Genomic DNA, 55631 nt, shown 5'->3' with positions numbered 1-55631 from the left:
TCTTGGCGTCCACGCGCGGGTCGAGATCACCCAGGGTGATCTGCTTGGGCTTGTCCTGCGTGGCGACCGTGGCGATGGCGTGGGCAGTGGGCACGGTGGTGAGACAGGCCGTTGCGGCGGCAAGTGTCAGCACGCCGCGCGTCAAGCTCCTGATAGTCGTCATGATCTTGTCCCCCGACAAAGATGCGTTGAGGCTCATGGGAAAAGTGTTTTCAGCAGCTCCGCGACCAGCGGGTCGCGGATGCTGTCCAGGCGGGCCCGGTCCACCGGGGCGTCGACCTTGGTGCCGCGCGGCGGTCGCAGGTTCTGCCGGACCCGCAGAGCACCGGGTTTCTCCTTGTCGCCCAGCACCGCGATGGAGAGCTCTTCCTTGTCGCGGCCTTGGCCGTTGGCGTCCTCGGGATCGCCGACGCGCATCACCGGCTTGCCCGCGATGGACAGTTCGGTGACCTTCGCGGCGGTGTCCGGCCTGGACTGCAGGATGGACAGATCCCGCGCCAGGGATTCCTTGGTCGACAAGAAGATCTCGACCTCGATGACGGACTCGTACTTGCCGTCAGCGCCCTTCTTGTTGTCGTCCGAGCTGATCGTGCACGTCGGGCTTCGTGGGCTGTCTGCGATGACCCGGTAGTGGCCAGCACCCAGAAACCGGTCCAGGACATCGCCGGGCAGCGCCGAACACAGCATCTGCGCCGCGACGACCGGCTCCTCCTCAGCGGTGCGCAGCAGGTCCTGGCCGGTTTTCGGTTTGGTGTCCGACCACTCCTGGCACACCTCCGGTTCGTTGCTGCGCACGCACGCTCCGGCTGCCGCGGCCTTGCCGCTGCTGGGTGTGGACTCCGGCTTCGCGGTGCCGGGCACGATGCTGCCGCAGCCGCTCAACGTCGTGGCCGTCAGCGTGGTCGCCGCGAGCACCAGGGTGACCAGGCGGCCGTTCATCGCTTGCCCACCTTGGACAAGACCTTCTCCGCCGCCTGCTGCGCGATGTCGCAGGTCGCCGTGGACATGCGGATCTGCTGGTACAGCACGCCGCCCTCGGTGGCCCGGTTGTCCTGCACGATGCTGGTGTCCGGGTCGTAGACGATGTAGCTGGTGCAGCCTGAGCGGCCTTGAAAGATCACCGTCTTGTAGCCGGCGACCGTGACCTCACGAGCGCTCTGATCTCCTGGCTTGACCAGTGCTGACGGGTCGTCGTCGACCATGAGCGTGATGCCGACCTCGTTGCGGCCCACGCCTTTGTCCCGTGACGGCGGTCCGGGGTTGAGCGGCTTCGCGGTGCACACGAAGGGCCCTGAGGGCTGCAACACTGCGTCCGCGCCGAACATGTCCAGCGCACCCGACGCCACGGTGCACGGGTCGAGCTTTGCTAGCGTCAATTCCGGTTTCGTGCGTTCAGAACCGCGTTTGGGCAGGTCCTTCCACAGAGGCGCGACCTTGGCGGCGTATTCCTTGGCCAGCTGGCAGCTGGACTTGGCCGGCTTGTCCTCCCCGGTGCCGGACGGGCTGGTGCGCAGCACGATCGCCCGGTCGTCGTCGAGTGGCTTGGCCAGTGTGCACGTCCGCTCGTCCTCGGAGACGAAGACCTCCAGGCCGCCGATGCTCTCCGGGGCGGCGTCCTTGCGCTGCGACGCGTCAAAGGTCTCGCCCACCTCCAGATAGATCGTCCAGCTGGCCCGGAACTCGCCCTTGTGGGTTCGCAGCACGCATTCCTGCATGCCGTCCTGCGACGGGATGATCTCGTCGAGCTCGTCGCCGGTGATCTCCTTCGCGGCGTCCGGGTCGTGCAGCCCGCACGCGTCGATCGCCCGGTAGCCTGCTGCGGCCTCGGCCAGCGCCCGGTACTCCTGTGGGATTGCGGCCTCGATCTTCGTCGGCTGTGTTTCCCCGCCGCCCTCAGGTGGGCTGGGGGCGTCCTTGGTGCACGCGGAGGCCAGCAGCGCCGTGCCGAGCAGCAGCGCGAGCGTGAAACGTTGTCGTAGAGCCATGTTCGTGATCCCCCTGATCCGAACGGGATGTGCCCGGTGGCACGAAAGACTGGGGTGGGAGTGAGCGAAGGCTGGGCGGGTCAGCCGCGCAGCAGCCGGACGGCCTGCGAGACCTGCACGCCGGTGCTGCGCAGATCGGCGATCCATCCGGGGATGGCCCGGCTGGGCGGCTGATCGGTGCCGGCTCGGGTCCGGACAGCCACGTCAACGGCGCCGAATTCGGTGACGGCGTGCGCGTCGACGTCGGCCGCAGCCAGCGTCGGTGATCCCGCCCCGCCGATGTGGGGGGAGACCAGCGCGGAGGCAGTGCCGGACAGCACGGTCAGCGTCATCGCCGAGACGACGGTCGCGGTGGCCAGCAAGCGGGTGACGATCCTGCGAGTGATCAATGGTCCTGCTCCAGATTCGAGAAGTACCGGTATGTGAGCCGGGTGAGGTGGCCGCGCCGCCCGCACTGCGAGTCCGCCCTGGGGGGTGCGGAGGCGGGCGACGCGGCCCTGGGGGATCAGTCCCTGATGGACTGACGCTGGTGGGTCATTTGCCGAAGGCAGTGAGGAATCCCGCTGACGGGGTGCCGACACCGGTGACGTTGTCCCAGCCGCTGCCGCTCTGCAGAGACTGCGGCTTGGTGTCGAACTCGGCCAGGTAAGAGCCCTGGGTGCCGGGGACGTCGACGTGGCCGTAGGTGACCATGTACGGCGTCCAGACACCGGCCGCGACCGGCTTGACGTCGGTCATGCCGGTCTTGCCCGCCATCTCGTACAGCGCGCCGTTGAGGAACCCGAACCGCTCGACGCCCTGGGCCTGCTGGGAGTCCGCGACGAGCGCGGCGATGATCGGCGCGGCGGCCGACGTGCCGCCGGAGGGGTACTCGACGTAGCCGTCCGGGGTCGTGAAGCCGACGCTGATTCCGGTGTAGGCGTCCGCGAGCGCGGAAACGTCCGGCAGCATGCGACGTCCGGTGCCCGGCGCGACGCCCTTCTGGTAGTCGGGCTGTTCGTACAGCGAGCTCACGCCGCCGCCCGCGCCGCCGGCGAACTTGCCGTCGACGCCCTGCTGCGGCGCCCAGCTCTGGCCGGACTGGGTGTAGCCGGAGATCTCCCAGCCGGTCTGGAACTTCACCTTGTTGTTGCCGTCCACGGCGACCGACGTGCCACCGACCGCGGTCACCCACGGGTGCGAGGCCGGGAAGTCGGTAGCGGCCCGGCGCACGTCCGGGTTACCGGCGTTGTCACCCGCGTCCCCGGAGGACACGGTGATCGCCTGGCCCTGGATCGCGGCCTGAAGAGCGATGCTGTCCATCTGCTGACGCACCGCGGCGGGCTGGTTCTCACCCGAGGCGCCCCAGCTGTTCGACAACACCGACGCCTTGTTGTCCTGCACAGCCTTGTTCAGCGCGTCGTAGAGCGTCCGGCAGCTCGACGCCCCGTAGTAGACGATCTTCGCTGCCGGGGCGATGGTGTGGATCGCCTGCACGTCCAGCGCCTGCTCGCCCGCCCACGACTCGGGGATGCACTGCTCGATGTCGTCCCAGCGGCTAGCGAGCACCGCCGAGTACTGGCCCGGTGCTAACTGCGGCGAACCGAACGTCGCGGCCGCGCGGTTGGTGTCGGACACGATGGGCTCGTGGTTGTAGGCGCCGATGATCGCGACCGTCTGCCCGGCACCGGTGTTGCCACCGCCCAGACCGTAGATGCCCCGCATCTGCGCTGTGTTGTAACCACACAGCGCGTTGGACTGCATGTCACCGGCGAACTTGCGCGGCACCGCGGTGTTGACCGACTCGCCCCAATACAAGGCACAGCTGTTCGGGTCGCCCGCCGCCTTGACGTCGCCGCGCGGCCGCGCCGGTGCGCCGTTGGGCGTGCGCATCGCCACCTGCTTCGGAGTGATCGTGCGCTCGCTGTCGTCCAGGCCCAGCACCGCCTCCACCGCACCACGCAGCTCGCGCGGAACGGACACTGCGGACTCCGGCGCGGCCAGCTCCAGCGCACCGGCCTTCGTGGAGAGCTTGAACTTGCCGAGCTTCACCCGGAACGCCGACTCCAATGCCGAGACATTGCCCTCGACTGTCACGAAGTGCCGGTTTCCCGACACCTCCGACACCGTTAGGTTCTGGCCCCGCAGCCAGCCGGTCACCCGATCCACAGTGGACTGGGCAGGTGCGTATCGGTCCACGAACTGCTGGGAGGACAGAAACTTGCGGTGCGACGGACTGCCCGGCGTGGACACCACCTTGGCCAGAGCCTCGGCGCCGCGCCGATCCTTGAGCGTCAACGCGATCCGTACCCGGCGGACCTCGTCACCGCTCACGTCGCCGACCTTCGCCGATGGAGTGGCCCAGCTCGGTGTGTTGCCCTCGATCGATGCGCGGTCGCTGGCCAGGGTCGGATCCGCCTGAGCGGCGGAGGTCCCGAGGATCCCGACCAGCGCCGCGCAGCCGGCGAGTGCCGCCGCGCGGGATGGACGTACTGCCATGTGTAAAGCCCCCGAATTCATAGATTCACCCGGTCTCGGCCGGGTGTGACGGCAATATCAACGCCATTGATGAAAGGCGTGTGAGGAAACGCGGCGGGCAGTTTTGTGCCCTGGGAACGCGAGCCCCTCGCGGCGACGGAGTCACCCCCGCACGGGCCAGCGTCTTCGTGTGAGCCCGTGACCTGCACTGACGTGCTGGTAGTTTCTAGACTGCAATGCGGTGATCGCAGATGTCAACGTGTTCAAGCGTATTTTCGAAATTACTTTTGTGGCCGTCATTTAGGCATTGCAAAGTTCCCGAAACCTGACGGCAAACGGGTCTAAATGATTGCGGCAGCGGTATTTTCTAGCTGCTCACCGCGGTCACCTTTTCCGCGACGAATGTAAGGCCGAGATGACAGGCCGAGGCTCCGCGTTCCGGCACGTACCCGGTCACACGCACCCGTTGTGCCCGCGGCTGCTCACCCGCGCGGGCCCGGTGCTCGTTGTCCAGCACGATGCTGCCGGACAGCTGAAAACGCTGACCGGCTTCGGTGACCAGCGAGATGCATCCCGGCCGGCCTGTCAGCCAGGTGGCCTCACCTTCGACGGTGACCTGAGGACTCCGCGACTCCGGTGGAGGGATCTGCACGGACGCAACGACTTCGGTCGTCGGGGTGGACGGCTGCACTGGTCTGGACGGGACTGAGCAACCAATGGACGCGGCTATGGCGACACCGATGGCGACGGCCAGCTGCCGGCTGGTCATTCCAGATCTCCCGCCTCGGCCACGTGTGCCTGAGGCTCCTGGGTGCCACGGAGTCGCAGCGCGGTGCGTTGCGGTGTGCTGCGTAGGCTCCGTGCGGCGTGCACGACTCCCGCTGCCAGGATCAACGAGTTCGGTTCACGCATTCGCGGCAGCAGACCATCCAAGGTCGTGTGCGCGCGCTGCGCTTCGAAGTCCCTGCCCAGCAGCCATACCTCTTCGGGCAGATAGCCGCAGTGCCGTGACGCGTAGACCTCACCTGTGTGAGGGATGAACCCGATCCTCCACGGCCCAGCGCGGTCCAGGGGCTGGCTGTAGGGGCCGTCGTCGTCGCCGTCGCGACGCCACTGCTCGCCGTAGATCTCCCCGGCGACGCGTGCGCTGGCCCAGCCGCTGTCCATTCGGCGTGAGTCCGCGGCGACGAAACTGTCTTCCGGGCCGAACACGACGACGCTCGCAGGTATGTCTGCTGAGCGCTGCCAACCTGCGGACGACTCTCCTAGTAGGCCGAACGGCGCGCCCAGGCCGATCACGAACTCTCGCAACGTGTCCCGTGCGATGACGGCTTGGTCGAGCGAGTCGCGCAGGCCTGATTGCCTCGCGATCGCACTGGACAGTTCTGCCTTCGCGCTACGTCGACGGAGCCAGCCGGCGGGGCTCCAACTGTGCCCCGCCTCAGCAATCTTCCGGCGAGCGTCGGCAATGGAGTGCTCGGCTTGGTTGGTGCGGGACGTCAGCGTGGCCACCGTGGCGCGGAGCTTGCCTTCGAGTTCGACCAGATCCTCAGCTGGATCAGCGGTGGTCGCATTCTGCAGGTGCCCCGCAAGCGCAGGTGGTATCGGATCTGTTCGCAAGCCCAGCGCGACTGCCAGGCCTGCGCTGCTGTGTGCCCAACGCGGTTGATGCTTCGGCAATGCAATCCTCCCCCAAAGCTTCGAGACGTCGGCCGCCGCGCTGCCCCACGTCGACCAGCGAGCAGGTGACCGCGATGCGACAGCCGACGCCTCATCTGATGCCGACAACGGTGTGTCGGCCGGTGGCCAAGCAGCAGATCCCTCCCCGGTCCGCCGCTTGGCCACCGCCTCGTCGTCGTTCGTAAAGCGACGGCGAGGTCTTGGTGCACCAGGTGTTGCTGGTGACGTCGCGGGTGTGACGTGCCGCGACTGCTGGGCGCGCAATGCGTATGCCTATCCGTATCGCCAACGCACTCATCCCACTGCCCCCTGGTGCTCGTCCGGACGAGAGCGATGTTGCATCCGAGTGAGGTGCCCCGCTATCCGCGGCCAGCGAGATTAAAAGAGACGTCGCTGGTGGCTCAGGTGTCTCGCTCGGTTTCCGCATCCCGTCGTGACAAACACTATGGCAATCATTTCTGTTGTCAACGCGTAGTTAGAGGATTGGATTGCATGAATTATCCCGTAGGTGTTCGAATAGCTACGTGTTTTCCCGTAGTGCGACGCGCTGTGGGCCCTTGCGGCACTGGCGGGAACCTGTTGAACTGCGGAAACGAGCGAAGCGACGGTTGGTGCCGATGACGAAGGATGTACTTGCGAAGAGAGAATCTGGCTTGTCGTGAAACTTCGTTCGATTTCATGTGTGCATCCAGACGTTGCCTCGCGGAGGCCGCCACGGGCTTGCTGAACTGAGGCATGGCGCTACGGGGTTACCTGATGGCCGCTACGGGTTCTGCTGTGCAACTACGGGGCGACAATGTTCCCCAGGGTCCGCAGGAATCTGCGCAGTTGGGAGTGTCGGAATCGACGCATGGCGGCCCCGGTTCGTGCGCCTCACGAGATGCGCGGCCTGTCGGGGCCTGCGAGCCGGACTGTAGAACTCACGCGGCGATGCACGGATCTGACGACCGATTCGCTGACTCAGATCGACTTGTTGGACTCTGGATCGAGGTACCACGCGACCAAGTCCGACCTGGTGTGGAGGTCGAGCTTGCGCTTGGCGTTGCGGACGTGGGTCTCGACCGTGCGGTCGGCGATGTCGAGATCCCGGCCGATCTCGGCGTACCGCTTGCCCTGCGCGAGAATCCGGACGACCTCGATCTCCTTGGACGTCAGCAGGTTCTCGCCGGCGCGGACAGAATGCATCTCTTCGATCGGCGTCAGCGCCAGCGCGGTTCCGTCCTCAATGGACAGTTTTTCGCCGGTGGTGATCGCTTCACTGAAGCGGTCCTCGCCGATCGTGTGTCGGCAGTAGTTCCTGATCTCGTCGTTGACACGCAGAAAAGGCTGCATGTTCACCACGCAAGTCTGCGACTCCCGCTGGAGGGAGCTGACCGCCCCGAAGAGCTTGCCCGCGAGTTCGTGATCCCCGACCTTGGCCGTGGCGACCGCGAGCAGCCAGGCGCTCCACGTCGGTCCCCACGTGTCGCCTATTTCGCGTTGCAGCCGAAGCGCGTCCTGGGCGAGAGAGATGGAGCGCCTCGGGCTGCCGTGCATGAACTCGACCAAAGCGCTGGTCCAGGTCGCCCACGAGATCGACCACACTGCCTGAGCCTCGTTCGCCAGGGCCAACAGTCGATCGCGCTGCAGCATGGCCTGGTCTCGCTCGCCCAGGAACGCCACGGCCATCGCTCTGAACAGGATCACCATGAAGGTGTCGCCGGCATTGCCGTCGAGCTGGAACGCAGTCTCGGCGCGTTCCATGGCCGGGAGTGCTGCCTGGGCCTTCTTCAGGTCAGGCTCGCCGAGAAAGACCGCCGTCGCCGAGGCGTACAACAGCGGCGCTAGCGTCTCGCTCAGCCCTAGTGCTGCGGCGTCACGTTTGGCTTTCTGCAGCAGAGGGGCCGCGAGATCGAGGCGTCCTTGCAGCATCGCGATCCACGCGAGCATCGACGTAGCGACGACGTCGGACGGCTCAGGGACTTCTGCGGCGTGCTGTAGTCCGAGCATCAGCATTCGCCGGGAATCGTTGAGCTTTCCGGCGAAGATCTGGCATCGCGTCTGCGTGACATTGGTCGCCAGTTCGACCCCGCGGCGCCGCTGCCCAGGCTGTGCGAGGAAGTGCTTCTGAGCTGCGCGCAGGTTCGGGAGTTCCAGCCGCAACAAGTGCATCCACTCAACCTCGCCGGGGCCGAGCCAGAGCTTCGCTCCCCGTCGGGCCAGATCGCTGAAGTGCTCGGCAGCCGCGTGAACGACCGCACTGGCCGGCCTCGGCGCAGTGCCGCCGTCGGCGTCCTGCTGAGCCTGGGTCAGCAGCTGCTGGCCGAACTGCCTGATCACGCGAAGCATGCGATAGCGCGTGCAACCGGCCTGGTGATCGACCAGCAACAGTGACTTGCGCACCAGCTGCGATAGCAGCGGTTGGACGTCGGCTGAGGCGATGTCATCGCCCACGCAGACCGCACGCGCCGCGTCCAGGTCGAACCCGGTCTCGGATTCGAACACCGTCATCAACGCCCACATCCGCTGTTCATCGCTCGTGAGCAGCTTCTGCGACAACTCGAGCATCACCCGGAGCCCGCGGTGGTGCGCCTCTGTTGAGGTGCCATCGACGAGGAGCCCGAGAAGGTCGGAGTGTTCGACGACCGACTGCAGGCTCAGCACGTCGAGCTGGCTGGCGGCCAACTCGATGGCCAGTGGTAGTCCGTCCAGCAGTTGGCACAGCCGGTTTGCGACCGGGTAGTCGGATTCGGCGATCTCGACGCCGACGGCGCGAGCGCGCACGATGAGCAACTGGAGTGCCTCATGCACCGTGGTGAGCGAGGTGGGATCCGACGACTCCTCGGCTCCGATGCACAGGGGCGGCACTGGCAGAAGGTGCTCGCCGCTGAGGCCGAGCCTGATCTGGCTGGTGGCGATCACCCGCAGTCCCGGGGCCGCTTGCAGGAGAGTGCGCAGCAGTTGTGGCACCGACCCGCTGCCGGGCTTCTCGCCGACAAGGTGCTCGCAGTTGTCCAGTAGCAGCACCGCTTGTCGGGGAGCCAGGTGTTCGACGAGAAGGTCCTCGGCGGGCTCGGGAGAGTTCTCGCGAAGGCCGAATGCCTGCGCGATCGCGGGTGCCAGCCGATCCTCGCCCTCGCGCAGGTCGGCCAGGTGAACCCGACCGCACTCGAAGTCGCTGCTGCGGCTCATCTCGTGGACGAGGCGTTCCGCGACTCGGGTCTTGCCGACGCCACCAGGTCCGATGAAGGTCAGCACGCGAGCCGATCCGACGGTGTCGGCGCCTTGCCGCAGGAGCTGGCTTCTTCCGATCAAGCTGCTGAGTTCGCCGGGCAGCAGGCTTTCGTGCACTGAGACACGCACCCGTGGAGCGGGGACGTCGTGGCCGCCGGCGACGGCTTCCTCGTTCGTCGGTCGCTTAGTGATCATCATGTGCTTCCCCCAGAACACGTGCTGAAGTCGCCAGGCGCCCCTCGGGGTGCGACGAGTCTTCCGTAGGTCCGCGGACCCGGCTCCATGCATCTGCATTGGCGTGCAGTACGGGTCGCTTCGATGTCGAGCATGCGTCCGCACAACGGTGGCGGACCGCAGATTCAGTTAACTATCCTTTGGGGACGAAGCATCTTCGCTGGTCAACCTCAGTTTCGTTCGCCTCCCCGCGAAATGAACTGAAGTTGCATCACCCTTGGTCGCACCTTAGAGGACCTCCAAGTGGCTTGGCCAGTAACTGGTCGCACTCACCCATTCGGGTTAATGGCCGGTTCGATGTAAGCCCGTCGACCAGCTTCAACCTTGAAAGGTTGGCCGCACTGATGCAGTCTGAGTTAACCTCGACGTGTCTGGGGGAGCGACGGAGTACGTCGCTGCGGTTCAACTGGGTGTCCGTGGGGGATGCATGAGCGAGGTTCAGCGCGCGGCCGATGTGGTCCCTCGAACGCTGCACGGTCAGATCACGTGGCTGTTCGAGACGATCAGGCCTGCGGTCGAGGGGCAGCGGTACTGCGACACCAAGCCACATACGAACAAGGACCTTGCGCTGCATCTTGGCGTGTCAGCGAGCTACGTGAGCCAGCTGAAAAAGGGTACGAAGCCGAATCCGACGAAGGATGTTCTGGAGGGGATCGCCTCCTTCTTCGAGGTCCCAACGGCCTACTTCTTCAGTGACGCGGAAGCGGCGCGGGTCGAGGCGGCGATCCAGTACGACGTCGATCTTCGCCGGTTCAAGGACGGCGAGCTCAAGGAACTTCCGGTGAACCCGTCGAGCCCGCACTGGTTAGTCACCGGTGAGATGCCCGACAGCTCCCGACCGGTGTGCGAGCGTTTGAACTGGCTGTTCGATCATGTGCACTCGGTGCACGAACAGCGCCCGTACACCGAGGAGGAGGTGGCGGACGCGATCGGGGAGAAGCCCTGGCGCGTGCGGGGGCTCCGTAGCGGCGAGATCACCGACAACGATGTGTCCGTTCCTGTGCTGCGCAACCTGGCGGCGTTCTTCGGGCAGCGGCTCAGCTACCTCTACGCCGACGATCAGGACGTCTCCGGCGCCAAGTCGGAAGACGAGAAACTGCTCGAGCTCCTGCGGCAGGCAAAAAGTGATGAGCGCGGACTGCTCGGTGTCGCGTTGCGGACCTTGGAGGCCGACCCCCAGAACGCCGGCCGCAACAGCGGCCTGAGCAATGAAGCCAGCGCTCGAATTCTGGCAGGGCTGATCAACAGCCACCTGGAGATGGACAACCAGGTGCGCCTGAACTCGGCCTCTGGATCAGGACCCGACAAGGCGGATCGGTGAAGCACATGAACCACGACAACACCGACGCCCCGCTTGATCGCCGAACTCTGAGGAGGCGCGCTGCAGAGTTCTCCAAGCGGGTTCCGATCCCGATGCCGTGGAACGCGGACGAGTACGCGGGCCTGCTCACGGTGGAGTTCGGCAAGCCTGTGCGATTTCGGCCGCTGAGCGAAGAGGTCGCACCTCACGACCTGCCTGAGACCAATTTCAGCGGTGCGCTCATCGAGTCCGAGCACTCCATCACGATCTTCTTCGACAACAGGAGCGGACTGACCCACCAGCAGGACATCATCCTGCACGAGGTAGGGCATCGCGTCTTGGGGCACGTCGTCCACGACCAGGTTCTGTGCCGCAGCACCTTCGCCTCGCCGCGCGAGAACGAGGCAGAGTTGTTCGCCCGCGAACTACTCCATCGGGCACGGGGTCGTGACACCTTGCAACTCGCCCCACACGTCGATGATCCAGACGGTGTCAGGTCGCTCGGGGGAGCGCTGGCCGACATCGAGTAACACCGCACATTTACGCCTGGGGGGACGCGCGATGTGGTTTGTACTGGTAACGGGCTTCGGCATGCTGTGGTCGGCGCTGGCCGTGCTCGCTCACCTGCGCAGGGTCAAGCGGCGACCCGATGATCCGTCTGTGCCGGCCAAACGAGCGCTTCTGGCCGCAGCCGTGCTGGCCACGGTTTCCTATGCCCTGGCGATACCGCCGTTCACATCGTTGCTGCACGTTGACGGCATGTGGCTCAACTGGCCTATGATCATGACATTGGGCAATTCCACTGTGATCTGCGTGCACATGTTCTACCTGTTCTCCGTAGAAGAACGCGCGACCGCGGTCCGGATCGCACGTCGGGAATGGTTGATCTACGCGGTGCTGACCACCGCCGTCGTCGTCTTGTTCGCGATGAACCCCACTGCGAGCGACTACGACATCACGTCCGCGGGCAGGTACCAGACCGGGGGACCGGGCGATCCTTTCGCCGCCGTCGCCTACGTCCTGTCGATGGGCTTCGCAGGCGTGATGAACGTGGTGGTGTGTCGCCTCGGGTGGCGGTGGGTGAAGAAGGCCAGGGGAACGCGCTGGCTCGCGATGGGGCTCAACACCAACGCGCTGGGCCAGATCGGCGGCCTGTGCATGGTTCTGCACTCAGTCAGCTACAACCTCGCCCTGCTGTTCGGCACCGTACCGTCCTGGACGCAGAACGTCGTGGAGACCCCGATCAAGGGCATCGCGGGCCTGCTGACCATGCTCGGCCTCAGCGCCACCGCACTGAGCCTGTGGATCAAGAACAGCCGGCTTGTCGTCTGGGCGCACGCCAATCAGGCCCGCCGCCGGCTCTACCCGTTGCACCAGCGGATGTACGCGGCCTTTCCGTCCATCGTCGTCGACCCGCCGCCCTCGTCGGCCGTGAAGGACTTCCTGCACGTGCGCGACGCCAGCCGCCAGCTGGGCGATCGCCTGGTCGAGCTGTGGGAAGGCCGTCTGCGCATGCGGATTCCGTACGGCACCCGCGCCATAGCTGACAAACTCGCCCGCGAGGAAGGGCTGAGGGGACCCGCGCTCGAGGCCGTCGTGGAACGTGCGTGCCTCGAAGTCGGATTTGAGGTAGCCCGCACAGGCACAGAGGTCCGCGTCGAACTCTCGACCGCAGACGAGGCGTCACGTCTTACGAGACAAGGCGAGAAGGCTGCAGAGGTGCGCTGGTGGCAAGAGGTGCATGACGCACGCAAGTCGCCGGTCGTGGCGCAGATCCGAACTCGCGCGCCAGAACTCATCCGAGCCTCGGCAACCAGCGGCGCAGCGACGAGCTGACGACGTGCGAATCCACGGAGGAACAGCGTGAAAACGATCGTCGTCGGAGGAACCGGATATCTCGGATTCCACGTTGTCGGCGCGTTACTACGCCATGGCCACGACGTCAGCGTTGTCGGACGTAGCCACAACTCCAACCTGCCGAGCGATGTTGAGTTCTACGAGGGCGACGCCAGCTCACTGCCGCAAAGCGACTGGAAGCCGATCCTCAAGGGACACGAGGCACTCGTGTTCGCGGCAGGAGTCGATAGCCGCGCTCAAGCGTCTCGGCCAAGTGGCGCCTACTTTCAGCACCACAACGTCGACGCGGTCGGCCGGATGATGGAAGCCGCGAGGCAGACTGGAATCACGAGTGCCGTCATCCACGGGTCCTACAACATCACGTTGAATCGGCAACGCCCAGAGCTCGGGCTACCTGATCGTCACCCGTACATCGCCAGCCGCGCAGACCAAGCGATCCAGGCGCGGAAGGCCGCAGGAGGTTCGTGCTCCGTGGCAGTCCTGGAAATCCCGTACGTCTTCGGCGCGACACCTGGTCGGCCGAGTCAGTTCGAGTACATGTTGCCGTGGTTTCGCGGTGAGACGAGCTTGCCGCTCATGACGCCTCCTGGCGGCACCGCACTCGTCAGTGCGGCTGCGATCGGGGCAGCGAGTTGCACAGCCCTGACCTCACGGCTCGAGGGCGACTTCCCTGTCGCGCAAGCGAATCTTGAGTGGACTGAGCTTGTGTCACGGCTCGCGCGTCTCGCAGGACACCCGAACCCGGACGACGTTCGGCAAGTGCCCGCACGAACTTTCCAGAGGTTCATGCGTTTCAACGGCTTCAGGGATTTGGAGCGCGGAGTGGACACCGGCCTCGACTACGCACACTACGGCGAGCTCTACACCAGCAAGATGTTCGTTCCCACGTGCCTGCCAGAGCTGGGCATCACCGACGACGATCTGGACTCAGCACTGCGCGAAACTGTCGGGGCTCCGCCACCCACCTACGCGCAGTGACACGAAGCCCGACACCGATCCGAGGTTCAGCCGGTCACTTCGTCTAACGTCCAGAGAGCGTGGTGAACGTGTCGGTAGGCACTAAACGGAAACGCTTGTTGCTTAAGGTCTCGTGCGGGCGTTCAACGGGAGAACGGTAGCCACGGTCCCGACCCGGAGCACGAAGTCGCGGTCAACGCCCCTGGTGTTCGAAGCATCTCGCCACGCGGCGATGCTCAGTCGCTGAACGTTCTTTCCTGCACGGCCTGGTTGGCTGGATCATCGGACTGATCGTCGCAGCACCGTAGAGCTTCGGTGAACCAGCGCGCGTGTCTCTCCAGCTTGCGTGCGACAGCAGCTACGAGGACGACCAGGACTTCGAACGTGCCTTCACCACAGAGGAGCGGGATGCTTTCCTCGATCGCGACGGGGTCGGCCGTCGCGTATGCGGAGACGAAGGTCGACGCTGCCCGCACGTTCTGTTGCCACGCGTCACGATCCTCGGGATCGATGTCGCCGGGCAGGGAGAACGAGATCGGGAACCTGATCGGCGATCGCAACTGGTCGCGTGGCACGCCGTCGAGAAGGATCTTGGCCATGATGCCGGCGGCCGCGACCACCACCATCCGCTTGTCTGCCTGGGAGATGATGAGTTGAAGCGCATCCTCGACTCCATCGGGCTCGGCCTTCAGCTGGTGCCCAATCGCACGCAAGCACAGGTGCGCGCCGCGTTCGCTGATGTTGCCTTTCTGAAGCCGAGCCTCGTCTTCAGCGATTTGGTCGATGCCCGAAGGCGGACATGCCGGTTCGTCGGGAGTAGCGGTCATAGCTGCAACACCAGCTCCGTGGCAGCCGACGAAATGGTCCTGCCAGTCGAGTTGACCTTTGTCGAACTTCCTTGCCGTGGCCAAGGCAGAATGCCTTCGGCATCTCGCCACGCGCGGTCGCAGATCTGGCATGTGGGCCACCACCGTGCGTGCGGCGGCCAGACATCGGAGCCTGCAGTCAACTCGATGTCGCACAGGCTGCGACCTACAGCGTTCGGAACGAGAGTCCGGGGTATCGCGTGGCGTTCACCGTCGTGCGGCTGCCACTTGAAGTCTCTAGGCATGTCCGGTCACTTCCCGAGCGTGTGCGGGCTTGGCAGACATCCACACAAGACGACGCTGCGAGAGAGGACCAGATCATCAATCTGCCATCGCCTATCAGGAATCTGTCATTCGATGGCTCTGACCTGCGCGAACGATCGGATGCACCGATTGGGTGAAACGAAGGTCCTTCGGCTGGAATGCCAGCCTGGGACGTGTTCCAAGCTAGGCTGGCCAGCGACAATACGCCCGATTCAGGCTCAGGGAGTGACCGATGCCGACTCCGAGATCCGGCCTGGCTGAGCTTCGTCGGGCTCTGGGGCTTACCCAGGAGAAGCTGGCCGAGGCGGTTGGGGTCAGTGTTGGCACCATTGGGCGTTGGGAACGGGGCGAGACCAAGTCGCTATCGCCAGTTTTGCAACCGCTTCTAGCGAAAGCGCTTGGCCTCACCGGGACGCGGGAGCTGATCATCATCCTGCGGCCGCGCGCACAGGAGCAATCGGCTGGTGCGCCCAACTCTGGCCAGTGGGGCATCAGCGAGCCAGCCGATCTGGCGCAACTCGACCCTGTGCAAAGAATTCAACTCGCGGCGCAGGCGTTTCAAAAAACAGACCGCCGCGTGGGTGGTGGTGTCCTCTATCTGGGTGTCGTGCAGTACCTGAACCAAGAGGTTGCACCTCAGCTTCTCAACGTGGGTAATGCGTCGGCTGACGCCGTCCGGTTGTTCTCTGCGGCCGCCTCGATGACCGAGCTTGCCGGGTGGATGGCCCACGACGGCAGCGGCGACGATGCAAGGGCGCGCAGCTACTTCGACCGAGCCTTCAGGCTCGCGTCCGCTGGAGAGAACGACTTGCTCTCAGCAAACGTATGTGCCTCCATGTCGCACCTAGCCATCGAGCTTGGGCAGCCGGACGACGCGATTCGCATAGCTACCAAGGGATTGGCGCGGGCTGGTGACCATGAGGGTGCTTTGAGGCTGGTGGCCCGCCTGCATGCGATGCGTGCCAGGGCTTTTGGTCTTGCGGGCGAGCGTCGGCCTTGCACGGAGGAGCTCAATGCAGCCGAAGCGATGCTGGACATTTCGGCGGGAGAGCAGAGCGCCGACTGGATCACCGGTTTTGACGAGGCGTCCTTGGCCGGCGAAGCCGCCCTCTGCTTCCTCGACCTGGCCGAGTACGAAGAGGCCGAACACCAGGCTAGGGAGGTGATCCGGCTGCGGTCCGGGGATCGTGTGCGTAGCCGAGTGTTCGGTCAGCTCACCTTGGCCAAGGTCCTTGTGGGTGCTGGGCGTGTGGACGAAGCCGCAGTGGTCGGGACCGAGGTCTGTGGCACAGCCTCATCACTCAGTTCAGGCCGAGTCGTCCGTCGGCTCGATCTGTTGGCACGTAACCTTGAAGGTGCGCGCCGCGTGCCCGAGGTCGAGGTGTTCCTGGCTGCCCAGGGGGCCGGAACGCGCGGAACAGGAGCACAGGAAGGTCGAACTGCGACGTGGCCGATCTGACCGGGAAAGATCAGTTCGCATACTTCGCGGAGGGAAACGCCAGACAGGCTCGCAAACGAGTCGCGGCTGACGTCCTTCTTCGTGATGAACAAGGACGGGTCGTACTGGTCAACCCGACATACAAGGCCTTCTGGGATCTGCCGGGTGGTATGGCGGAGAGCAACGAGCCGCCGGCCGTCGCAGCTGCGCGCGAAGTGCTGGAGGAGCTTGGCGTCCAACTCAGTATCGGGCGGGTCCTGCTGCTCGATTGGGAAGCACCGCACGGTCCATGGGACGACCAGCTTGTTTTTGTCTTTGATGGTGGCGTTCTGGGGCCGGACTTGCTGAAGGCGCTGCGTGTGAGCGATCCGGAGATCAGCGAGTTCGAGATCGTCGAAGTAAGCGAAGCGCTGCGGCGGTTGAGACCTGACATGGCCAACAAGCTTGAACGTGCGCTGGCTGCCGCGGAGTCGGGAACGTTCGACTACGCCGAGGAACAGAAGTTCCTCGGCGGAGATGCGGGCCTGGGACAGGTTCCAAGCTAGGCTCGCCATCAACAATGCGGCCAGATCTTGCACTTGGGGAGACCGATGGCGACGCCTAGAACGGAGCTGGCCGCGCTGCGTGGCGCCCTGGGTCTCAGCCAGGAAGACCTGGCCAGGTTGGTGGGCGTGAGCGTTGGCACCATTGGGCGTTGGGAGCGTGGCCAGACCGCGAAGCTGACTCCCACTCTCCAGCCGCTCCTGGCGAAGGCGCTGAGGCTCAAGACCGTTGGGGAATTGCTGCGGGTGCTCCACCCTCACGGGCCATCCTCCGTGCCGAACACGTCCGGTGCCAAGGAAGCTGCCGGGATGGCGTCGAGCTCGCAGGGAATGTCCGTCCGCGGCAGTGATGATCTGGACCGCGTGCACGCGGTGGTTCCCCGGCTTCGGCGAGTTCTGGACGCGTTCGATCTCCCAGAGGACGGACCGGCGCGACCTTTGGAAGAGATCGCCGCAGACGTAACACGCATCAACGAACACCGTCTGGAAGCACGCTACGGCGTTCTGGCAGACCAGCTTCCCGGGCTGCTCGCTGAGCTGGCACGGGCAAGCCAGGTGGTGAAGAGCGACGAGCAACTACATCAAGCAGCCGCGCTTCGCACCCTTGTGTTCCGTGCTGCGGACGGAATCGCTTTCAAGTTCGGGTATCTGGACCTTTCGGCTCGCCTCATCGACCTCATGCGACAGTCAGCTGCGGCCGCGAACGACAGGTTGCTGGTGGCAGCGTCGGAGTATGTCCGCACCGAGACGTTCTTCGCCAACGGCGACCTTGCTACAGGCGCTCGAGCCCTCGTCGCAGCGGCTGACGCGGTGGCTCTGTCCAATCGAGACCGGCCAGACGTGGCCGCGGCGTACGGATCTCTCCACATGAGGGCTGCAGTGGTTGCAGGAAGACGTGGTGATGGCCGGGCGGCAACGGACCATTTGCGGGAGGCTCGGCACGCCGCCGACAAAGTGCGCGAAGGCATCTACCGCGGCACGGCGTTCGGTCCGCATTCGATCCGCATCCACGAACTCGCTGTGGCTGCTGAGCTGCGCGACCCCGTCGGAGTCGGACGAGCTTCGGCGTGGCATCCGCCTTCGGAGTTGCCGGCAGAGCGGCGCTCCCATTACTACATCGATCTGGGGCGCGCTCAGCTCAACCTCGGGCGACACGACGACGCGTATGCGTGCATCGAGAGGGCGCGGGAAGCTGCTCCTCAACACACACGGGAACATCCGCAGGTCAAGTGCACCCTCGGTACGCTTCTCCAGCGTCGCCCAGGAAACAGCAGAGTGGTCGAGCTCGCCGCGTGGGCAGGCGCACGAGCGATCTGACTCGTTCGAAGCTCAGCTGGTCAACAGCGCGGGAAGCTGGTCCAGCGAGTCGATCACCCAGTCGGCATCCCGTTGAACGAGCGGATCGCCGGCCCACAGATGGCCCCAGGGGCCGCGACGGATCAGCACCGTTCGGAGACCGGCGGCTTTCGCCGCGACGACGTCGTTGTCCCGGTGATCGCCGACGTACACGACTTCAGAAGCAGGCTTCTGAGCCGCGGCGACGACCCGATCGAAGAACTCCTTCTTGGGCTTCGCGACACCCCATTCCCCGGAGGTGGCCACGTAGTCCGCGGGCAATGTGAGGGCACGGAGGAGTTCGCCGGCCCGAGCTGTCTGATTGCCGGCGATTCCAACCCACAAGCCGAGGTCGCGCAGGTCTGCGAGGCCTGAGCGCACGTCCGGATACAGATCGTCTTCTTCGATTCGCTCCCCGAGCCCCGCGTCCTCTCGCAGCTGTCGCTCGCGCGCCACGTCGAAGCCGGGGCGGAAGTACTGGAAGGTTTCGGCGTTGTCCCGTCCGGCCGCGGTCACGGCACCTAGAACGGTCGAGAACGTGTGGCGCGAAACGCCTATCCAGTCCGCCCACGCACCCCACTCGCGCGAGTCGTCCAAGAGCGTCTCGCCGACATCGAACACAACAGCACTGACCATGTCTCACTCATACGGCATCGAGCCCGTCCGAGCGAACCCGTGACAGGGCTATGCGACAGCGCCAGTACGACGAGCGAAAGCTTGCAGGCCTGGCATGGAGCGCGCGGTCGGGTGCTGCAGCAGGCTGGTGGTGATGCGCTGGATCGGTTTGCGGTAACGGACCTCGTCCTGGGACGCCCGTTCTGCGGAGAGCAGTGCCCGATAGCTGAGTTCGGGTTTGTTCCACTCGTGGAAGGCGTGGGCGACGTCGGACCAGTAGCGGGCGCGGCGCTCCGCGAGAGGGATGGAGGTGGGGTCGATCTGCTTCGCAACCTCGATGGCGGTGCCGTAGTCACCCAGGGCTCTGGCCACGCTGATGCGGTACAGCTCGACGCCGGTCGGGCCGAACGCGGTGAACCGGTGGTTGGCGTCGGAGCCGAGGCGCGCGGCGGCCTCGACCGCTTCGGCGGTCAAGGAACGTGCAGTATCGCGATCTCCATCGACGGCCGCGGTGTACGCGGAGGTGGACAGCAGAGTGCCGTACACCGACAGGTGTTCCGGACCTCGATGCAGTTCGGGTTGCAGGGTCCCGATGGTGCTGAAGATCAGGCGCTGCGCGGTGTCGGCATGTCCGGTGCGTCGCAGAACGATGGCCCAGGCGCGGTGCGCGGAGGCTTGGGCGAGGAGGTCGTCCGAGTCGTGGGCCGCCTGCATCGCCCGGTCCGCGGTGGTCCACGCCAGCTGCCCGCGGTCGAGCTTGACCATCAGCTCCGATGCCAGTGTGTACGCGTCGGCCAGCAGGGCGTTGGCGGAGGAGATGTCCTCGTCCCCGGCCCGCGTGGCCATCGCCGTTGAGACGAGGCCGGGCAGCCGTGTCGCGGCGTCGGTGTAGCGGCCGAGCTGGTAGACCGATCGCGCCTCGGCGACGTCGGCCCGAAGCTGGGCGATGGCGACCGGCGTGGCACTCGTTGCGGGTGGATCGAGCAAGGCGCGCTCGAGCGTGCTCACCGGATCGGCTTCGGCCGAGGACATTGACCCGGTCCCCAGCACGGAGGCGCCAGCCAGCCCCGTCAGTCCCGCCAACAGCGTGCGACGACGCATGGGATCTGTCTCCTCGTCCGGCACCAAGTTGACGTTGACCCTAGCGACGGGACGCGGTGCGTGCACGGACCGTGATGTGGTGTCGGACAGGCCGAGCAGGTGCGGCGGGATCTGCAGGGCGGTGGCCAGGGAACGGAGCACCTGGACGTCCCGCAAAGGCTGTTTGCCGCGCTCCAGCCGGGACAAGGTGGAAATGGAGTAGCCGCAACGCTTGGCCAGCTCCTCAAGGGTGAGCGGAACAGCCCGGCGGACGGCACGGACGATCGCGCCGAGGTCACCGGAATCGACAGCGGCGCGGACCTCGTCGGTCTCCCAGATCGCACAAGTCCGATCCATGTCCGGCCCTCCTCACCCAGAGCAGGACTTATGAGCGTACCCAAACGATCACAGACTGTGCCAGCCGGTTTGCGCACCTTGCAAATGAGTGGTCGACCTCAGCAACTCCGCTGGTCAGCGAGATAGCAGAGGCCGTGTCCTGGGCGTCGACGCGGTAGGTCTCCACTCCTGCCGCGGGGGAGGGGACAATGATGAGCAACACCACAACCGTGCAAGAAATGACCGCGTCAGAACTTGAGCGCGCTGGCCTGCTGCACGTCGAAGGCCACGCGGTGATCAGTCGGTTTGCGTTGTTCGTACCGGTCGACGAACTGGGTACAACGCGGCCGGTCACGGTCCACGCTGGTGCCGTGATCGGGCCGTTCGCCGTCGTGCACGGCGGCACCACGATCGGTGCTCAGGCACGTGTCGAGGAGCACGCGGTCGTTGGCAAGCCTGAGCTCGGCTACGCGGTCAGGAAGATCCGACCTGGTGTCGGCGGCGGCACGGTCATCGGTGCGGGGGTGACGGTTCGCTCCGGCGCGGTTGTGTACGCAGAGGTCGGCATTGGTGTGAACTCCATGGTTGGGCACCACACGCTGCTGCGCACCGCCGTGCAGGTCGGCGCAGACACGCAACTCGGCCACCTCCTGACCGTTGAGCGCGGCACCCGCATCGGTCGTGACGTGCGCTGTTCGCCCGGCTCTCACATCACCAGCGCGACCGTGATCGCCGACCGAGTGTTCCTTGGTGCCGGCGTGCGCACGATCAACGACAAGACGCTGACGTGGCGTGACCCGCACCGCGAGCCCTCTCTCGCGCCGCCGCGATTCGAGGCCGGAGCGAAGGTCGGGAGCGGCTGCGTCGTGCTGGCCGGTGTGACGGTCGGCGAGCGCGCTCTCGTCGGAGCGGGATCGGTGATCACTCGCGACATCCCGCCAGGTGCATTGGCTTTCGGGCATCCCGCTGTTGTGCGTGGGGAGGCATCGTGAGCCCGATCCTGGCGAGGGAGGTGGCCACGGCGCACGAAGCGATCACGGCCTGGCTGAGGCCGTTGCGGCGCGTGCTGGACCCTGGCGGCCTGGTCGACTGGGCGCGATTGGAGGCGTTCGCAGATGCACTGGATCGGGCCGTAGGGGCCTACCCCGTGGAGGCGGAACCGCCGGCAGGGGGCGAACGCAGCAGGCGCCTCCGGACGATTCGGCGAGACCTGGCCGCCTCCGGCCTCGCAGGACCGGAGGGCGATCCCGCGTTGTTCCACGTGCTGGTGCAGTTCGTGTGCGGCTATCGCGACATCGATCTGCGCGATTCTTTCGGGCTTGGTCACGGGTCGCTCATCGCCGACCACGGCAGTCCGGGGGTACGGCAGAAGTGGATTCCGCGACTGCGGGCGGGGGAGTTGGCGGGGATCGCCATCACGGAGTGCCATGGCGGATCTCGTCCAGCGGAAACCCGCACCCAAGCAGTTGCAGGACCAGGTGGAACGTGGCTGGTGACGGGTCGTAAGACGTGGATCAGCCGGCTGAACGAAGCGGCCGTGTTCGTGCTGTTCTTCCGAACACCTGATGGTCGCCTAGCGGCTGCTGCGGTCGACGCCACTGAGGAAGGCCTTCGTCGGCAGCCGATTCCACCGACTGGGCTTGCCGGCTGGGCGTGGGGAGTTCTCGAACTCGACGCCGTGCCGATCAGGCGGGACGACGTGCTGGACGGGAGCGGGATGAGGCTGCTGCGTCAGCACTTCGCCGGCTATCGACCACTCGTCACGGCCACCGCGCTAGGTGGCGCTGCCGCTGTCTTCGACACCGTGACCGCCAGGCTCTCCGCCCGGCAGTTCAGCGGAGAGTTGCCTCGGCTGCGGGATTCCGCACTGATAACCCTGGGGCGCGCACACGTTCAACTGGCGACTGCCCTGCTCGGCACCGTCATGGCGTCCAACGTCGCCGAGGCAGGAGGCGCGGAAGCGGAGCTGTGGGGCGCCGCGACGAAAGCGCACGGCATCGACGTGGCCAACACGACCGTCGCCGAGCTTGCGCTGCTGCTCGGTGCGTCTGGCTTCCGTGCCGATTGCCAAACGGCCAAAATCCGTCGCGACCTGAACGGACTGCTCTACGCGGACGGAATCCATGACAGCCTCTACCGGGCTGCGGGGAAACACCACGTCGACGGAGCGAAAACGACGGTGCCCCCGCCTCGCAGTCGGCTCGAGTCCGCAGCGCGGACTGCGTAAGGAGAAGCTGGTAGGCGGCGGTGGGTCGCGATCAAGCGACTCGCTGTCCCTGCTCGCACAACGCGGTCGTGCCTTGCTTCGCAGCCTCCAATGCGACGACCAGGCGGTCGGAGAGGAGCGGCTTCACCTTGCCGCGGGCTTCGTCCATCGTGTGGAGTCCAGCCGACAGGATCTCGCTGTCCGGAAACGCCAGGCCTACCAGGTCAGTCTCGTCCAGCACGCCGCCGTCGAACACGAAAATCACGCCTTCAGGACGTGAGTCCTGAGGGCGCACGTAATCCACCACCAGCAACCGCCCCAAGGGCCTCTCCCAGCCCAGCTCTTCAGTGAGTTCGCGGGTCGCGGCCGCCCAAGGGGACTCGTCAGCGTCCACCGCGCCGCCAGGAATCTCCCAGTTGTCCTTGTAGGACGGCTGGACCAACAGCACCCGGCCCGCGTTGTCGTGGAAAAGCACGCCAGCCGCCATACGCTTTCGGGCCAGCGTCTTCACGTATTGCTCCACTGGGAGGACCTCAGTGGCAGGAGTAGACGAGTGCGATGCGGTCACGCCGGCACCCTAGCCAATCCTGTGGAACCACTTCCCGTTGGGGAACTCGCGACTCCGCTTGCCCAACTTCGGGGACGGCGAGGTAATCACCCAATCGTGTCGCCCGTGCCGTTTCGTCCGGTCCTTGCAGCTCAGAGGCAGCGAATGTGAGTTTGCTGCCGGATCCGTGCGAGATCGGCGGTCTGGTGCACGACTGGATCAGGCCGGTTAGCTGAAGGCGCAACAGATCGGGTGTTTTGCCAGTCGCCGCAAGGAAAAGGGATGCCGAAGCGATTCTCCACGGCCAAGGGGCGCGAGTTTGGCGCCAGTCTCCGTCAGACCATCGAGAGCACGGGCTACAGCTCACGTGAACTCGCCGGTGTCGTTGGCTGGGACGAAGCCAAGCTGTCGAACGTGGTGAACGGCAGGGGTGGAGCTGACGACGTCGACCTTGCGCTTTTGCTCGGCGTCTGCCGACTCAAAGCCGCCGAACGCAAGCACCTGCAGCGTCTCTATCCGACCATGGGTGAGAAGAACTGGTTGCAGCAGCACGGGATCTGCCCGCTGGCTTGGCCCCGGACGCTGGCCGAGAATCTCGCTGCGGCCGACACCGTCACCACCTGGAATCCACACGGATTGCCTGCTCTGCTTCAGATTCCGGGCCACATGAGTGCTGAGATCACCGCCTCGTCCACTGTCCCTGACAAGGAACTGGACGGATGGATCGCAGCTCGCCTGGAGCTGAATGACCAGCAGTTCCAGCTACGTGGCCTGACCTACACGTTTTACCTGCACGAGCTTGCCCTTGCGCTTCCCGTCGGTGGAGACGAAGTCCACGTCGAGCAGCTACATCACATGCTGCAGATGTCGGTCCGACCTGAGATCAACATTCGAATCGTTCCTGCGGCCTTGGGTGCCCATCCGGGCATGAGGGGGCCGTTCACTCGCTTGACCTTCAAGGCCCACGGACCCCTGGTGTGCATCGAGAACGACACGTCCACTGTGTTCGTGGAGGACAAGGCCGCAGTCGAGGGCTACGGGAAGGTTGTTACGGCACTCAGTGAGTCCAGTTTGGACTGCGAGGGCTCGAAGCTGCTGATCATCGATTTCGCAGAGCGGCTAGCTGCTGGAGCCAATGGGCCGATAGCTGAGTGACTGCGCGCCGATGGTCCGGTCGTCCTTTGTCTGGCTTCGGGGAAGCTGAAACGCTCCCCACCGCAACATCTTGGAATTCACCATGCCGAAGGATTTCCGGGCCACGACGCTCGAACGCGCCATCGGGCGGCAGTTGGCCGGGTGGCGCGACGAGCGCGAGCTGAGCCTCGCCGAGGCCGGCCAGCGCGTGGGCTTCAGCAGCGCCAAGCTGTCCATGATGGAGAACGCGGTGCAGCCGTCGGCTTCCGTGGACGTCATGGCGCTCGGGTACGTCTACAAGGTGCCCACTCCAGAATGGCAGGCCGTGGTGCTGCGTGTGCAGTCCGCAGAACGGGCGCGGGCACGTTCCGCGGGCGACGACGTGGTGTTCGATCCGGCGGCGGACTTCGCGAATCTGGTGTCCGAGGCGACGTTGCTGCGGTCCTTTACTCTCGATCTGATTCCGACGGTGCTCCAGCTTCCCGGGTACACGAACGCGGTGCTGCAGTTGGAAGATCCAGTGCGCACAGCACGGCTGGCGATGGTGCGGGAAGTGTGGTTGTCGCGGTTGAACGACAAGGATCCGCTGATGGTGCAGGCGGTGTTCCCCGAGGCAGTGCTGCAGAGCATCGTCGGCGGGCCGCGGGTGATGAAGGCACAGTTGTTGCATCTGATGGAGGTCAGCGAGCATCTGGCGGTGAGCGTGCGCCTGGTGCCAAGCAGTGCGGGAGCTTATCCGGCGATGGGCTCTCCCTTCACGTTGCTCGAGTTCCCTCACCGGCAGCACAACGACGTGGCATATCTCGAGACTTTCCTCAAGGCTGAGTACGTCGAGGAGCCAGAGTTGACAGCCCAGTGTGCGCAGCGGTTCGCGAGCTTGCAGGACGCGGCGCTAGGGACAGGGGAGTCGCTGGAACTCATCGCAGAGGCCGTTGCCTATTGAGAACATCAACGTCGTGCGGGCTCTGATTGCTGAGGTCGTGACCAGGGACTTGAGGTAGGGCCGACCAGGCCGCCGGCGTGGTCGGCCTGATAGCGGTGGATCAGTCGTTCGTGATCTTGAGGCCCACGATGCCGCTGACGACACTGACCGTGCTCCCCGACCGCGAGCACGTTTCTGCAAGTACGTGGTACGCACCGAGGGCGCATCGGGCTGAGCCGACGCCGGTCACCTATGCGAACACCCCTGGATGCTCTGCCTGCCGATCTGCCTGGAACACCTCGACGAGGAGATGGAACCGTGATCGCGGGCATTCTTGTCTTCTCGGGTGATTGCTGACGGACCTGGACGCGTGCCGCAGCCGCGCGAAGACGTGCGTTCGCCGCAGCACCAGAGCGAGGGACGGCGCCGTCCGTGAGATTCTGATCGATGTCAAGCCGGTATGACAACGACGGTTGCAGAAGCTTGGATGGCGACCGTGGCTGACTTATGTTCGTGATGCCATCCGGCACAGAATCGAACCTATGTTCGATGGCGTTCGGGTGTTGCGGGAGCTGGGCCACGTTCGGGAGCAAGGCGTGGAGGTCTGGATCGAACGAGACCAAGTCTTCCCGGCGATGTTCACACGTGGCTCGAGGCCGCCAACGCTGCTGACGCGCGAGAAGGGCTTCATCCTCCGCCGAGAATCCCCGGGATCTTGTGGGCCTGGCTGAACACGACGACCGGCCGGTGTGTCCGGTACGTGACCTTCGAGCGGGAAACCGCGATCGACGTTCTGCCAATGGCCCGGCCTGTGCTGGAGACGAACCTGCAGCGCCGCTACATGCAAGGCGAGGTGCCGCCGTACTGAGGAGGGCGAGTTGGACGCTTCGGCGCGCCCAGCCCGGTGGGATCGGAGCAGGCACGAGAAGGTCGGCATGACGGACACCGCCCAGGTATAGGAGGCCGAGGCCGATCGTTCACCCGCTGCCCTCGCCTACGACGTCGAAGTAGCTGTAAGGGACGGTGTTTCGTTGCGCGAAGCCCGACTGCAGCAAGCCGCTGTACCGGATGAACAACGAGACCGGCGAGACGATCCTCAACGGCAGGGTCGCGCACATCCACCCGCGCCGGCGGGGCGGTCCTCGTTGGAAGGACGAGATGACCGCAGAGGACAACCGAAGTGCGGACAACCTCCTGCTGTTGTGTGAAGAGCACGCGTTCGAGATCGACGACACCTAGGAGCACTATCTGCCCGATCGGATCTGGTGCAGGCCCCACAACTTGTGCTGCACGATCCCGTCGTAGAGCTGGAAGAAACCCGCCCCCGGCAAGCATCCGGCAGCGAAGGTCAAGCCATCGAACGCCTGGTCGCGCACGAGCCCCACGATCAGCAGCAGCGCGGTGACCATGGCGAACCAGCTGAAGGCGTGGAACAGCCCGTCTGAGACCAAGCCGATGTCCGTCGAGGACTTATCGTAGAAATGATGCCAGTGCAGGAGTTGATGGAAGACGACCTCATTGACGAACGATACGGCACCAAGCCCCAGTGGTACCCCGCCGTCAGCGTCCGGGCTCGTCCGGAATCCCGCATCACAGGTGCTTGTGCGGCCATTGCTGTCCGGTCCTCAGGTTCGCGTCGGCTCGGTCAGATCACGAGTGCCCAGGGCGCACTGTTCTAACCGGCTCTGTTCCACGCTGTGCCGAGTCCTTTGGTGACGCGACCGGCACTCAGGCTCTGCAACATGGCGCGCTACCGCACAGCGCTCATGCCTCCGGGCAGGTCGCGAGGCTGGGGCCGGTGTCCGGGTATGATACCCAAGGGGGTATATCGACATCGGAGGTAAGTCGTGGATCTGGAGCTGGCCGGTGAGGAGTTGCGGTCGGTGTTGAACCGGCTGCGTCGAGCTCAGGGGCAGATCGCCGGGGTGATCCGGATGATCGAGGAGGGACGCGACTGCGAGGCGGTGGTGACGCAGCTGGCGGCCGTGTCGCGGGCGTTGGACAAGGCGGGATTCGCCATCATCGCGACCGGATTGCAGAAGTGCATCGCCGAGGGGCAGACACCTGACGGCGAGGACATGAGGAAGCGGCTGGAGAAGTTGTTTCTGTCGCTGGCCTGACGTCCTCGCTTCAGCGGAATGTGTTGATGGCCGCTTCGGTGAGCATGAAGGCTGCGACGGCGAGCAGCACGATGGCGAAGACGCGCTGCAGCGCGCGGGCGGACAGTTTCGAGGCCAGGCGCTTGCCGTCCCAGGCGCCGAGGATCGCGGTGGCGGCGAAGGGGGCCAGAACGCCCCAGTTGAGGGCGGTTGGGGTGGTCACCAGGCGGGTGGTGAGCGCGACCGCCGAGTTGGCCACGATGACGAGCAGGCTGGTGGCAACCGCGGTGCGCATGCGTAGTGAGAGTGTGGCGATTAGGGCCGGTACGGCCAGGAAGCCGCCGCCGACGCCGAGCAGGCCGGTGACCGCGCCGAGACCGGCCCCGGCCGACAACGCCTTGGCAGTGCTGGTGCGTGTGGCGGTCGCCACGGCGCCTTCACCCCGATCGTCGGCGTGATCGCGATCGCCCGGAGAGGCGTTGGTCTTGTCGCGGAGCATGGTGATGGCGGCCAGGGCGGCGATCACGGCGAACGCGGCGGTGAGTGCGGGTGCCGGGATGCGGTGAGCTGCGATCCCGGCGGCGACCGCGGTGGGCAGGCCGGCGATCGCGAACAGCCATCCGGTGCGCCAAGCGACTTCGCGGTACTGGCGCATCAGGGCCGTCATCGAGGTGGCGGTGACGATGAGCAGGCTCGTGGTAGCGGCTGCGGCCGGCTCCAAGTGCAGCAGGTAGACCAACGCCGGAACCGCGAGTACACCGCCTCCGCCGCCGAGCGCGCCGAGCGCGAGGCCGACGATCGCTCCAGCGACGAGGGCGAGGATCAAGGCACTCACGCGACCATGCCGTTCCCGCCCCGCTCGTCGACAACAGGCAACCCGGCCTGTTGCCACACCTGCATCCCGCCGACGACGTTGAAGACGGTGTGGCCACGCTCGGCCAGGATCCGGGAGGCCACGCCGGAGCGGGCCCCGGAGCGGCAGATCGCGAGGACGGACCGCTGACGGAGATCGACGGGCAGCTCAGCTCCGTCACGTAACTGCGACAGTGGCATGTGGACTGCGCCAGGGGCGTGGCCGGCGGCGTACTCGTCGTCTTCACGGACGTCGAGCAGGACTGCGGTCCTGGCGGTGACGTGCTGGTAGGCGAATGCCGGGTCGACTTCGTCCGGCGTCGTCGCGCCGTGGAGCGGGGGAGTGGTCATCGGGCGTGTCGCTTCCGCTCGTCGGTGCGGATGGTGAGGCCGTCGAGGTCGCCTGCGGCTCTGTAGTCGTCGTCGATGGCGACCACGTCACGACCTGCGGCGTCGAGCAGGGAGGCGCCGATGGCGGCGCGCATGCCGCTGGCGCAGTGCACCCACACCCGCCCCGGCGGTACCTCGTGCACCCGTTGCGGCAGCGAGTGGATCGGGATGTGCACCGTGCCGTCGATACGGCTCTGGTCCCGTTCGGAGTCGCGGCGCACGTCGAGCACGACCGGGCGCTCGCCACCGGAGAGCGCGGCGGCCAGATCACCGAAGCTCGCCCTGGGGAAGGAAACGGGCTTGTCGCCGTCGGGCACCCAGTCCTGCGGGGCACCGACTCCGGCGGCGGCCGGCCGGTCGATGCCTACCCGCACGAGCTCGCGCTGGGCCGCGGCGACCTGCTCGGCGGACTCGCCCAGCAAGGTGACCGGCTTGTTCCACGGCATCAGCCATGCCAGGTAGGTAGCGAGCGAGCCGTCGCCTTCGATGTTGACCGCCCCTGCGACATGGCCGTCGGCGAACGCGATCCGCGACCGGAGATCGACGACCCATTCCCCTGCTGCGAGCCGCTCGGCGATCTCGGCGGCGTCGGCGCGTCGCGGGGGCGTGAGGTCGACTGGGGCAGGGCCGGTGGCGTTGATCGGTCCCATGTGGGTGTAGTAGGCGGGCACGTCGTCCAACTGGCTGAGCAGTTGGATCACGAAAGTGTCGACATCGCTGGTCAGCGCTTCGTTGGACTGCTTCTCCGCGCCGATGGTGGTCGACTCGCCCTGGGCCTGCGACGACGAGCAGAAGCTGCCGAACCCGTGAGTGGGCAGCACCGGCACCGAGTCGTCGAGTTCGTCGGCAAGCCTGTGCGCCGAGGCGTGCTGTGCTCGCGCGAGCGACTCGGTCAGCCGGGGATCGACCAGGTCAGGACGGCCCACGGTGCCGATCAGCAGCGACCCTCCTGTGAACACCGCGACATCACGGCCGGTGTCAGCCAGCACGTAGGAGGTGTGGTGAGGAGTGTGGCCTGGAGTGGCCACCGCCCGTAACGCCAACCCGTCGGCAAGGTCGATGACCTCACCATCGGACACCGCGGTGTGGTCGAAGGCCACTCGCGCCCCGGCGGGCACCACGTACTGGGCGCCGGTCAGCCGAGCCAGTTCCAGCCCGCCGCTGACGTAGTCGTTGTGCACATGGGTTTCCACGACCCATCCGATGCGTACCCCTTTGCGGGCCGCCGCGGCCAGCACCTGGTCGACATCGCGGGGCGGGTCCACCGCCACCGCCACCGCGTCCGAACCCGCGAGGTAGTGCCGATTGCCCAGGCCCTCGACCTCGATCGTCTCGACGAAGTGCACGACTGGAGTCCTCCTCTCGCCTCAAGATACCCATAGGGGTATCTTCCACAGTACCGGATACCACCAGGGGTATACACGAGTCACTGGTTGACACCGGCCGATACGCCTGGGGGTACCCCGAGGTCGACGAGTGGACACAGCTGAGTGCGAAAGGCGGGAAGATCAGTGGGGTATGACCGGAGCGTGCGAGTGGACGCCGGGTTCGCCGACACGGTGGAGGCGGTGCGCGGGGCATTGGCAGAGCAGGGGTTCGGGGTGCTCACCGAGATCGACGTCACCGCCACCCTCAAGGCCAAACTCGATCACGACATGGAGCCATACCTGATCCTCGGCGCCTGCAACCCGCCGCTGGCCCGGCAAGCCCTGGATGTCGACCGGGCCATAGGCTTGTTGCTTCCCTGCAACGTCGTGGTTCGGGCCGACGGCGACGGCACGTTGGTGCAGGCACTCGATCCGGCCACGATGGTCGAGCTGACGGGTCTGCCCGATCTGGCACCCGTGGCCGCCGACGCGGCACGCCGCCTGGATGCCGCCCTGTCCAGTCTGGGCGCCGGCACCGGGTGACGAGTACGCAGGACTCGGTGGCTCCTGTTCTGCAGTTGCCGCCATCGCTGGCGGCGGTCGTGGCCGCGGCGCTGCTCGTGGTGATCGCGGCCGCCATGGTGTGGGCGTGGCGCGTACGGTGCCGACCGCGGCATGGCTGGCCGTCCGTGGCTGCGACCGACTCGGTCGTGGCGGGCGTGAGCGCGGCGTTGGCGATGGTCCCGATTGGACTCGTCGTGTCGGCGATGGGGTTCGAAGTCAACCGCTACGGGCGACTCGTGGCCTCTCTGTTGACGGGCTCCGACCGTGGGGTCGGGCTGCTGGCGCTGCATGTGCTGATCGGCATCGTCAGCGCCTGTCCTCTCGTATTGCTGTCCTTGACCGGTCTCTGGCCACAGAGCTTGTCTCGTCGACTGGCGCTCAGCCTGCTCTACGGCGATGGCTACTGGCTTGCTGTCAACGCGCTGGCGCTTCCGGTGTTGTTCGGCCATGACCATCCGTGGGCGCGAGGCATCTCAGGGGTCTGGCCGAGCCTGCTGGTGCACCTCGTCTACGGCATCGGAGTCGGGGCGGTTCTGCACCTGCGGCGTCAGCCCGTCAGTCCGCCGTCCGCCGCCGTGGCCTGTGTTGTCACAGACATCCCGTCTTTCCCAGCGGGCAATTCCTAAAAGGAGCACATCGTGAGACTCGTTCGATTCCTTGGCAGCCAGGCAGGTCGTGCGCTGCGCGTCGTTCTCGGACTCGTCATGATCACCGTGGGGACACTCGCCGGTGGCGGTTGGTTGGTCCTCGCCGCGGCGGGATTGCTGCCCGTTGCGGCTGGGGTGTTCGACTTCTGCCTGATCGGCCCGCTGCTGCGACTTCCATTGAAGGGCAGGCAGTTGCGGGCACGGTTGGCTGCTCGCGCCTGATCACCGCCGGGGAACATCACAGACCGGAACCAGCTCAGAACGGTTGCGAGTCTTGGTGTGCCATGGGACTCGGGGACGTCGTGCCCGGACATGACCGCCGGGTACGACACCCACCGCGCCTCGTCAACCTGGTTGCCACGAGCCCGATTCCGCATCACGAGCAGTCGCGTCGGCATCCCTCTCGCTGCGATCACTTGATGCTGATCGCAGCGAACAAGCCGCCTCCGATGATCACCGCGATGACTGCCATTGCCACCCAACTACCCCAGGACGCCAACGCCAAGACCGTCACCGCGGCCAAGATCATCACCGCGAGCAGCACCGGCAGTCGAAGCAGCCCGTCGCTGCTGAACAAGATACGACGCATCACTCGACTCTTGCACAGTGCACGATCACCCAGTCGAACCGACCCGCGCGGCTCGGCACGGGATGCGGCGGGGATTCCGCAGCGGGTGGTCCTCCTCAGCGCCTCAGCAATGCGCTCAGCCGCTTGAGCAGCGACGGGCCCCGGCCCGGCGACTCGCATTGGCACCGCTGAGCGGTCGGCAACCCACCGAGCACCTGCTCGACGTGTTGGCCACATCCGGCATAGGTGGCCTTACCGCACGTACTGCACGTCACCCGGCGACACATGTTGAACGCCCTCCGTCGAAGTTCTGTCTGGGCAACTATACCCCTAGGGGTATTTATCAACCAGCGTCACCTCTCTGACCACGGGAAACCGGTGGCTGCGAACACTGCTCGCGCACCTGAGTCTCACTTCACGAACTCGGCATCTGTGGCGGACGAGTCACGCGCGCGAAAGCACACGGGCGTGGCAGGAACCGCCCAGTCCGCTGGGCATAGGACGGGTAGTCGGGAAACCGTCGCCGCAAGTGCGACTCTTCCCAGCGTGTCTTCACCACGATCACGACGACCAGTGCGATGAACACGACGGTCCGCAACACACCTGGGGCTACCAACGCCCACCCCAGCGCCGCTGCGAGCAAGCCCGTGTACATCGGATGACGCGAGAACCGATACGGCCCACTCGTCCGCAACTCCGCACGGCTGTTCGGCAACGGTGAGGCAGTCAGGCCCCGCCCCAGAACCACGGCCGTCACGGCCATCAACACGACCCCGCCGACCACTGCTGCCCACCCTGCCCAACGCACCCTGTCAGGAGCGACCCAGCCACTCGCCGGCGCAACGACCAAGGCGGCCAGGAGAACGACCTGCAGACTCACCAGCAGGGCCGCCACGCGCTTGTCGCGAGCTGGTTCCGACACCATCGCTGCACCTCGCTTCTTTCGACTACGGTTCTCAAAATACCCAGCCGGGTATATCAACCGCAGGTTTGATCCACGTGCGCGATCCTCCTGGCGGCGCCGCGATCTGCGGGAACGATGCCGAATCGTCCGAAATCTAAGATCATCCTCGTCGCCCGAAGGGACAGGGCTCCGGCTGGATGTCGCGCGGCGAGTGCGGCGACCAACGCAACGGTTGTTGGTCTGACGTTTCTCTGGAAGCGGCACCTCACCCCGTACGCAAGTCCTTCGACGTCTTACGACCGTTGCGCGTGAGTCCGGGAATGCGCACAACGCGGAGATTAGGGGATGAACCCCTGAGATCTTCCAATTGTCAGCGGATTCTCACGCCATCGAGTGAGGTCGTGAACCTGGCTCGTCACTGCATGGAGGCGTGTCCCGCTGCAGCGCGGTGTGGCTAAGCTCGTTGGCGTAGAAGTTCAGAAACTGAAGGTTGAGGCCTCCGCTGGCCCACCCGTCTTGCTGTGCAGTTTCAACCAGCTCGCGGAAACTAGCCGTGTTCAATGTTTCCTCTCGGTCGGTGCTGAGTGTGCGTAGATATAGCCGACAATGATTCCGGTCTGACGCAAGGCGCGAGGGTTGCCGCGCAGTCTCGTTCGAGTCAGCACTTCGTCGGTAACTTCCTTCTGCTGCCGCGTACCACCGACATACAAGGGGCTGATCACGACGAGCCCCGCGTCCGCGCGGATGACGTCGGGCAGAGGGTCGGCTGCTGGCATCGTGTCTCCTCCGCTGCCTGAGATCAATACTGACTCTGGCAGCCCGGATGAGCGATGATCAATCGAGTTTCGCGAGACCGACTGTGTGGCGGAGTCGTTGTCCTGCAAGAGTTCCACCTCGGCGACGGCGAGCATGCCGGACATCAGGAACTCGTCGTTGAACTTGATCCGTGGCGCTCCGGCCACTGCGCGCTGGCGAAGCACAGTCAAGCTCTTGGGGATGAGCACTCAAGCGTTGGGCAGCTTCGTGGCGGCGAGTTGGTCGGCGAGTCGGTACAGCGCTGCTGCGGTGGGGAAGCGGCGCAGCCAGGACTGGGGAAACGCGGTGCCGCCGGAGCGTGCGCCGGCGAGAGTTCCAGCCATGCTGGCGATGGTGTCGGTGGCACCTCCGGCCCGGACCGCGTAGCGGATGGCGTCGGCGGGATCGTCCGGGTTGCGCAGAAATGCCAGCAGTGCGAGGGGGACCGACCCGAGAGCGGAGCTGTCGTTGCCCAGGATTCGGGCGGCACGCGCGGGATCGGCGCTGTCTGCGAGACGGCTGACGCGGTCGAGCTGTTCGCGCCACAGTTGTGACGGCAGCACTTCGACGATGTCGCGGAGGAACTGATAGCTGTCCAGCGACTGAGCAGGGTTGCTGTGCAGCGCGAGGTAGACGGCGGCTGCCTGGCATTCGGCGCCGTGTCTGCCGTGGGCGTGAGCGTGGGTGATGGCGGCACTGCGGAGCGCGAGTTTCCTGGTCTGCTGCACGCTGGTGCCCACCAGCGCAACGGGTGCGACGCGTGCGGCAGCGCCGTTGCCCTGCGAGGCCTGCGCTTGCAGGAACGCCTTCGCGGCGCTGCTCCACGCCACGCCCGCGTGCAGCAGGCCGAACACCGGCGGGGTGCCGGAGTCGAAGCCCCGCCATGGTTCGCGTTTCCACGCCGCGGCGAACTCGCGGGCGAGCGCGTTCTCGTCGAGGACGTCGGTGTCGTGCCCGGCGGCGAGGTGTTCGGCCAGCACGATGGTGAGCACGGTGTCGTCGGTGTGCACCAGCTGGCTCGGTGCGCGTTCTTCGGCGGCCAGGGTGTCGGCGTCCACGGTGGTGTGGCCTTGGAACGGTGCGCCGAGTGCGTCGCCGAGCCCGGCGCCCAGCAGCAGCCCGCGGCGTTTGTCCGCATGAGTGACGTGAGTGGTGGAGGCGGTCATCGAAGATCACCAGATTTCAGTGCGGCGTTGTGGAGCACGATTCGGTAGAGCGGCTGCGCGGGGCCGATCCGGTGCGTTCCCGCGGGGAAGAGATCGGTTACGCCGTCGACGGTCGAGAGGACCGGAGCGGCCAGGCGCACGGTCAGTGGTTCGCGAAGAGGCCGGATCGGGCCGGCCTCCTCGCTCACCGCGCAGGCCAGCATGCCGCCGGGGATCGGGCTGACCGCCAGCGCTCGGGCTTCCTGAGCGAAGGCGCCGGAGGCGGTCGAGCAGTGCATGCGTCCGGCGAAGTGGGCTGCCTGCAGCACCGTGCAGGTCCTACCCTCGCCGAACTCGACGGTCAGCGCCGGTTCCGGCTGCAGCAGCAACCGGAGAGACTCGTCCAGGTCGAACACGTCGGGAAGGACCACCGGAGCGTTCCAGGCCGCGGCACACCGCTGAGCCGAAAGGGAGACGGCTGGTGTCGCGGCGACGACCAGTCTCACTCGCCGGGCGCGCGGTGTCCGGCCGAACACCGGCGCGGGGGAGACGTCGAGCAGGTCGAGCCCGGCGTGCTCGGCCAGCGTGCGCAGTCCCTGCAGGACATCCAGGCTGGTGGTGTCGGTTTCCCGAACCAGCGCGATGACGCCACCTCGGGCGATGGCGAGCGGTGCGGGATGAGGGCGTCGGCCGGCGGTGGCGGCGAGCAGCATCCGCACGGCGGCGACCGGGGGCGGTTCGGCGGTGGGACGGGCCAAGGATCTCCGTTCGCGGGAAGCCTGCTCGGACGAGGGGAGGCTGGTGGTTCAGTCCGCTGTGTACGGCAGATCCGGCAGGTTGGCCAGGACGTCCATGACGGAGACGTAGGAGCGCTCGGACAACTGAACCAGCGCGGCGAAGACAGCGGGCCGGGCCTGGCAACGCAGGGCCGCGTCCAGCAAATCTGTCACAGTGGCGGCGCCGGAGAGAAAGGCGTCCTCGACACAGTCGATGATCTCGGTCTGCGTCAGAACGGGTTCGCTCGTGGTAGGCACGGCTTCCATGACCCTGACTCTACTCTAACGTTAGTGTCGTGTAGAGTCCGTTTCGCCTGTTATGGGCGAATGCGAAGGGGTGGCACCTGCAGATGCCGCCCCTTCGCGTTGTCAGTGTGATCCGGCGAGCTGTCCTGACAGCTTGGTGTGCAATCGCTCGCTGTGCGGGTTGAGACCGATGATCTCGGCTTCGATGCCGCGAGAGGTGAACTTCGCGGTCACGGCGTCGAGCGTGGCGACTGCGGAGCTGTCCCACACGTGCGCGTCGGACAGGTCGATGACTACCTTCGACACGGTGTCGGTGTAGTCGAAGGAGTGCATCAGTTCGTTGCTGGAGGCGAAGAACAGCTCGCCGGTGACGGCGTAGACGCGGATGGTGCCGTCCGGGTCGAGCACGCTGGAGACGTCGACGAGGTGCGCCACGCGGCGGGCGAAGAAGATCGCCGAGAGCAGAGCGCCCGCGATGACGCCCAGTGCGAGGTTGTGGGTGGCGACGACCGTGCCGACGGTCACGACCATCACGGCGGTCTCGCTCTTGGGCGCACGGCGCAGCGCGGCCGGCTTGATGCTGGTCCAGTCGAAGGTGCTGATCGATACGAAGACCATGACCGCGACGAGTGCCGCCATCGGGATCAGGGAGACGACCGGGCCCAGGGTGAAGACCAGGATCAGCAGGAAGACACCGGCCGCGAGGGTGGACAGCCGGGTGCGGCCACCGGACTTGATGTTGATGATGGACTGGCCGATCATCGCGCAGCCCGCCATGCCGCCCAGGAAGCCGGTGGCGATGTTGGCGATGCCCTGCCCGCGCACCTCCATGCCCTTCTTCGACGGGGTGTCGGTGAGGTCGTCGAGCAGCTGCGCGGTGAGCAGCGACTCGATCAGGCCGACGACCGCCAGCGTCAGCGCGAACGGCGCGACGATGGTGAAGGTCTCCAGCGTGAACGGCACCATCGGCAGGCCGAAACCGGGCAGCGCGGTGGGCAGCTCACCCATCCCGCCGACGGTCGGCACGGCGACGTGCAGGAACACCGTCAGCGAGGTGATCACCACGATGGCCACCAGCGGCGCGGGGATCGCCTTCGTCAGCCTCGGCAGCAGGTAGATGATGCCCAGGCCGAGCAGCACCAGTGCGATGACCGGCCAGCCGCCCTGGGTGATGTGCGGGATCTGCGCGGTGAACAGCAGGATCGCGAGCGCGTTGACGAAGCCGACCATCACGGTGCGGGGCACGAACCGCATCAGCTTGTGTACGCCCACGAGACCGAACACGATCTGGAAGGCGCCGGTGAGGATGGTCGCGGCGAACAGGTACTCAACGCCGTGGTCGCGCACCAGCGGCACGAGCACCAGGGCCATGGCGCCGGTGGCGGCGGAGATCATGCCGGGACGGCCGCCGGAGAACGCGATGATGATCGCGATCGTGAACGAGGCGTAGAGGCCGACCTTCGGGTCGACGCCGGCGATGATGGAGAACGACAGCGCCTCGGGAATCAGCGCGAGCGCGACTACGAGGCCGGACAGCAGGTCGGCGCGGGGGTTGGAGAACCAGGTCGTGCGGACCCTCGTCAGCAGCGAGGGACGCGGCGCAGCCACGTGTGAGGACAAATCGACACCTCAGGGTTGTGCGCGCGAGCAGGCAGAGGCTCGCGTGGTGAACAGGACTGGGGTCCGCGCGCCCCAGTGCGCGCAGGGAGAGTGCCGACGTCGACGTCGGCATCACGTGTGATGGGGTGGTGCCGCGAACTGTTCGGGTCCGCAGAGCGTGGAGCTAGGCCCTGCGTCCCTCCCTGGCGGTACTCATGCGTCCGGGTGCCTCTCGAAGTCCGGGAGAGCCCGCGCTGTACGTGGTGTCACAAGCGATCGGGGCTCACATGACGGGCCGCGGCATCTCCGGCGCAACCCCAGTGGACTCTACCGTGACGTCACTGTAGGTCCAATTGTGAACGGCTTGATCGTGAGCAAGCTCTCCGGCTCGACCGCGATGTTCACCTCAGGGACACTGCGGTCACGACATGGTCATGTCGAGCGCGGCCCGTACTTCGGACAGGCGCACAGGCCACCGCTGGACGATCAACTGCCACGCTGTCCGCAGCGACACGTGCTCGGCGAGCACGAGCACCGGGCCTTGCCCCCAATGGGTCGCCACGACCGTGCCGAGGCGGTCCGCCTCGCCAGGTGCGGGAGCGCCGCCGGGCAGGAACTCCACAGTCATGGATACGGACTCACCGGTCAGATCGTCCTCGACGCCCTGCATGGCGGCGTGATAGCCCCGCAGTCGGGATGGGTCGGCAGGCAGGGCGCACTGCGGGTAGGCGGCGTTGTAGTGGCTCGCCGCTTCGAATCGGCGCGGGCTGCTCATGGTCATCACCACGTGCAGGTCAGGCTTCGATGACGACCGGGATGACCACCGGTCGGCGGCGGTAGGTGCGTTGTGCCCACATCTGCACCTGCTGGCCGATGAGACGTTCGAGCTCCGCCACGTCGGTGGTGTTCTTCTCCGCGGCGCCCGCGAGGGCCTTCTCGATGGCGGGGATCACCGGCAGGAACGTCGAGGCGTCGTGTTCGAAGCCGTGGGCGATGAAGTCGGGTGCGTCGTCGAGCCGCCCGGTGTCGGTGTCGATGATGGCGACCACGGTGATCATGCCTTCTTCGCCCAGCGTGCGGCGCTGCGCCAGGGAGTCCTCGGTGACGCCGCCGACAGTCTGGCCGTCGACGTAGATGTTGTGCACCTCGACCTGGCCGGTGACCGAGGCCCGGCCCTCGTGCAGGTCGATGACGTGGCCGTTGGCGGCGACGAGCACCTGGTCGCGGGCGACGCCGGTCTTGACGGCCAGTTCGGCGTTGGCGCGCAGGTGGCGTGCCTCGCCGTGCACCGGCAGGACGTTGGCCGGTTGCACGATGTTGTAGCAGTAGACCAGCTCACCGGCGCTGGCGTGCCCGGAGACGTGGACCTTGGCGTTGCCCTTGTGCACGACGTTGGCGCCCAGGTCGGTCAGGCCGTTGATCACGCGGTAGATGGCGTTCTCGTTGCCGGGGATGAGCGAGCTGGCCAGCAGGACGGTGTCGCCCTCGACGATGGTGATCTCGTGCTCGCCGGCCGCCATGCGGGACAGAGCGGCCATCGGCTCTCCCTGCGACCCGGTGCACACCAGGGTCACCTGGTGGGCGGGAAGCCGGTTGGCGTCCCTGATGTCGACGACGAGCCCGTCGGGCACCTTCAGGTATTCCAGTTCGGTGGCCAGGCCCATGTTGCGGATCATGGAGCGGCCGACGAAGGCGACCTTGCGGCCGTGCGCGGCCGCGGCGTCGAGGACCTGCTGGATGCGGTGCACGTGGCTGGCGAAGCTGGAGACGATCACCCGGCGCGGCGTGGTGCGGAACACCTCGTCGATCGCGGGGGCGAGATCGCGTTCAGAGGTCGTGAAGCCGGGCACGTCGGCGTTGGTGGAGTCGACGAGGAACAAGTCGACACCCTCCTCGCCGAGGCGGGCGAAACCGCGGAGGTCGGTGATCCGCTTGTCGAGCGGGAACTGGTCCATCTTGAAGTCACCGGTGTGCAGCACGAGACCGGCGTCGGTGCGGATGGCGATGGCCAGACCGTCGGGGATGGAGTGGTTGACGGCGAGGAACTCCAGGTCGAACGGCCCTCGAGTGAGCTGTTCACCTTCCTTGACCTCGACCAGGACGGGCTTGATCCGGTGCTCGGCCAGCTTGGCGGCCAGGAACTTCAGCGTGAGCCGGGAGCCGATGACCGGGATGTCGCGTCGTTCCCGCAGCAGGTACGGCACGCCCCCGATGTGGTCCTCGTGGCCGTGGGTCAGCACGATGGCGACCACGTCGGCCAGCCGGTCCCGGATGCAGCTCCAGTCCGGGAGGATCACGTCGACGCCGGGCTGGTGCTCCTCGGGGAACAGGACCCCGCAGTCGACGATGAGCAGCTTGCCCTCGTGCTCGAACACGGTCATGTTCCGGCCGATCTCACCGAGGCCGCCGAGGGAGATGACCCGCAGGGCATCCGGGGCGAGTGCGGGCGGAGGGGTGGACGTTCGAGCCATGGTCACACCCTCACGTTACGTGAGAGTTGCCGGTGAGAGGAAATCGGCGACGCGGGCCAGGCGTGATGTCCGTCAGTTCGAGGGCAGGTGGGACCGCAGGGTCGTGGCGAAGTCCTCGGCGATGCGCAGCTGCGCGCGCAGCTGCTGGCACCGTTCGTCGGCGGCGGTCCAGAACCCGGACAGGCGGTCGAGATGCTTGTCGCGATCGGGATCGTCACCGGCGGACAGCGCGTCGAGGATGCCGAGCAGCTCGCGCATCTCCTCGAGCTGGAAGCCGAGCGGTTTCATCCGCTTGATCACGTCGAGGCGTTGCACGTCAGGCTCGGTGTAGAGACGGAAACCGCCCTGGCTGCGCGCGCTCGGCACCACCAGGTCGACCTCCTCGTAGTACCGGATTGTGCGCAACGACAGACCGGTTCGCTCGGCCACCTCGCCGATCTGCATGTGCTCGCCCACAACATCCCTTCCCGAACTGCCACGATCACTAGCCATTCTGGCATCACGCCCCGTGCTCGTGCCCCACTCGTGCCGCCGGGTAGGAGTCAGCTTACCGTGACGTGAGGGTAGAGTTCTGGTCGGATGTTGCCTACCTGAAGGATCGCGAATGACCACCGCCACCCCGGCGACCGCCTCGTCCGCAACCGTGCTCGCGGAAGCGGAACGCAGGCGCACCTTCGCGGTGATCAGCCACCCGGACGCGGGCAAGTCGACCATGACCGAGGCGCTGGCACTGCACGCGAAGGTAATCTCCGAGGCGGGCGCGGTGCACGGCAAGGCCGGTCGGCGCGGTGTGGTGTCGGACTGGATGGAGATGGAAAAAGCCCGTGGGATCTCCATCACGTCCGCCGCGTTGCAGTTCTCCTACCGCGACTGCGTGATCAATCTGCTGGACACTCCCGGCCACGCCGACTTCTCCGAGGACACCTACCGGGTGCTGTCGGCGGTGGACTGTGCGGTCATGCTGCTCGACGCGGCCAAAGGCCTGGAGCCGCAGACCCTCAAGCTGTTCGACGTCTGCCGCTACCGCGGCATCCCCGTGATCACGTTCATCAACAAGTGGGATCGTCCCGGCCGCGACGCGCTGGACCTGTGCGACGAGCTCGTGGAACGGATCGGGTTGCAGCCAATGCCGCTGACCTGGCCGGTGGGCGATGCGGGCCACTTCCGCGGTGTGCTCGACCGGCGCAGCGGGGGCTTTGTGCGCTATCAGCGCACCGCGGGTGGCGCCACGGTCGCCGGTGAAGAGCACTTGCCGCCGGGGCAGGCGGAGGCTGAAGAAGGCGTGGAGTGGACGCGTGCGTGCGAGGAGGCGGAGCTGCTCGGCGCGTCCGGCGGTGGGTTCGAGCTCGGGCGATTCCTCGAAGCCACGGCGACACCGGTGCTGTTCGGGTCGGCGGTGCTCAACTTCGGTGTGCGGCAGCTGCTCGACCTGCTGGTCGAGATCGCGCCGCGCCCCACCGCGCGGGCGGACGCCGCCGGTAACCCGCGCGAGCTGGACGCCCCGTTCTCTGCGTTCGTGTTCAAGGTGCAGACGGGCATGGATCGTGCGCACCGAGACCAGGTCGCGTTCGCGCGTGTGTGCTCCGGCGTGTTCGAGCGAGGCATGGTGGTGACCAACGCCGCCACGGGCAAGCCGTTCGCCACCAAGTACGTGCAACAGGTCTTCGGCCAGCAACGCTCCACCTTGGACACGGCCTTTCCCGGTGATGTGATCGGGTTGGTCAACGCCACCGCGCTGGGCGTGGGCGACACCCTGCACGCGGGCAAACCCGTGGTGCGTTTCCCTGGTCTGCCCAGCTTCGCGCCGGCATACTTCGCCGTCGCGCGACCGGCGGACCTCAGTCGCTCCAAGCAGTTCCGCAAAGGCATCGAGCAACTGGAGTCCGAGGGCGTCGTACAGGTGCTGCGTTCGTTGCGTCGCGGCGACGGAGCGCCGGTGTTCGCCGCGGTCGGCCCCATGCAGTTCGAGGTCGCCGCACACCGCCTGGAGGCGGAGTTCAAGTCGCCGGTGCGGCTCGAACCGTTGCCCTACACCGTCGTGCGCCGCCTGGCCGACCCCAAACAACGGTCCATCGTGGACAGCGGCCGAAGCGAGGTACTCACCCGCACCGACGGCGTGGACCTCGCCCTGTTCGTCGACTCCACCGCGCTGGGCGTCATGCGGCGCCTGCACCCCGAGGTGCGACTGGAGCCCCTCGTCGCAGGAACAGACGACTGACCGTTCTTCGCTGGGGGAGAAGTCCTGATCTCATTCCGCTCGCTCACGCCGTCCGGCTTCTACGGCTGGCACGTCGTCGGCTGGTCGACGCTGCTCGTCGCGCTCACAGCGCCTGGGCAGACCGCCGCCGTGTCGATGTTCGTCGACCCGATGATCTCCGATCTCGGCCTGAGCCGGTCCGCAGTGTCCACCGCGTACCTGGTGGGCACTCTCACCGGTGCCGTCGCGATGCCGTGGGCCGGTCGTGCGCTCGACCGCTTCGGTGTCCGCCGCGTCCTGGCGGTGATCGGGCTGGTGTTCGGCGCCGCGTTGTGCGCGATGGCGGCGGTCAGTTCCATCGTCGGTCTGACCATCGGCTTCGTCGCGATCAGGATGGCAGGTCAAGGCGCGCTGGGCCTGGCCGCCACCACTGTCGTGGCGTTGTGGTTCGAACGTCGCCGGGGAACCGCGCTCGGCCTGGTGAGCGCGATCGGCGCGGCGGCCATCTCATCGGCACCGCTCCTGCTGGAAACGCTGATCGCGGATTGGGGCTGGCGTCGCGTCTGGTTCGCCGAAGGCGTGGTGGTGCTGGTCGTCGTGCTGCCGGTGGCGTGGTTCGCGCTGCGCGACCGGCCAGCCGATCTCGGCCAGCGTCCTGACGGGACCGTGCGGGACATCGGCTCGCCGCCACACATCGCCTGGGGAGTGACCCGTGCCGTGGCGCTGCGCACTCCGTTCTTCTGGGTGGTGACCGGTGGCATCTCCGCATGCGGCCTGTTCGGCACAGCGGTCAACTTCCATCAGGTCAGCCTGCTCACCGAACGTGGACTCACCGCGACCGCGGCGGCGGCGAACTTCCTGCCGCAGACCGCGGCGAGTCTCGTCGCCACGCTGGTCATGGGGCTGCTCGTCGACCGAGTCGACAGCCGGGTGCTGATGACGGCGTCCATGGCCGCGCTGCTCGGTGCTCTCCTGCTAGGTACGGCAATTGCGCCAGGTCTTTCCGCGGTGCTGTTCGGCCTGCTGCTGGGAGCCGGCAGCGGTGGCATGCGCACGCTGGAGGCGGCCACGTTCCCCCGCTACTTCGGCACCCTCCACCTTGGCGGCATCCGCGGCACCGTGACCGCGATCAACGTCGGTGCCACCGCTTTCGGGCCGCTGATGTTCGCGCTCCTGCACGACCTCACCGGCAGCTACACCCCGGCTCTCCTGGCCTCGCTGCCGCTGCCGTTGGTCCTCGGAGTGGCCGCGTTGTTCGTACGGCCGCCTGCGGTCCGCCCGATTGAGCCGGCACCCATGGAGGCGGCCGCCAAGCAACTCTAATCTAACGTCAGGGTAGAGTTGCGGTATGTCCGGATTTTCTTATTTTGCGCGGCAGCGTCGTGGTAAGTAGCGCCCGGCCAACAACACCGCGGCGAAGCAGCTGGGATGTTCTGCGGGCAGTGGCGATCCTGCTGGTCGTCCTGCAACATGCGACGTGGGGTGGTCCGCTGCTGATGCCCGAACTGGGTACCCGGCCCTTCGAGATGAGCGTCCAGGTGGGCGCCAGCACGCTGATGGTGATCTCCGCCTACTTCGTCTGCCAGACACTGAGCTCGTCGGGAGCGTGGCTGTTGCTGCGCAACCGTCTCGGTCGCATGTTGCCGCCGTTCGCGGTGGCTTCCGTGATCACCTACGCCGTGACCCGATGGTTCGGGCCTGACGCCCTGGGTCGCGACGGCGACGACCTGGTCGCCACGCTGCTCGTCCTGCCGCCCGGCCTGTCAGCCGAGCTCGACCTGGTCGACCCGAGCTACTGGACGGTGCCGCTGCAGGTGCTGGCGTTCGTCACCGCGGCGGTGCTGTGGCGGACGCGGAGCCGGAACGGATGGCGCCTGCGGATGGTGTTGTGGGCGGCCGTCATCGCTCCGATCGTGATCAGCGCGGTCGTGCTCCCACTGGACGACAGCGGAAGGCTCGCGGCGTTGCACGGCGACCTCGGAGTACATCGCACGCACCTGTTCGCGGCAGGCGCGGCACTGTGGCTGTGGGCCACCGGCCGCGCCGGCCCCACGCTCCTGCTGCTGATCCCCGCCGCCGTGGGCGCACACCACTTCCACACCGAGGACCTGCCCTCATCCCTGGCACTGGGCATGGCATGCGGCCTGATCGCCACTGCCGCGACCGGCCCGGACTGGTCACACCCCACCTTGCGCCCGCTCATCTGGCTGGCCGGAATCTCCTACGGCATCTACCTGGTCAACCACAGCATCGGCTACACCGTGATGTACCAGCTGCAGCAAGCCGGAGCATCACCGACAACCCAATGCGCTGCGATGGTCGCCGCCTCGATCGCTCTCGGCTGGTTGCTCACCCGTGCTGTGGAACGACCGGTGGCGAAGTGGATCACCACCGCTTGGCCGGACGCGATACCGGCACCGAACCCGACCTCGTTCGGTCCACGATGAGGCGCACCGACGTCCATCGGTGCGGCTGCCTCGACCGCAATGCCACCTGCCCGGACTCGCGGCGTCTTCGGTTGTGCGGAACAGGCATCCGGCGTCTGCGCACCGGCCGCTGCTAAGGGACGCGGCCCTGCTCCAACTCGTCCGTCCATGCCTGCGCGCGGCGGCACATCAAGGCAGGTTCGCCCTCATGCCGTTCCAAGACATGTCTGCGCCACCACAACATCAGCTCTGTGCGCCGGCCGTCGCTCGACACGGTGACCACGAAAGCGTCCCTGTTGACTGGCAGCACAGCGCTGGCCGTGATCCGCATCGAGTCGTTCTCCGACAGCAGGAAGCGGCCGTCGGCCGCGGCCAGTGCGCGCACTGCGTCACGTCCTGGCGGCATCTGAACCTGCATGCGCCTCCTCCGGGCGATGGCCGGTGCGGGTTCGCGGTCAAGGCCGGGCCGGGAGTGGTCCGGCCATCTGATCCGTCAGGCGGGAAAGCGGCTCAGCCGCTTCGAGCCGCGTGATCCAGGACTCGGAGAACACCTGTGCACCGTTGCGAGCACCTGCCAGTGCTCCAGCCATGGACGCGATGGTGTCGGCGTCGCCCCCACCGAGCACCGCGAAGCGGATTGCCGCCGCCGCATCGTCAGGTCGTGTCAGGAAGGCCAGCAGCGCCAGGGGAACCGACCCCAACGCGGACACGTCGTTGCCGAGAGCGCGTGCCGCGTGTGCGGGCGAGGCGTCGTGCCGGATCAGTTCGCTGATGCGGTCGAACCGCTCGTGCCACGGCCGGGACCGGATCACCCTGGCAAGATCCTGGAGGAACCGGGTGGCATCGAGCCGGTGCCTCCGATCGCCGTGCAGTGCCAGGTACGCCGCTGCCGCTTGGCACGCAGCACCTAACTGGCCGTGCTCGTGTCCGTGCGTCACCTCGGCGCTCTGTCGTCCCAACTCGGCCGCGTGATGCACGCTGCTTGCCACCAGCGCGACCGGCGCCACGCGCATGGCAGCGCCGTTGCCGTAGGAACCTTGCCCTCCGAATGTCGCGCGGGCCGCGCTGCGCCACGACGCCCCATCGCCGATCAGGCCGAGCACCTGTGCGGCACCCGAGCCATATCCACGCCACGGCTCGGCTCGCCACGCCGCCGCGAACTCGAGGGCCAGCACGTCACGATCAAGCCCACGCTCGACGCGGCGCCTCGCCAGGTGGGCGGCAAGAACCAGCGCCAGTGCTGTGTCATCGGTATGAGTCAGGCGGGTGGCCGCCCCCCTCATGTGCGTCCAAGTCGCTCTGTTCGACCGTCTCCCGGCCCTCGAAAGGGGCCCCCAAAGCGTCGCCCAGTGCGCCGCCGACCAGCAGGCCGAACGCCATGTCGTGGCTGGGGACAACAGGCTCTGATGTCATCTGGTGAACTCCAGGAAACGCGAGGCTGACCCTTCGTGGGTCAGGTGGAGGTGGTGCATGGCCCTGGTGCAGGCGATGTAGAGCATGCACTTGTCCATCTCGGTGGCGTAGTTCGTGTCATCCACGCCCGGGACGATCACCTCGTCGAACTCCAGCCCCTTGGCGATGTGCGCGGACGTGATGATGATGCCGCCGGCGAAGGCCGTGCTGTCGTAGTCGATGAAGGTCAGCTCGACGCCGTCTTCCGACAGTGCGCCGTACAGCTTCTCCGCCTGATCGACCGTCTTGCAGATGATGCCGAGCGAGCGGTGATCGCTGCTCTCGTGCTCGTTGATCAGCTTCAGGATCTGTGCCGCCTGGTCTGCGCAAGCGATGACCTGAGGCGGCGGTCCGTGCCGCTCGATGGGGACGAGCTTGTCGTTGCGGGAGATCTTCTGGGCGAACTCGGTGATCTCGGTGGTGGAACGGTAGCTCTTGCACAGCTCCAGGCAGTCGGCCTCCGGGAACATGCTGCGGATCGTCGGCAGCGACGAGGAGCTGAACGGGTTCACCGACTGGTTGGCGTCACCGAGGATCGTCATCTTGCAGGAGAACAGCTCACGCACCACGGCGTACTGGACGGGCATGTAGTCCTGCATCTCGTCGATCAGCAGATGGCGAATGTGGCCGTAGGTGTCCTGCCTGGCCGTCCTGATCATCGTGTAGATCAACGGGAAGACGTCGGCGTACTCGATCCTCTTGCGCCCCAACGGCTTGAACAGACCCTTGCGGTCCGCATCGTCGTAGAACGCCTTGTACACCGCGTATGCGTCCTTGTACGGGAACATGGAACCGACCTGCTTGCGAATGTTCGCTGTGTCGGCGGCGGCCCACTTCCCGCCCTTGTCCACAACCTTGTGCTTGAGCAGGTGGACAGCGCTGTTCGCCACGCGGTCGAGCCGGGTGAAGACCGGTAGACCCGGTGACTCGTGGAACATGTCCGCGACCCACTCGGCGGTGAGCCGCGTGCCTTTCAGCTCGATGTCCGCGGCCTCGAACTCTTCGTCGGTACGCGAAGTGATCCAGGCGTCGAGGCGGGCGACGAACTCCGGCGTGGCCTTGTAGCGCATCCGTTCGGCGGAAGCCTCGTCAGCATGATCGAGCAGCTTCACCACCTGCTCGCTGAACGTCTCGTATGCGGTGACCTTGGCGAGGAACCTCTCCGCGATCTTGTCAAAGTGGATCTCTTTGACCTGCTCTTCGCCCAGTTCGGGTAGCACGTTGGCGATGTAGTCGCCGAAAACCCTGTTGGGGGACAGGATCATGACGTTGTCCGATGAGAGGGTGTCCTTGAACCGGTAGAGCAGGAACGCCACCCTGTGCAGAGCGATCGACGTCTTACCGGAGCCAGCTACGCCCTGCAGGATCAGCACGTTCGCGGTTTCGTTGCGAATCACCGCGTTCTGCTCGCGCTGGATGGTCGCGACGATGTTCTTCATCTTGTCGTCGGCCGACCGGCCCAGTTCGCGCTGCAGAACGTCGTCACCGATGTTCAGCGCGCTTTCGAACATGTACTCCAGGCGCCCGCCCTGGATCTTGTACTGCCGTTTGCCGGTGATCTCACCGTGCACGATGCCCTTCGGCGCCGCGAACGACGCGTCCCCGGACTCGAAGTCGTAGTAGAGACTCGACACGGGGGCCCGCCAGTCGTGGACAACGACATCCTGAGTGTCGGGCGCGGAGAGGTTGTGCACACCGATGTAGTAGGCCCTGGTCGTCGCGTCCTCGACCCGGCGAAAGTCGACACGCCCGAAGTACGGAGACTCGAGCAGGCGCTCTATGCGCTGCCGCCGCAGCACCGCGTGCTCGCCCTGAAGGACCGACATGTTGATTTCAGTGCGGAAGCCGGCCTTCTCCGCGCTGTCCATATCCCGCCAGTACGCCCACATGTGCTCCTTCTGGTCCTTGATCGTCCTGGCGGACTTGTCGATGGAGTTATTCAGCAGGTCCAGTTCCGCTCTCAACAGGCGAACTGTCGCCTCCAGATGCTCCCGCTCTTGTTCGTCATCTCGAATGTGCTCGTCGGTCAAGGCCATCTCCGGGTTCCAGGTCGCACGGAGTCTACCCTCACGTTAGAGTAGAATGAATGACTGATCCTCGTGACGACCTCGGCCCCACGCCCACTCCCGAACGATCTCCGCTGCAGGTGTTCCTGGCAGGCGGCGGAGCTGTGCGCGATCTTGGCGATGCCGCGGCCGAGATCTTGCGCGACGCCGAGAAAGAGTGGCAGGCACGACAACGCAGGCGGTCGACCTGAGTTGTCGTGCGGCGCTGCACCTGGAGGAAACGGATCGCTACTGTCGCTCTGTGCTTGATCCACGAGACCGTCCACGGCTGCGTCTGCGAGCTATGCTCGAGGCGCTGCATCGCCACAACGTCGACTGGGTGATGAGCGGATCCGTCGTTCTAGCCGTCTACGGCGCGGACGTGCAGCCCAACGATCTCGACGTCGTGCCGTCGCCGGCCCCGGACAACCTCCAGCGCATCGCGGACCTGCTGGTGGAACTGGAAGCGGTGCCCGCCTACGACCCGAGCTGGCGCAACGGGCTCACAGAAGCACAATGCCGTAGCTGGCAGCCGGAACCGGTGACACTGGAGCAGTTGGATCATCTGTTCGTCACGCGCCTGGGCATGCTCGACGTGCCACCGGAGCTCACCGGCACGTACGCCCACTTGCGGACGGGCGCCACCGAACTGGAACTGGCCGGGACTCCGGTGTGGGTGTGCGATCCCCGCGAGGTGCTCAAACGCGTTCCGGATCCGCCACGGCCCAAAGACCTCGCCCGCGCTGATGCGTACGCCGAACTGCGGCAACGACTTCAGAACGACAGCAGCCCAACTCGGGTTCGCCCGATCTGCTTGAGTCCGATTCGGATGCTGTTCGATCAATGATCGCGGCACCGGAGACGGCCCTCGTGTCTACTGAGCTGAGTCACCCGGTTGCGGGTGTCCAGCCACGGCTGTGAGTTGACGATTGCGGCGGTGATGAGCAGCTGCGTGCCTCTCTTTTGCGAACGCATCAAGGCGCTTGTGTCATCGGCGAACAGGGCTCGGAAACGGATCCCCGGACGGCCAAGGCAGGGAGACGAACTGCCGTGTGGGCTTCAGTCACCGAGGGCTTGCGCTCGACTAGGCCGTCGACGAGTCGAGCTGTTCTTGGGGCCAAACTCAAGGCGAAGGTTTGCTATGTCCGGGTATGAGCTTGGGGATGACGCGGACGTAGATGACCATGCCGACGACCTCGACGAGGGTTTGGGTCACAATCACGATGCCCGCGACCCCGAAGGCGTCGGGCAGTGCGAGTGCGAGTGGCAGCACCACCAGCGAGTTGCGGGTGGCGCCGGTGAACACGATGGCGCGGCCGTCCTGGGTGCGGAGCCGGAACACGCGTGCGACGGCAAGGCCGAGGACGGCCATCACTACGAGGAACACCACGTAGAACGGGATCACGCCGAAGACGGCGCTGACGTCGTCTCCGAGCTTGGGGATCTGCGAGGCGACGACCACCAGCAGCGTGGCGACCATGAGCGGCACCATGGTGGTGCTGGCCTTGTTGGAGAAGGTGACTCCGGAAGGGTGCCGTGCCGCCCATGCCTGGGTCGCCCAGGCCAGCGCGAGCGGGATCACGATCAGCACGAGGAACGCTTCGAGGAACGGGCCGAGTTCGACGATGTTCGCGAGATCGGAGCCCAGGAACAGCAGCAGGAACAGCGGTAGCAGCAGCATCTGGGCGATGAGCAGCAGCGGCGTCGCGGCGAGGAGACGCTCGCTGCTGCCGCCGGCAAGACCGCTGAACACGATCACGTAGTCCACGCATGGTGTGAGCAGCACGAGCAGCACGCCGATTCGCACCGCGTCGTCGGAGGGCAGGAAGCCGAACATGGCCGCGACGACGAGGGGCACGACGACGAAGTTCACGACCAGGGCCGCGGCCAGGAAGCGGCCCGCGCGTAGTGATCGCAGCAGTTCGCGTGCCGGGACTTGCAGGAAGGTCACGTAGAGCAGGACGCCGAGGACCGGGTTGATCGCGGTTTCGAGGCCTGGTCCGGCGCCTGGGGCGAGGAGGCCGACGAGGATGCCGGCCGCGATGGCGCCGACGTAGATCGGGACCTGGTGGCGCTCCATCTGCGAGACCAGGTCGCGTGTGCCCTGCATCAAGCTGCCCTTCGACCATGTGTCACTTGCGGTAGTTCATCTTTCCCGACGCTCTCCGTTGATGGACGGACGCGGTCACGTGATGGTCAGCACGAGCAGTTGCCCTGAGCGCAGGAGTGCTTGGACTTCTGGCGGTGGTGGAGGAACCACAGCAGGCCGGCGAGTCCGAACAGGACGGCTGAGACGACGAGCAAGCCGGTCGTGGCCGCGGCGACGCCCGCGCCGCCGAGCAGGCCGAGCGGGACCAGCAATGGCAATGCGCAGCAGCCGACGCAGGCGATCGCGGCGAGGAACGCGACCACTTTGCTTCGTTTCGGCGGACCGGCCTGTTCGTGCTGGTCGACGTGAACGGGGAGGACGGAGTCGGAACCGGGGGTTGCCGGGGTGCTCATGTGAGACCTTTCGTGACGGTGGTGAGCGCGATGAACGGGATGGGGCAGTCCGGGCAGGTGCAGTTGGTCAGGCTGTCGCAGCGGGCGTCGATGACTCGGACTAGGCCTTCGCGGATCTTGTTGAGGTCTTCCATCCGCCGGTCGACCTCTTCGAGCTTGGCGCGTGCCCGGACCTGGAGGTCTGGAGACGGGTGGCGTTGCCTGCCCGTGTCGATGAGTTCAGCGACCTCGTCGAGGGTGAAGCCGAGCCGCTGGGCCGCCTTGACGACTCGCAGCAGGGCGACGGCGTCCTCGTCGTAGTCTCGGTGCCCGCCGAGTGAGCGGTCTGGTTCTGGCAGCAGACCTCGCCGTTCGTAGTACCGCAGCGTCTGTACGTTCACGCCGGCCGCCGCGGCCAGTTCTCCAGACCTCATCGTTGTTCACTCCTCATACCCGTGCGGCCAGCGCTGTCTCGGCTTGGGCGGCGAGGCCGTCGAGCACGACTTCCTTGTCCGCAGGCACCCGTACGTCGACGAGCACCTCGTCGCCGGTGCGACTGACTGTGAAGCGGAAGAACGAGCAGCACTCGGCCTCTCGTGCGGTCAGGTCCCGTGCGGTGGCCTCCACCTCCGCACCGCCGTGTAGACGCAGGCGGAGCCAGCCTGGCTCCTCGCGGCGTACTTCGCGCAGCGACGAGGAGAACAGCCGATCGAACTCGGCGAGTCGCGCCGGTTGATCAGCGGTTGGCAACGTGCAGGCTTCCGCGGGCGCCCATCCGCTGATCAGGTCGGTTCCCCTTTTGGCGATCTCGCTGGAACCTGATCCGCAGGTTGGTCCGCATCCGCATCCCGAGACGGTCCCGCTACTGGTGGTATCGGCGGCGGACTCGAACAGGGCGCGCAAGATCGGTGTCGGTTGTGCGCCAACCGTGGACGCCACCTGCCGGACACCTGCCATCGCGAACAACGTGGGGGTCGAGGTCACCGCGAACCGGGACACCAGCTCCGGGTTCTCGTCCGCGTTGACCTTCACCAGCTGTACGCGCGTCGTGAACTCGACGGCCAGCTCGTCGAGAACCGGCGCGATCCTCCGGCAGTTTCCGCACCACGTCGCATAGAACTCCATCACCACCGGTTGCTGCGACAGCCCGACCTCCTGCTCGAACGTCGCATCGGTGACTTCGATCGCCATATCCCCTACCTCCGGAGGTCCGACCAGGGCCAACAACACAACGCTAAGCCGATACCTAGGTACAGGATTCAAGGAGACCTATGTCACGTTGACGGGGTCGCTTCGATGCCGTTCGTGGAACTGAGCTGCGAGGCGCACAGTGGCAACGTGGACAAGCAGGCAGTTCACGAGGACCTCAACCGAGCACGCGACACGTTCCGCCAATTGCTCGACGGTGCCGTCGCCGAGCAGTTGCGGTGCCGTTCGAACGGCACGCGCTGGAACGACCGCCAGCTGCTGTTCCACATGCTGCTCCGCTTCCTGATCATGCGCGCGTTGCTGGTATTGGTCCGGATCGTCGCGAGCGTGCCGCGATGGGCCGGTTCGGCGTGGGCGCGACGGCTCAACGCGGGTACGAGGCCGTTCGACGTCGTCAACTTCGCCGGTTCTTGGCTTGGTGGCAGCGTCATGCCTCGCCGGGCGGTGCTTCCGCGAGTTCATGACGGTGGCGGACCCGTACCGCTTTCCTGTGCAGCACTTCGACTTCCACCGGAACCAGCTCTCGCTCAGCTAACTCCCTTCAGCAGGCGGCGCGCCACGTGGGCGGCGTCGCGGCCGACGCCTCGCAGGGTCGCCGACGAGAGACTGCGCTGCCATTCCAGTCCGACGAAGCCAAGACCCGGATGCCGGCGGGACACACCTCGGTCGTGCTCGGTGCCGACTCCGCGGAGGTACGGCAGGTCGGGGCGGTAGCCCGTGGCCAGGATGATCGCGTCGACATGTTCGCGCTGCTCATTCGGCCAGATGCCCTTCGAGCCTTCCAGGGCGGTGAACATCGGGCGGCGGTCCGGGCGGTGTCGTTCAAGGGCGGCGCGGTAGACGCCGGTGTCCAGAACCGGCGTGGTGAAGCCGTCGGGCAGCCAGGGGCCGATCGGCAGGTGGTCGAGGCGGGTGCGGTCGAGCCAGAAGTGCAGGTCGCGGCCGAACGGGCGTTGGGCGGAGAACTTCACCGGTCTGCGGGTCGCGAGAGTGACGTGGGCGTGCTCGGCGAGCTCTGCCGCGATCTGAACCGCGGAGTTGCCGGCGCCGACCACGATGACGCGCTGGCCGTCGAACGGCTCGGGCGAGTGGTACTGCGCGGCGTGCAGGACGGTGCCGGGGAAGGTGTCGAGGCCGGGCAGTGCGGGCCGGTGTGGGTTGCCGAAGCCGCCGGTGGCGGCGATGACGATGGGTGCGGTGAAGCTGGTGCCGTCGGTCGTGGTGACTCGGAAGCCGTTGTCGCGTGTCACCCCTGTGACGCGTTGGCCGGTGCGGATGTCGGTGTTGAGGTGTGCGGCGTAGGTGCGGAGGTAGTCGACGACTTCGTCGCGGCGCGGGTAGCGCTCGGGATCGCCGGGGAACTTCAGGCCTGGCAGGGCGCTGTATCTGGCTGGCGAGAACAAGGTCAGGCTGTCGTAGTAGTGCGGCCAGGAGCCGACGGGTTCGTCGCCGGCTTCGAGTACGAGTGGCCGTAGGCCTTGTGTGACAAGGGCATGGGCTGCGGCGAGGCCGGACTGGCCGGCGCCGATGACGATGGCGTCGTGGCTGTTCATGGGCACCTCGAAGTAGCCGTCGCCGAGCACGGCGACGGATGAGCGGTCAGATGGCGTGTTAGTTGGCTGTGCGGCGTTCGAGGAAAACGGTGTCGCGCCACACGCCGTGGTGTTGCGCGATGCGTTCGCGGACGCCGAGGGTGCGGAAGCCCATGGAGTGGTGCAGCGCGAGACTGGCGCGGTTCTCGGGGAAGATCGAGGTCTGCAACGTCCACAGGCCAGCGTCGTCGGCGGCGCTGACTTGCTTGTGCACCAAGGCCTTGCCGACGCCTCGGCCACGGAAGTCCGCGCCCACGTAGACGGACGTCTCGGCGACGCCTGCGTAGCAGTCCCGTGTGGACACCGCGGTCGCGGCAGCCCAGCCTGCGACCTCGCCGTCGATCTCGGCGATCCAGCGGTGGTCTGGCAGCCACTTGGCGTCGAGTGCCCTGCGCAGGGGCACCTCGGTTTCGAAGGTCGCGTCGCCGGTGGCGATGCCCTCGCTGTAGATGCGGCGCACGGCGTTCCAGTCCGCAACCTCCAGCGGACGGACCAGCACGTCTGCCGGGAGGTTGGCTGGGCAGCACGGGCGTGGTGCGAGTACGCCCATGACGACGTCCGCGGCGTGGGGCAGGCCGGTGCAGCATGAAGGATTCACGCTGATATGTGTGGCGGTGCCTTCCTTGTGCTGCCGCAGGAACCCGACCTCGACCAGCTTGCGCAGGTGGTGTGAGCAGGTGGACTGGCTGATGCCGAGCAGCTCCGTCAGTTCGCCGACGGTCATCGACCGTGCCGCGGTGGCGACGGCGTGCAGCAGGCGAACGCGGGTCGGTTCGGCGAGACACGCGAACCAGTCCGCGTAGGTCGCGGCGTCGTCGGTCGGCAGCACGGCCGGCGTGGCCGCTGTGGTCGTCATGGGTGAAGTATCGACGCAAATCGATGGTTGCGTCAATCGATAGGGGTCGATAGAGTCCCAGTGTTGATTCGAAATGTGTCGATACAAGGGGTGTGCGGTGAGCGAGTTGCCAGTCGTCGTGGTGGGTGCCGGACCTGCGGGTTTGTCCGCGGCGGCGAACTTGGTGGAACGGGGCGAGCGGGTGCTCGTGCTGGAGGCGGGCGATCGTGCCGGTGCAGCCGTGTCGCAGTGGAACTACGTCCGGCTGTTCTCGCAGTGGAGCGAGCTCGTTGATCCCGCTGCCGAGCGCCTGTTGAAGGAAGCCGGCTGGGTGCGGCCGGACGGTGACGCCTACCCGAGCGGTGGGGAGTGGGTGGAGAGCTACCTGCAGCCGCTGGCCGAGGTGCTCGGTGACCGGGTGCGACTCGGCACGCGCGTGGTTGGGGTGGCTCGGCGTGGGCGGGACCGGATCGTTGACGCTGGGCGCGAGGACGAGCCGCTGACGGTGCACGTGCAGACTGCGGATGGCGAGGAGCGGATCTCGGCTCGTGCGGTGATCGACGCTTCCGGCACTTACAGCTCGCCGAACCCGCTGGGCGGAGACGGCCTTCCAGCGGTGGGGGAGAAGGCGGCGGCCGAGAAGATCGCCTACCGGGTGCCGGACCTCGTGGCCGAACGCGCTCGCTACGCGGGCAAGCGGATCGCGGTTGCCGGTAGCGGGCGCTCGGCGCTGACCGCGTTGGTGGTGCTGGCGGAACTCGCGGAGCAGGAGCCCGGCACGAAGATCGTGTGGCTATTGCGCCGTGGCGCCGTTGGCAACGCTTTCGGTGGCGGGGAGGCCGACCAGCTGCCGGCGCGCGGTGCGTTGGGCTTGCGAGCCAAGAAGGCTGTGGAAGCCGGTCACATCGAGACCGCCACCGGGTTCCGCACGGCGGCACTCGAACGTACGACGAACGGCAGCCTCACGCTGGAGTCGTTCGACGGCCACCAGGTCGAGGACATCGACGAGGTCGTGGTGCTGACCGGGTTCCGGCCAGACCTGTCGTGGCTGTCGGAGGTTCGCCTCGACCTGGACCCGGTGCTGCAGGCGCCGACGAAGCTCGCGCCGCTGATCGACCCGAACGTCCACTCGTGCGGCACCGTCTACCCGCACGGTGAGAACGAGCTGCGCCACCCGGAACCAGGCGTCTACCTGGTCGGCATGAAGAGCTACGGCCGGGCGCCGACGTTCCTGTCGCTGACGGGCTACGAGCAGGCGCGGTCCGTCGTCGCGGCGATCGCCGGCGACCACGAGGCCGCCGGGCGCGTCGAGCTCGTGCTGCCCGAGACCGGGGTGTGCGGCGGAGCTGGCGTGTTCGACGCGCCCGAGGAACAGAAGAACGAGGGTGGCTGCTGCGGCTCACCGGAGCACGGCGAGCTGACGATCGGGCTCACTGCCAGTGCACGCTGAAACAACGACGCGGCCCGGCGTTGACGGCGGGCTGCGTCGCGTGCTGATCGTGTTGTGCAGCACCGAGATCATCAGCTGGGGGATTCTCTACTACGCGTTCCCCGTGCTGCTGCCGACGATCGGCGCGCGGACGGGGTGGTCGTTGGCCGCGATCACCGCGGGTTTCTCGGCGAGTCAGATCGTGGCAGGGATCGTCGGCGTGCCGGTGGGCAAGCTGCTCGATCGTCGTGGTCCTCGCGCCATCATGACCACCGGTTCGATCATCGCGGTACCCGCACTCGTCATGGTGGCCACCGCGCAGTCGTTGGCGTGGTTCACGGCGGCATGGTTGCTGATCGGAGTCGCGATGGCCGGGGTGTTCTACGCCCCCGCGTTCGCGGCACTGACCCGCTGGTTCGGGCCGAGGCGGGTGTCGGCGCTGACCGCGCTCACGTTGGTGGCCGGGCTGGCCAGCACGGTGTTCGCGCCACTGACCGCCGTGCTGAACACACATCTGGACTGGCGCGGAACGTACCTGGTGCTGGCCGGAATCCTGGCTGTCACCACGGTTCCG

Annotated in this window: 61 protein-coding genes and 1 pseudogene (1 of these 62 running past the window's edge); 25 read left to right on the top strand and 37 right to left on the bottom strand. The window is 66.3% G+C overall.

Annotation, left to right across the window (positions count from 1 at the left end):
* From SK854_RS00305 to SK854_RS48170, 9 genes and pseudogenes are all read right to left on the bottom strand, one after another.
* A protein-coding gene (locus SK854_RS00305) for a hypothetical protein (RefSeq protein WP_319972917.1) crosses the window boundary here: on the bottom strand, nt 1–199 show its 5' end (the start). 461 nt of this gene lie to the left of the window's left edge; 199 of the gene's 660 nt are visible here — the first part of the coding sequence; its start codon is at nt 197–199; its stop codon lies beyond the left edge, outside the window.
* Nucleotides 196–939: a hypothetical protein gene (locus SK854_RS00300; protein WP_030477466.1), complete on the bottom strand. Its 744-nt coding sequence runs from the start codon at nt 937–939 to the stop codon at nt 196–198. Before SK854_RS00300 ends, SK854_RS00305 begins: the two co-directional genes overlap by 4 nt.
* Nucleotides 936–1985, bottom strand: a complete 1050-nt coding sequence (locus SK854_RS00295) for a DUF3558 family protein (protein WP_030477467.1) — start codon at nt 1983–1985, stop codon at nt 936–938. Before SK854_RS00295 ends, SK854_RS00300 begins: the two co-directional genes overlap by 4 nt.
* A gap of 80 nt (nt 1986–2065) precedes the next feature.
* Nucleotides 2066–2374, bottom strand: a complete 309-nt coding sequence (locus SK854_RS00290; protein WP_030477468.1) for a hypothetical protein — start codon at nt 2372–2374, stop codon at nt 2066–2068.
* A 145-nt stretch (nt 2375–2519) separates the two neighbouring features.
* Nucleotides 2520–4463, bottom strand: coding sequence for a S53 family peptidase (locus SK854_RS00285; protein WP_084401192.1), 1944 nt, complete (start codon nt 4461–4463; stop codon nt 2520–2522).
* Nucleotides 4464–4809: 346 nt separating this feature from the next.
* Nucleotides 4810–5211 (bottom strand): hypothetical protein, encoded by a 402-nt coding sequence (locus tag SK854_RS00280; protein ID WP_144065340.1) that lies wholly within the window; start codon nt 5209–5211, stop codon nt 4810–4812.
* A complete protein-coding gene (locus SK854_RS00275; protein ID WP_319972916.1) occupies nt 5208–6122 on the bottom strand; it encodes a hypothetical protein in 915 nt (304 codons plus the stop codon). The genes SK854_RS00280 and SK854_RS00275 overlap by 4 nt, the downstream gene beginning before the upstream one ends.
* Nucleotides 6123–7082: 960 nt before the next feature.
* A complete protein-coding gene (locus SK854_RS00270; RefSeq protein WP_248782525.1) occupies nt 7083–9071 on the bottom strand; it encodes a LuxR C-terminal-related transcriptional regulator in 1989 nt (662 codons plus the stop codon).
* 30 nt (nt 9072–9101) lie between these two features.
* Nucleotides 9102–9530, bottom strand: a pseudogene (locus SK854_RS48170) (AAA family ATPase); the annotation flags it as partial.
* A 466-nt stretch (nt 9531–9996) separates the two neighbouring features.
* Here SK854_RS48170 and SK854_RS00260 point away from each other — a divergent pair.
* From SK854_RS00260 to SK854_RS00245, 4 genes are all read left to right on the top strand, one after another.
* Nucleotides 9997–10890 carry a helix-turn-helix domain-containing protein gene (locus SK854_RS00260; RefSeq protein WP_084401183.1) on the top strand — a complete coding sequence of 298 codons (894 nt, stop codon included), beginning with the start codon at nt 9997–9999 and terminating at the stop codon, nt 10888–10890.
* A gap of 92 nt (nt 10891–10982) precedes the next feature.
* Nucleotides 10983–11399 carry an ImmA/IrrE family metallo-endopeptidase gene (locus SK854_RS00255; RefSeq protein WP_319972915.1) on the top strand — a complete coding sequence of 139 codons (417 nt, stop codon included), beginning with the start codon at nt 10983–10985 and terminating at the stop codon, nt 11397–11399.
* A 61-nt stretch (nt 11400–11460) separates the two neighbouring features.
* A complete protein-coding gene (locus SK854_RS00250; RefSeq protein ID WP_030477475.1) occupies nt 11461–12705 on the top strand; it encodes a DUF6545 domain-containing protein in 1245 nt (414 codons plus the stop codon).
* 27 nt (nt 12706–12732) lie between these two features.
* The gene (locus tag SK854_RS00245; RefSeq protein ID WP_030477476.1) at nt 12733–13704 is read left to right on the top strand and encodes an NAD-dependent epimerase/dehydratase family protein; all 972 of its coding nucleotides are present in this window, start codon (nt 12733–12735) and stop codon (nt 13702–13704) included.
* 215 nt (nt 13705–13919) lie between these two features.
* Here the strand turns inward: SK854_RS00245 and SK854_RS00240 are convergent, their stop codons facing one another.
* Nucleotides 13920–14594 (bottom strand): hypothetical protein, encoded by a 675-nt coding sequence (locus tag SK854_RS00240; protein ID WP_169745996.1) that lies wholly within the window; start codon nt 14592–14594, stop codon nt 13920–13922.
* Complete coding sequence (locus SK854_RS00235; RefSeq protein ID WP_319972914.1) at nt 14507–14794, bottom strand: zinc finger protein; 288 nt, start codon at nt 14792–14794, stop codon at nt 14507–14509. The genes SK854_RS00240 and SK854_RS00235 overlap by 88 nt, the downstream gene beginning before the upstream one ends.
* Nucleotides 14795–15045: 251 nt before the next feature.
* Between SK854_RS00235 and SK854_RS00230 the strand changes: the two genes are divergently transcribed.
* From SK854_RS00230 to SK854_RS00220, 3 genes are read left to right on the top strand one after another with little or no spacing between them, the layout of a single operon-like run.
* On the top strand, nt 15046–16272 hold the full coding sequence (locus tag SK854_RS00230; RefSeq protein WP_051769999.1) for a transcriptional regulator: 1227 nt from the start codon (nt 15046–15048) through the stop codon (nt 16270–16272).
* Nucleotides 16260–16796 carry an NUDIX domain-containing protein gene (locus SK854_RS00225; RefSeq protein WP_051770001.1) on the top strand — a complete coding sequence of 179 codons (537 nt, stop codon included), beginning with the start codon at nt 16260–16262 and terminating at the stop codon, nt 16794–16796. Before SK854_RS00230 ends, SK854_RS00225 begins: the two co-directional genes overlap by 13 nt.
* Nucleotides 16797–16841: 45 nt before the next feature.
* A complete protein-coding gene (locus SK854_RS00220; protein ID WP_036014713.1) occupies nt 16842–18110 on the top strand; it encodes a helix-turn-helix domain-containing protein in 1269 nt (422 codons plus the stop codon).
* Between the two features lie 12 nt (nt 18111–18122).
* Here the strand turns inward: SK854_RS00220 and SK854_RS00215 are convergent, their stop codons facing one another.
* A complete protein-coding gene (locus SK854_RS00215; protein WP_030477480.1) occupies nt 18123–18764 on the bottom strand; it encodes an HAD family hydrolase in 642 nt (213 codons plus the stop codon).
* Between the two features lie 48 nt (nt 18765–18812).
* Nucleotides 18813–20180: a helix-turn-helix domain-containing protein gene (locus SK854_RS00210; RefSeq protein ID WP_030477481.1), complete on the bottom strand. Its 1368-nt coding sequence runs from the start codon at nt 20178–20180 to the stop codon at nt 18813–18815.
* A gap of 218 nt (nt 20181–20398) precedes the next feature.
* Here SK854_RS00210 and SK854_RS00205 point away from each other — a divergent pair, with 218 nt between their 5' ends.
* Both SK854_RS00205 and SK854_RS00200 read left to right on the top strand, forming a co-directional pair.
* Nucleotides 20399–21151 (top strand): LbetaH domain-containing protein, encoded by a 753-nt coding sequence (locus SK854_RS00205; RefSeq protein WP_157512926.1) that lies wholly within the window; start codon nt 20399–20401, stop codon nt 21149–21151.
* 269 nt (nt 21152–21420) lie between these two features.
* A complete protein-coding gene (locus SK854_RS00200) occupies nt 21421–22386 on the top strand; it encodes an acyl-CoA dehydrogenase family protein (RefSeq protein ID WP_144065335.1) in 966 nt (321 codons plus the stop codon).
* A 31-nt stretch (nt 22387–22417) separates the two neighbouring features.
* On the opposite strand, the gene SK854_RS00195 is transcribed toward SK854_RS00200, so the two are convergent.
* Nucleotides 22418–22876, bottom strand: coding sequence for an NUDIX domain-containing protein (locus SK854_RS00195; RefSeq protein ID WP_245816154.1), 459 nt, complete (start codon nt 22874–22876; stop codon nt 22418–22420).
* Nucleotides 22877–23194: 318 nt separating this feature from the next.
* Here SK854_RS00195 and SK854_RS00190 point away from each other — a divergent pair, with 318 nt between their 5' ends.
* The 4 genes from SK854_RS00190 (at nt 23195) to SK854_RS00175 (ending at nt 26207) form a co-directional block, all read left to right on the top strand.
* A complete protein-coding gene (locus SK854_RS00190; RefSeq protein WP_030477485.1) occupies nt 23195–24067 on the top strand; it encodes a helix-turn-helix domain-containing protein in 873 nt (290 codons plus the stop codon).
* Nucleotides 24068–24137: 70 nt separating this feature from the next.
* The gene (locus tag SK854_RS00185; protein ID WP_144065334.1) at nt 24138–24989 is read left to right on the top strand and encodes a helix-turn-helix domain-containing protein; all 852 of its coding nucleotides are present in this window, start codon (nt 24138–24140) and stop codon (nt 24987–24989) included.
* Between the two features lie 694 nt (nt 24990–25683).
* Nucleotides 25684–25836 (top strand): hypothetical protein, encoded by a 153-nt coding sequence (locus tag SK854_RS00180; RefSeq protein ID WP_319972913.1) that lies wholly within the window; start codon nt 25684–25686, stop codon nt 25834–25836.
* A gap of 200 nt (nt 25837–26036) precedes the next feature.
* Nucleotides 26037–26207, top strand: coding sequence for a hypothetical protein (locus SK854_RS00175; RefSeq protein ID WP_157512930.1), 171 nt, complete (start codon nt 26037–26039; stop codon nt 26205–26207).
* A 5-nt stretch (nt 26208–26212) separates the two neighbouring features.
* Here the strand turns inward: SK854_RS00175 and SK854_RS00170 are convergent, their stop codons facing one another.
* Complete coding sequence (locus tag SK854_RS00170) at nt 26213–26515, bottom strand: DUF2243 domain-containing protein (RefSeq protein WP_084401181.1); 303 nt, start codon at nt 26513–26515, stop codon at nt 26213–26215.
* Nucleotides 26516–26821: 306 nt separating this feature from the next.
* Between SK854_RS00170 and SK854_RS00165 the strand changes: the two genes are divergently transcribed.
* Nucleotides 26822–27088 carry a metal-sensitive transcriptional regulator gene (locus SK854_RS00165; RefSeq protein WP_245816199.1) on the top strand — a complete coding sequence of 89 codons (267 nt, stop codon included), beginning with the start codon at nt 26822–26824 and terminating at the stop codon, nt 27086–27088.
* Between the two features lie 10 nt (nt 27089–27098).
* Here the strand turns inward: SK854_RS00165 and SK854_RS00160 are convergent, their stop codons facing one another.
* The 3 genes from SK854_RS00160 to SK854_RS00150 are packed head-to-tail and all read right to left on the bottom strand — an operon-like array spanning nt 27099 to nt 29655.
* Nucleotides 27099–27902: a sulfite exporter TauE/SafE family protein gene (locus tag SK854_RS00160; RefSeq protein WP_030477490.1), complete on the bottom strand. Its 804-nt coding sequence runs from the start codon at nt 27900–27902 to the stop codon at nt 27099–27101.
* Nucleotides 27899–28270, bottom strand: coding sequence for a rhodanese-like domain-containing protein (locus SK854_RS00155; RefSeq protein ID WP_030477491.1), 372 nt, complete (start codon nt 28268–28270; stop codon nt 27899–27901). Before SK854_RS00155 ends, SK854_RS00160 begins: the two co-directional genes overlap by 4 nt.
* Complete coding sequence (locus tag SK854_RS00150; RefSeq protein WP_030477492.1) at nt 28267–29655, bottom strand: MBL fold metallo-hydrolase; 1389 nt, start codon at nt 29653–29655, stop codon at nt 28267–28269. The genes SK854_RS00155 and SK854_RS00150 overlap by 4 nt, the downstream gene beginning before the upstream one ends.
* 189 nt (nt 29656–29844) lie before the next feature.
* Here SK854_RS00150 and SK854_RS00145 point away from each other — a divergent pair, with 189 nt between their 5' ends.
* The 4 genes from SK854_RS00145 to SK854_RS00130 all read left to right on the top strand — a co-directional run bounded on the left by SK854_RS00145 (nt 29845) and on the right by SK854_RS00130 (nt 31603).
* Nucleotides 29845–30219, top strand: coding sequence for a DUF302 domain-containing protein (locus SK854_RS00145; protein ID WP_245816152.1), 375 nt, complete (start codon nt 29845–29847; stop codon nt 30217–30219).
* A gap of 17 nt (nt 30220–30236) precedes the next feature.
* Nucleotides 30237–30866: a hypothetical protein gene (locus SK854_RS00140; RefSeq protein ID WP_144065333.1), complete on the top strand. Its 630-nt coding sequence runs from the start codon at nt 30237–30239 to the stop codon at nt 30864–30866.
* Between the two features lie 12 nt (nt 30867–30878).
* Complete coding sequence (locus tag SK854_RS00135; RefSeq protein WP_030477495.1) at nt 30879–31109, top strand: YgaP-like transmembrane domain; 231 nt, start codon at nt 30879–30881, stop codon at nt 31107–31109.
* A 197-nt stretch (nt 31110–31306) separates the two neighbouring features.
* Nucleotides 31307–31603: a hypothetical protein gene (locus SK854_RS00130; RefSeq protein ID WP_157512932.1), complete on the top strand. Its 297-nt coding sequence runs from the start codon at nt 31307–31309 to the stop codon at nt 31601–31603.
* Nucleotides 31604–31870: 267 nt separating this feature from the next.
* On the opposite strand, the gene SK854_RS48165 is transcribed toward SK854_RS00130, so the two are convergent.
* From SK854_RS48165 to SK854_RS00090, 9 genes are all read right to left on the bottom strand, one after another.
* Complete coding sequence (locus SK854_RS48165; protein WP_051770008.1) at nt 31871–32380, bottom strand: methyltransferase family protein; 510 nt, start codon at nt 32378–32380, stop codon at nt 31871–31873.
* A 536-nt stretch (nt 32381–32916) separates the two neighbouring features.
* Nucleotides 32917–33363 carry a hypothetical protein gene (locus SK854_RS00125; protein WP_030477498.1) on the bottom strand — a complete coding sequence of 149 codons (447 nt, stop codon included), beginning with the start codon at nt 33361–33363 and terminating at the stop codon, nt 32917–32919.
* Nucleotides 33364–34320, bottom strand: a complete 957-nt coding sequence (locus SK854_RS00120) for an ADP-ribosylglycohydrolase family protein (protein ID WP_030477499.1) — start codon at nt 34318–34320, stop codon at nt 33364–33366.
* Complete coding sequence (locus SK854_RS00115) at nt 34317–35057, bottom strand: hypothetical protein (protein ID WP_030477500.1); 741 nt, start codon at nt 35055–35057, stop codon at nt 34317–34319. Before SK854_RS00115 ends, SK854_RS00120 begins: the two co-directional genes overlap by 4 nt.
* Nucleotides 35058–35105: 48 nt before the next feature.
* A complete protein-coding gene (locus SK854_RS00110; RefSeq protein ID WP_030477501.1) occupies nt 35106–35342 on the bottom strand; it encodes a hypothetical protein in 237 nt (78 codons plus the stop codon).
* Nucleotides 35343–35444: 102 nt separating this feature from the next.
* Nucleotides 35445–36941: a SulP family inorganic anion transporter gene (locus SK854_RS00105; protein WP_319972912.1), complete on the bottom strand. Its 1497-nt coding sequence runs from the start codon at nt 36939–36941 to the stop codon at nt 35445–35447.
* A gap of 400 nt (nt 36942–37341) precedes the next feature.
* Nucleotides 37342–37695, bottom strand: coding sequence for a hypothetical protein (locus tag SK854_RS00100; protein WP_030476196.1), 354 nt, complete (start codon nt 37693–37695; stop codon nt 37342–37344).
* 19 nt (nt 37696–37714) lie between these two features.
* Entirely contained in the window at nt 37715–39391 is a 1677-nt protein-coding gene (locus SK854_RS00095) for a ribonuclease J (RefSeq protein WP_030476195.1), read from the bottom strand.
* A gap of 72 nt (nt 39392–39463) precedes the next feature.
* Nucleotides 39464–39883 (bottom strand): MerR family transcriptional regulator, encoded by a 420-nt coding sequence (locus SK854_RS00090; protein ID WP_051769356.1) that lies wholly within the window; start codon nt 39881–39883, stop codon nt 39464–39466.
* Between the two features lie 112 nt (nt 39884–39995).
* Between SK854_RS00090 and SK854_RS00085 the strand changes: the two genes are divergently transcribed.
* Genes SK854_RS00085 through SK854_RS00075 form a run of 3 tightly spaced genes read left to right on the top strand, consistent with a single transcriptional unit; the run spans nt 39996 to nt 44035 of the window.
* Nucleotides 39996–41609 carry a peptide chain release factor 3 gene (locus SK854_RS00085; protein WP_030476193.1) on the top strand — a complete coding sequence of 538 codons (1614 nt, stop codon included), beginning with the start codon at nt 39996–39998 and terminating at the stop codon, nt 41607–41609.
* 24 nt (nt 41610–41633) lie between these two features.
* Complete coding sequence (locus tag SK854_RS00080) at nt 41634–42911, top strand: MFS transporter (protein WP_319973692.1); 1278 nt, start codon at nt 41634–41636, stop codon at nt 42909–42911.
* A 59-nt stretch (nt 42912–42970) separates the two neighbouring features.
* Nucleotides 42971–44035 carry an acyltransferase family protein gene (locus tag SK854_RS00075; protein WP_276326660.1) on the top strand — a complete coding sequence of 355 codons (1065 nt, stop codon included), beginning with the start codon at nt 42971–42973 and terminating at the stop codon, nt 44033–44035.
* Between the two features lie 112 nt (nt 44036–44147).
* On the opposite strand, the gene SK854_RS00070 is transcribed toward SK854_RS00075, so the two are convergent.
* From SK854_RS00070 to SK854_RS00060, 3 genes are all read right to left on the bottom strand, one after another.
* Complete coding sequence (locus SK854_RS00070; RefSeq protein WP_030476190.1) at nt 44148–44432, bottom strand: hypothetical protein; 285 nt, start codon at nt 44430–44432, stop codon at nt 44148–44150.
* Nucleotides 44433–44469: 37 nt separating this feature from the next.
* Entirely contained in the window at nt 44470–45297 is an 828-nt protein-coding gene (locus tag SK854_RS00065; protein ID WP_245815873.1) for an ADP-ribosylglycohydrolase family protein, read from the bottom strand.
* 126 nt (nt 45298–45423) lie between these two features.
* Nucleotides 45424–47430, bottom strand: coding sequence for a HelD family protein (locus SK854_RS00060; protein WP_245815872.1), 2007 nt, complete (start codon nt 47428–47430; stop codon nt 45424–45426).
* A gap of 122 nt (nt 47431–47552) precedes the next feature.
* On the opposite strand from SK854_RS00060, the gene SK854_RS00055 reads away from it, so the two are divergent.
* Entirely contained in the window at nt 47553–47723 is a 171-nt protein-coding gene (locus SK854_RS00055) for a hypothetical protein (RefSeq protein ID WP_159460421.1), read from the top strand.
* Nucleotides 47690–48358 carry a nucleotidyltransferase family protein gene (locus tag SK854_RS00050; RefSeq protein WP_319972911.1) on the top strand — a complete coding sequence of 223 codons (669 nt, stop codon included), beginning with the start codon at nt 47690–47692 and terminating at the stop codon, nt 48356–48358. Before SK854_RS00055 ends, SK854_RS00050 begins: the two co-directional genes overlap by 34 nt.
* A gap of 276 nt (nt 48359–48634) precedes the next feature.
* Here the strand turns inward: SK854_RS00050 and SK854_RS00045 are convergent, their stop codons facing one another.
* The 7 genes from SK854_RS00045 to SK854_RS00015 all read right to left on the bottom strand — a co-directional run bounded on the left by SK854_RS00045 (nt 48635) and on the right by SK854_RS00015 (nt 53649).
* The gene (locus tag SK854_RS00045; protein WP_030476187.1) at nt 48635–49621 is read right to left on the bottom strand and encodes an arsenic resistance protein; all 987 of its coding nucleotides are present in this window, start codon (nt 49619–49621) and stop codon (nt 48635–48637) included.
* A gap of 86 nt (nt 49622–49707) precedes the next feature.
* Nucleotides 49708–50013, bottom strand: coding sequence for a hypothetical protein (locus SK854_RS00040; RefSeq protein ID WP_030476186.1), 306 nt, complete (start codon nt 50011–50013; stop codon nt 49708–49710).
* Entirely contained in the window at nt 50010–50426 is a 417-nt protein-coding gene (locus tag SK854_RS00035; protein WP_030476185.1) for a MerR family transcriptional regulator, read from the bottom strand. The genes SK854_RS00040 and SK854_RS00035 overlap by 4 nt, the downstream gene beginning before the upstream one ends.
* 13 nt (nt 50427–50439) lie before the next feature.
* Nucleotides 50440–51183 carry a thioredoxin family protein gene (locus tag SK854_RS00030; RefSeq protein ID WP_211257712.1) on the bottom strand — a complete coding sequence of 248 codons (744 nt, stop codon included), beginning with the start codon at nt 51181–51183 and terminating at the stop codon, nt 50440–50442.
* A gap of 78 nt (nt 51184–51261) precedes the next feature.
* On the bottom strand, nt 51262–51468 hold the full coding sequence (locus tag SK854_RS00025; RefSeq protein ID WP_157512891.1) for a hypothetical protein: 207 nt from the start codon (nt 51466–51468) through the stop codon (nt 51262–51264).
* 260 nt (nt 51469–51728) lie between these two features.
* The gene (locus tag SK854_RS00020; protein ID WP_030476184.1) at nt 51729–52754 is read right to left on the bottom strand and encodes a flavin-containing monooxygenase; all 1026 of its coding nucleotides are present in this window, start codon (nt 52752–52754) and stop codon (nt 51729–51731) included.
* A 58-nt stretch (nt 52755–52812) separates the two neighbouring features.
* Nucleotides 52813–53649: a helix-turn-helix domain-containing GNAT family N-acetyltransferase gene (locus tag SK854_RS00015; protein WP_030476183.1), complete on the bottom strand. Its 837-nt coding sequence runs from the start codon at nt 53647–53649 to the stop codon at nt 52813–52815.
* Between the two features lie 97 nt (nt 53650–53746).
* Here SK854_RS00015 and SK854_RS00010 point away from each other — a divergent pair, with 97 nt between their 5' ends.
* Both SK854_RS00010 and SK854_RS00005 read left to right on the top strand, forming a co-directional pair.
* Nucleotides 53747–55078: an FAD-dependent oxidoreductase gene (locus SK854_RS00010; protein WP_030476182.1), complete on the top strand. Its 1332-nt coding sequence runs from the start codon at nt 53747–53749 to the stop codon at nt 55076–55078.
* Between the two features lie 40 nt (nt 55079–55118).
* Nucleotides 55119–55631: MFS transporter (locus tag SK854_RS00005; RefSeq protein WP_319972910.1), on the top strand; the 513-nt coding region annotated here is incomplete at its 3' end.

Origin of the sequence: Lentzea sokolovensis (assembly GCF_033949975.1) — a bacterium.
In the GTDB taxonomy this organism is placed as follows: Bacteria; Actinomycetota; Actinomycetes; order Mycobacteriales; family Pseudonocardiaceae; genus Lentzea; species Lentzea sokolovensis.
The sequence above is the reverse complement of the archived record's forward strand: the minus strand, read 5'-3'. Positions and strand labels throughout refer to the sequence as shown.

Bases quoted from the DNA above. Each gene is read 5' to 3' on its own strand.
- SK854_RS00300 (WP_030477466.1), bottom strand. From the start codon at position 939: ATGAACGGCCGCCTGGTCACCCTGGTGCTCGCGGCGACCACGCTGACG.
- SK854_RS00295 (WP_030477467.1), bottom strand. From the start codon at position 1,985: ATGGCTCTACGACAACGTTTCACGCTCGCGCTGCTGCTCGGCACGGCG.
- SK854_RS00285 (WP_084401192.1), bottom strand. From the start codon at position 4,463: ATGGCAGTACGTCCATCCCGCGCGGCGGCACTCGCCGGCTGCGCGGCG.
- SK854_RS00280 (WP_144065340.1), bottom strand. From the start codon at position 5,211: ATGACCAGCCGGCAGCTGGCCGTCGCCATCGGTGTCGCCATAGCCGCG.
- SK854_RS00260 (WP_084401183.1), top strand. From the start codon at position 9,997: ATGAGCGAGGTTCAGCGCGCGGCCGATGTGGTCCCTCGAACGCTGCAC.
- SK854_RS00255 (WP_319972915.1), top strand. From the start codon at position 10,983: ATGCCGTGGAACGCGGACGAGTACGCGGGCCTGCTCACGGTGGAGTTC.
- SK854_RS00250 (WP_030477475.1), top strand. From the start codon at position 11,461: ATGCTGTGGTCGGCGCTGGCCGTGCTCGCTCACCTGCGCAGGGTCAAG.
- SK854_RS00235 (WP_319972914.1), bottom strand. From the start codon at position 14,794: ATGCCTAGAGACTTCAAGTGGCAGCCGCACGACGGTGAACGCCACGCG.
- SK854_RS00230 (WP_051769999.1), top strand. From the start codon at position 15,046: ATGCCGACTCCGAGATCCGGCCTGGCTGAGCTTCGTCGGGCTCTGGGG.
- SK854_RS00220 (WP_036014713.1), top strand. From the start codon at position 16,842: ATGGCGACGCCTAGAACGGAGCTGGCCGCGCTGCGTGGCGCCCTGGGT.
- SK854_RS00215 (WP_030477480.1), bottom strand. From the start codon at position 18,764: ATGGTCAGTGCTGTTGTGTTCGATGTCGGCGAGACGCTCTTGGACGAC.
- SK854_RS00210 (WP_030477481.1), bottom strand. From the start codon at position 20,180: ATGGATCGGACTTGTGCGATCTGGGAGACCGACGAGGTCCGCGCCGCT.
- SK854_RS00205 (WP_157512926.1), top strand. From the start codon at position 20,399: ATGACCGCGTCAGAACTTGAGCGCGCTGGCCTGCTGCACGTCGAAGGC.
- SK854_RS00190 (WP_030477485.1), top strand. From the start codon at position 23,195: ATGCCGAAGCGATTCTCCACGGCCAAGGGGCGCGAGTTTGGCGCCAGT.
- SK854_RS00175 (WP_157512930.1), top strand. From the start codon at position 26,037: ATGAACAACGAGACCGGCGAGACGATCCTCAACGGCAGGGTCGCGCAC.
- SK854_RS00155 (WP_030477491.1), bottom strand. From the start codon at position 28,270: ATGACCACTCCCCCGCTCCACGGCGCGACGACGCCGGACGAAGTCGAC.
- SK854_RS00130 (WP_157512932.1), top strand. From the start codon at position 31,307: ATGCTGATCGCAGCGAACAAGCCGCCTCCGATGATCACCGCGATGACT.
- SK854_RS48165 (WP_051770008.1), bottom strand. From the start codon at position 32,380: ATGGTGTCGGAACCAGCTCGCGACAAGCGCGTGGCGGCCCTGCTGGTG.
- SK854_RS00120 (WP_030477499.1), bottom strand. From the start codon at position 34,320: ATGACCGCCTCCACCACTCACGTCACTCATGCGGACAAACGCCGCGGG.
- SK854_RS00110 (WP_030477501.1), bottom strand. From the start codon at position 35,342: ATGGAAGCCGTGCCTACCACGAGCGAACCCGTTCTGACGCAGACCGAG.
- SK854_RS00100 (WP_030476196.1), bottom strand. From the start codon at position 37,695: ATGAGCAGCCCGCGCCGATTCGAAGCGGCGAGCCACTACAACGCCGCC.
- SK854_RS00095 (WP_030476195.1), bottom strand. From the start codon at position 39,391: ATGGCTCGAACGTCCACCCCTCCGCCCGCACTCGCCCCGGATGCCCTG.
- SK854_RS00090 (WP_051769356.1), bottom strand. From the start codon at position 39,883: ATGGCTAGTGATCGTGGCAGTTCGGGAAGGGATGTTGTGGGCGAGCAC.
- SK854_RS00085 (WP_030476193.1), top strand. From the start codon at position 39,996: ATGACCACCGCCACCCCGGCGACCGCCTCGTCCGCAACCGTGCTCGCG.
- SK854_RS00070 (WP_030476190.1), bottom strand. From the start codon at position 44,432: ATGCAGGTTCAGATGCCGCCAGGACGTGACGCAGTGCGCGCACTGGCC.
- SK854_RS00065 (WP_245815873.1), bottom strand. From the start codon at position 45,297: ATGAGGGGGGCGGCCACCCGCCTGACTCATACCGATGACACAGCACTG.
- SK854_RS00055 (WP_159460421.1), top strand. From the start codon at position 47,553: ATGACTGATCCTCGTGACGACCTCGGCCCCACGCCCACTCCCGAACGA.
- SK854_RS00045 (WP_030476187.1), bottom strand. From the start codon at position 49,621: ATGCAGGGCACACGCGACCTGGTCTCGCAGATGGAGCGCCACCAGGTC.
- SK854_RS00040 (WP_030476186.1), bottom strand. From the start codon at position 50,013: ATGAGCACCCCGGCAACCCCCGGTTCCGACTCCGTCCTCCCCGTTCAC.
- SK854_RS00035 (WP_030476185.1), bottom strand. From the start codon at position 50,426: ATGAGGTCTGGAGAACTGGCCGCGGCGGCCGGCGTGAACGTACAGACG.
- SK854_RS00030 (WP_211257712.1), bottom strand. From the start codon at position 51,183: ATGGCGATCGAAGTCACCGATGCGACGTTCGAGCAGGAGGTCGGGCTG.
- SK854_RS00020 (WP_030476184.1), bottom strand. From the start codon at position 52,754: ATGAACAGCCACGACGCCATCGTCATCGGCGCCGGCCAGTCCGGCCTC.
- SK854_RS00015 (WP_030476183.1), bottom strand. From the start codon at position 53,649: ATGACGACCACAGCGGCCACGCCGGCCGTGCTGCCGACCGACGACGCC.